General features: G+C 43.5%; 52 protein-coding genes (2 of these 52 running past the window's edge). 18 read left to right on the top strand and 34 right to left on the bottom strand.

All coding sequences use genetic code 11. The annotated features are described in order from the left end of the window. Together H1R16_RS06310 and H1R16_RS06305 are read right to left on the bottom strand one after the other, a co-directional pair. Nucleotides 1–584, bottom strand: partial view of a monovalent cation:proton antiporter-2 (CPA2) family protein gene (locus H1R16_RS06310; protein WP_181887876.1) — the 5' end (the start) only. Its footprint begins 1,318 nt before the window's first position; the window shows 584 of its 1,902 coding nt (coding positions 1–584); it begins with the start codon at nucleotides 582–584; its stop codon lies beyond the left edge, outside the window. Next, entirely contained in the window at nucleotides 584–1,108 is a 525-nt protein-coding gene (locus tag H1R16_RS06305) for an NAD(P)H-dependent oxidoreductase (protein WP_181887875.1), read from the bottom strand. Before H1R16_RS06305 ends, H1R16_RS06310 begins: the two co-directional genes overlap by 1 nt. Before the next feature lie 255 nt (nucleotides 1,109–1,363). On the opposite strand from H1R16_RS06305, the gene H1R16_RS06300 reads away from it, so the two are divergent. Then, nucleotides 1,364–3,196, top strand: coding sequence for a T9SS type A sorting domain-containing protein (locus H1R16_RS06300; protein ID WP_181887874.1), 1,833 nt, complete (start codon nucleotides 1,364–1,366; stop codon nucleotides 3,194–3,196). Between the two features lie 466 nt (nucleotides 3,197–3,662). Here the strand turns inward: H1R16_RS06300 and H1R16_RS06295 are convergent, their stop codons facing one another. From H1R16_RS06295 to H1R16_RS06285, 3 genes are read right to left on the bottom strand one after another with little or no spacing between them, the layout of a single operon-like run. Then, entirely contained in the window at nucleotides 3,663–4,451 is a 789-nt protein-coding gene (locus H1R16_RS06295; protein WP_181887873.1) for a TPM domain-containing protein, read from the bottom strand. Then, nucleotides 4,432–4,860, bottom strand: coding sequence for a TPM domain-containing protein (locus H1R16_RS06290; protein ID WP_181887872.1), 429 nt, complete (start codon nucleotides 4,858–4,860; stop codon nucleotides 4,432–4,434). Before H1R16_RS06290 ends, H1R16_RS06295 begins: the two co-directional genes overlap by 20 nt. A gap of 4 nt (nucleotides 4,861–4,864) precedes the next feature. Further along, nucleotides 4,865–5,473: a LemA family protein gene (locus H1R16_RS06285; RefSeq protein ID WP_181887871.1), complete on the bottom strand. Its 609-nt coding sequence runs from the start codon at nucleotides 5,471–5,473 to the stop codon at nucleotides 4,865–4,867. A 78-nt stretch (nucleotides 5,474–5,551) separates the two neighbouring features. Here H1R16_RS06285 and H1R16_RS06280 point away from each other — a divergent pair, with 78 nt between their 5' ends. Continuing rightward, a complete protein-coding gene (locus tag H1R16_RS06280) occupies nucleotides 5,552–6,061 on the top strand; it encodes a dihydrofolate reductase (RefSeq protein ID WP_181887870.1) in 510 nt (169 codons plus the stop codon). A 53-nt stretch (nucleotides 6,062–6,114) separates the two neighbouring features. Then, nucleotides 6,115–6,681 carry a DUF2892 domain-containing protein gene (locus H1R16_RS06275; RefSeq protein WP_181887869.1) on the top strand — a complete coding sequence of 189 codons (567 nt, stop codon included), beginning with the start codon at nucleotides 6,115–6,117 and terminating at the stop codon, nucleotides 6,679–6,681. Nucleotides 6,682–6,730: 49 nt separating this feature from the next. On the opposite strand, the gene H1R16_RS06270 is transcribed toward H1R16_RS06275, so the two are convergent. From H1R16_RS06270 to tsf, 5 genes are all read right to left on the bottom strand, one after another. Further along, nucleotides 6,731–10,153, bottom strand: coding sequence for a T9SS type B sorting domain-containing protein (locus H1R16_RS06270; protein ID WP_228451108.1), 3,423 nt, complete (start codon nucleotides 10,151–10,153; stop codon nucleotides 6,731–6,733). A 109-nt stretch (nucleotides 10,154–10,262) separates the two neighbouring features. Continuing rightward, nucleotides 10,263–13,376 (bottom strand): T9SS type B sorting domain-containing protein, encoded by a 3,114-nt coding sequence (locus H1R16_RS06265; RefSeq protein WP_181887868.1) that lies wholly within the window; start codon nucleotides 13,374–13,376, stop codon nucleotides 10,263–10,265. A gap of 124 nt (nucleotides 13,377–13,500) precedes the next feature. Further along, nucleotides 13,501–16,590, bottom strand: a complete 3,090-nt coding sequence (locus H1R16_RS06260; protein ID WP_181887867.1) for a T9SS type B sorting domain-containing protein — start codon at nucleotides 16,588–16,590, stop codon at nucleotides 13,501–13,503. Between the two features lie 77 nt (nucleotides 16,591–16,667). Beyond that, nucleotides 16,668–20,816, bottom strand: a complete 4,149-nt coding sequence (locus H1R16_RS06255; protein WP_181887866.1) for a T9SS type B sorting domain-containing protein — start codon at nucleotides 20,814–20,816, stop codon at nucleotides 16,668–16,670. Between the two features lie 104 nt (nucleotides 20,817–20,920). Further along, nucleotides 20,921–21,742: a translation elongation factor Ts gene (tsf, locus tag H1R16_RS06250; protein ID WP_181887865.1), complete on the bottom strand. Its 822-nt coding sequence runs from the start codon at nucleotides 21,740–21,742 to the stop codon at nucleotides 20,921–20,923. A gap of 142 nt (nucleotides 21,743–21,884) precedes the next feature. On the opposite strand from tsf, the gene H1R16_RS06245 reads away from it, so the two are divergent. Further along, entirely contained in the window at nucleotides 21,885–22,478 is a 594-nt protein-coding gene (locus H1R16_RS06245) for a DUF6759 domain-containing protein (RefSeq protein ID WP_181887864.1), read from the top strand. Nucleotides 22,479–22,578: 100 nt separating this feature from the next. On the opposite strand, the gene H1R16_RS06240 is transcribed toward H1R16_RS06245, so the two are convergent. Continuing rightward, nucleotides 22,579–23,535: an acetyl-CoA carboxylase carboxyltransferase subunit alpha gene (locus tag H1R16_RS06240; protein WP_181887863.1), complete on the bottom strand. Its 957-nt coding sequence runs from the start codon at nucleotides 23,533–23,535 to the stop codon at nucleotides 22,579–22,581. A gap of 43 nt (nucleotides 23,536–23,578) precedes the next feature. After that, entirely contained in the window at nucleotides 23,579–25,090 is a 1,512-nt protein-coding gene (gene gltX, locus H1R16_RS06235; protein ID WP_181887862.1) for a glutamate--tRNA ligase, read from the bottom strand. A gap of 92 nt (nucleotides 25,091–25,182) precedes the next feature. Here gltX and H1R16_RS06230 point away from each other — a divergent pair, with 92 nt between their 5' ends. Together H1R16_RS06230 and H1R16_RS06225 are read left to right on the top strand one after the other, a co-directional pair. Next, nucleotides 25,183–25,536 carry a phosphomannose isomerase type II C-terminal cupin domain gene (locus tag H1R16_RS06230; RefSeq protein ID WP_181887920.1) on the top strand — a complete coding sequence of 118 codons (354 nt, stop codon included), beginning with the start codon at nucleotides 25,183–25,185 and terminating at the stop codon, nucleotides 25,534–25,536. 20 nt (nucleotides 25,537–25,556) lie between these two features. Further along, the gene (locus H1R16_RS06225) at nucleotides 25,557–26,498 is read left to right on the top strand and encodes a glycosyl transferase family 90 (protein ID WP_228451107.1); all 942 of its coding nucleotides are present in this window, start codon (nucleotides 25,557–25,559) and stop codon (nucleotides 26,496–26,498) included. Here the strand turns inward: H1R16_RS06225 and H1R16_RS06220 are convergent. The 12 genes from H1R16_RS06220 to pdxA form a co-directional block, all read right to left on the bottom strand. Further along, on the bottom strand, nucleotides 26,481–27,596 hold the full coding sequence (locus tag H1R16_RS06220) for a glycosyltransferase family 4 protein (protein WP_181887861.1): 1,116 nt from the start codon (nucleotides 27,594–27,596) through the stop codon (nucleotides 26,481–26,483). The two genes, H1R16_RS06225 and H1R16_RS06220, sit on opposite strands and share 18 nt — an antisense overlap. Next, nucleotides 27,593–28,432: a glycosyltransferase family A protein gene (locus H1R16_RS06215; RefSeq protein WP_181887860.1), complete on the bottom strand. Its 840-nt coding sequence runs from the start codon at nucleotides 28,430–28,432 to the stop codon at nucleotides 27,593–27,595. The genes H1R16_RS06220 and H1R16_RS06215 overlap by 4 nt, the downstream gene beginning before the upstream one ends. Then, nucleotides 28,429–29,394: a glycosyltransferase family 2 protein gene (locus H1R16_RS06210; RefSeq protein ID WP_181887859.1), complete on the bottom strand. Its 966-nt coding sequence runs from the start codon at nucleotides 29,392–29,394 to the stop codon at nucleotides 28,429–28,431. Before H1R16_RS06210 ends, H1R16_RS06215 begins: the two co-directional genes overlap by 4 nt. After that, a complete protein-coding gene (locus tag H1R16_RS06205) occupies nucleotides 29,391–30,347 on the bottom strand; it encodes a glycosyltransferase family protein (protein WP_181887858.1) in 957 nt (318 codons plus the stop codon). The genes H1R16_RS06210 and H1R16_RS06205 overlap by 4 nt, the downstream gene beginning before the upstream one ends. Before the next feature lie 112 nt (nucleotides 30,348–30,459). Next, entirely contained in the window at nucleotides 30,460–31,209 is a 750-nt protein-coding gene (locus tag H1R16_RS06200; RefSeq protein ID WP_181887857.1) for a glycosyltransferase family 2 protein, read from the bottom strand. Continuing rightward, nucleotides 31,209–32,447 carry an ornithine--oxo-acid transaminase gene (rocD, locus tag H1R16_RS06195; RefSeq protein WP_181887856.1) on the bottom strand — a complete coding sequence of 413 codons (1,239 nt, stop codon included), beginning with the start codon at nucleotides 32,445–32,447 and terminating at the stop codon, nucleotides 31,209–31,211. The genes H1R16_RS06200 and rocD overlap by 1 nt, the downstream gene beginning before the upstream one ends. A 118-nt stretch (nucleotides 32,448–32,565) precedes the next feature. Beyond that, nucleotides 32,566–33,063, bottom strand: coding sequence for a hypothetical protein (locus H1R16_RS06190; protein WP_181887855.1), 498 nt, complete (start codon nucleotides 33,061–33,063; stop codon nucleotides 32,566–32,568). A gap of 126 nt (nucleotides 33,064–33,189) precedes the next feature. Next, entirely contained in the window at nucleotides 33,190–34,542 is a 1,353-nt protein-coding gene (gene accC / locus H1R16_RS06185) for an acetyl-CoA carboxylase biotin carboxylase subunit (RefSeq protein WP_181887854.1), read from the bottom strand. A gap of 87 nt (nucleotides 34,543–34,629) precedes the next feature. After that, nucleotides 34,630–35,112 carry an acetyl-CoA carboxylase biotin carboxyl carrier protein gene (gene accB / locus H1R16_RS06180; protein ID WP_181887853.1) on the bottom strand — a complete coding sequence of 161 codons (483 nt, stop codon included), beginning with the start codon at nucleotides 35,110–35,112 and terminating at the stop codon, nucleotides 34,630–34,632. A 125-nt stretch (nucleotides 35,113–35,237) separates the two neighbouring features. Beyond that, on the bottom strand, nucleotides 35,238–35,441 hold the full coding sequence (gene rpmF, locus H1R16_RS06175; RefSeq protein WP_181887852.1) for a 50S ribosomal protein L32: 204 nt from the start codon (nucleotides 35,439–35,441) through the stop codon (nucleotides 35,238–35,240). Nucleotides 35,442–35,467: 26 nt separating this feature from the next. Further along, on the bottom strand, nucleotides 35,468–35,989 hold the full coding sequence (locus H1R16_RS06170; RefSeq protein ID WP_181887851.1) for a YceD family protein: 522 nt from the start codon (nucleotides 35,987–35,989) through the stop codon (nucleotides 35,468–35,470). A 140-nt stretch (nucleotides 35,990–36,129) separates the two neighbouring features. Further along, nucleotides 36,130–37,221 carry a 4-hydroxythreonine-4-phosphate dehydrogenase PdxA gene (gene pdxA, locus H1R16_RS06165; RefSeq protein ID WP_181887850.1) on the bottom strand — a complete coding sequence of 364 codons (1,092 nt, stop codon included), beginning with the start codon at nucleotides 37,219–37,221 and terminating at the stop codon, nucleotides 36,130–36,132. Between the two features lie 106 nt (nucleotides 37,222–37,327). On the opposite strand from pdxA, the gene H1R16_RS06160 reads away from it, so the two are divergent. The 3 genes from H1R16_RS06160 to H1R16_RS06150 are packed head-to-tail and all read left to right on the top strand — an operon-like array spanning nucleotide 37,328 to nucleotide 40,066. Then, nucleotides 37,328–37,924 carry a riboflavin synthase gene (locus tag H1R16_RS06160; RefSeq protein WP_181887849.1) on the top strand — a complete coding sequence of 199 codons (597 nt, stop codon included), beginning with the start codon at nucleotides 37,328–37,330 and terminating at the stop codon, nucleotides 37,922–37,924. Further along, nucleotides 37,911–39,365, top strand: a complete 1,455-nt coding sequence (locus tag H1R16_RS06155) for a sensor histidine kinase (protein ID WP_181887848.1) — start codon at nucleotides 37,911–37,913, stop codon at nucleotides 39,363–39,365. Before H1R16_RS06160 ends, H1R16_RS06155 begins: the two co-directional genes overlap by 14 nt. Beyond that, nucleotides 39,365–40,066, top strand: a complete 702-nt coding sequence (locus H1R16_RS06150; RefSeq protein WP_181887847.1) for a tRNA1(Val) (adenine(37)-N6)-methyltransferase — start codon at nucleotides 39,365–39,367, stop codon at nucleotides 40,064–40,066. The genes H1R16_RS06155 and H1R16_RS06150 overlap by 1 nt, the downstream gene beginning before the upstream one ends. Nucleotides 40,067–40,088: 22 nt before the next feature. On the opposite strand, the gene H1R16_RS06145 is transcribed toward H1R16_RS06150, so the two are convergent. From H1R16_RS06145 to H1R16_RS06135, 3 genes are all read right to left on the bottom strand, one after another. Continuing rightward, on the bottom strand, nucleotides 40,089–40,799 hold the full coding sequence (locus H1R16_RS06145) for a cell division ATP-binding protein FtsE (protein WP_181887846.1): 711 nt from the start codon (nucleotides 40,797–40,799) through the stop codon (nucleotides 40,089–40,091). A 139-nt stretch (nucleotides 40,800–40,938) separates the two neighbouring features. Then, nucleotides 40,939–41,097 (bottom strand): 50S ribosomal protein L34, encoded by a 159-nt coding sequence (gene rpmH, locus H1R16_RS06140; protein WP_076385307.1) that lies wholly within the window; start codon nucleotides 41,095–41,097, stop codon nucleotides 40,939–40,941. A gap of 165 nt (nucleotides 41,098–41,262) precedes the next feature. Further along, nucleotides 41,263–41,937 (bottom strand): hypothetical protein, encoded by a 675-nt coding sequence (locus H1R16_RS06135; protein WP_181887845.1) that lies wholly within the window; start codon nucleotides 41,935–41,937, stop codon nucleotides 41,263–41,265. 283 nt (nucleotides 41,938–42,220) lie between these two features. Between H1R16_RS06135 and H1R16_RS06130 the strand changes: the two genes are divergently transcribed. Further along, nucleotides 42,221–43,228: a DHH family phosphoesterase gene (locus H1R16_RS06130; RefSeq protein WP_181887844.1), complete on the top strand. Its 1,008-nt coding sequence runs from the start codon at nucleotides 42,221–42,223 to the stop codon at nucleotides 43,226–43,228. A 33-nt stretch (nucleotides 43,229–43,261) separates the two neighbouring features. On the opposite strand, the gene H1R16_RS06125 is transcribed toward H1R16_RS06130, so the two are convergent. From H1R16_RS06125 to H1R16_RS06110, 4 genes are all read right to left on the bottom strand, one after another. Next, nucleotides 43,262–43,627 carry a DUF1304 domain-containing protein gene (locus tag H1R16_RS06125; protein ID WP_181887843.1) on the bottom strand — a complete coding sequence of 122 codons (366 nt, stop codon included), beginning with the start codon at nucleotides 43,625–43,627 and terminating at the stop codon, nucleotides 43,262–43,264. A 40-nt stretch (nucleotides 43,628–43,667) separates the two neighbouring features. Continuing rightward, nucleotides 43,668–44,450, bottom strand: coding sequence for an alpha/beta fold hydrolase (locus H1R16_RS06120; protein WP_181887842.1), 783 nt, complete (start codon nucleotides 44,448–44,450; stop codon nucleotides 43,668–43,670). Between the two features lie 46 nt (nucleotides 44,451–44,496). Beyond that, nucleotides 44,497–44,994 carry a hypothetical protein gene (locus tag H1R16_RS06115; RefSeq protein ID WP_181887841.1) on the bottom strand — a complete coding sequence of 166 codons (498 nt, stop codon included), beginning with the start codon at nucleotides 44,992–44,994 and terminating at the stop codon, nucleotides 44,497–44,499. A gap of 61 nt (nucleotides 44,995–45,055) precedes the next feature. Then, a complete protein-coding gene (locus H1R16_RS06110) occupies nucleotides 45,056–45,982 on the bottom strand; it encodes a YeiH family protein (RefSeq protein ID WP_181887840.1) in 927 nt (308 codons plus the stop codon). Nucleotides 45,983–46,101: 119 nt separating this feature from the next. Between H1R16_RS06110 and H1R16_RS06105 the strand changes: the two genes are divergently transcribed. Beyond that, nucleotides 46,102–46,464: a rhodanese-like domain-containing protein gene (locus H1R16_RS06105; RefSeq protein ID WP_181887839.1), complete on the top strand. Its 363-nt coding sequence runs from the start codon at nucleotides 46,102–46,104 to the stop codon at nucleotides 46,462–46,464. Between the two features lie 34 nt (nucleotides 46,465–46,498). Here the strand turns inward: H1R16_RS06105 and H1R16_RS06100 are convergent, their stop codons facing one another. Together H1R16_RS06100 and tilS are read right to left on the bottom strand one after the other, a co-directional pair. After that, complete coding sequence (locus H1R16_RS06100) at nucleotides 46,499–48,577, bottom strand: protein-disulfide reductase DsbD family protein (RefSeq protein WP_181887838.1); 2,079 nt, start codon at nucleotides 48,575–48,577, stop codon at nucleotides 46,499–46,501. 59 nt (nucleotides 48,578–48,636) lie between these two features. Next, complete coding sequence (tilS, locus tag H1R16_RS06095; RefSeq protein ID WP_228451110.1) at nucleotides 48,637–49,893, bottom strand: tRNA lysidine(34) synthetase TilS; 1,257 nt, start codon at nucleotides 49,891–49,893, stop codon at nucleotides 48,637–48,639. 118 nt (nucleotides 49,894–50,011) lie between these two features. Between tilS and H1R16_RS06090 the strand changes: the two genes are divergently transcribed. The 5 genes from H1R16_RS06090 to H1R16_RS06070 all read left to right on the top strand — a co-directional run bounded on the left by H1R16_RS06090 (nucleotide 50,012) and on the right by H1R16_RS06070 (nucleotide 54,010). Then, complete coding sequence (locus H1R16_RS06090) at nucleotides 50,012–50,848, top strand: OmpA family protein (RefSeq protein WP_181887836.1); 837 nt, start codon at nucleotides 50,012–50,014, stop codon at nucleotides 50,846–50,848. A gap of 74 nt (nucleotides 50,849–50,922) precedes the next feature. Beyond that, nucleotides 50,923–51,570 carry an O-methyltransferase gene (locus H1R16_RS06085; protein ID WP_181887835.1) on the top strand — a complete coding sequence of 216 codons (648 nt, stop codon included), beginning with the start codon at nucleotides 50,923–50,925 and terminating at the stop codon, nucleotides 51,568–51,570. Nucleotides 51,571–51,582: 12 nt separating this feature from the next. Next, complete coding sequence (locus H1R16_RS06080; RefSeq protein WP_181887834.1) at nucleotides 51,583–52,290, top strand: C40 family peptidase; 708 nt, start codon at nucleotides 51,583–51,585, stop codon at nucleotides 52,288–52,290. A gap of 9 nt (nucleotides 52,291–52,299) precedes the next feature. After that, nucleotides 52,300–52,776 carry a DUF1648 domain-containing protein gene (locus tag H1R16_RS06075; protein ID WP_181887833.1) on the top strand — a complete coding sequence of 159 codons (477 nt, stop codon included), beginning with the start codon at nucleotides 52,300–52,302 and terminating at the stop codon, nucleotides 52,774–52,776. Between the two features lie 34 nt (nucleotides 52,777–52,810). Then, complete coding sequence (locus H1R16_RS06070; protein ID WP_187350470.1) at nucleotides 52,811–54,010, top strand: 3-deoxy-D-manno-octulosonic acid transferase; 1,200 nt, start codon at nucleotides 52,811–52,813, stop codon at nucleotides 54,008–54,010. On the opposite strand, the gene H1R16_RS06065 is transcribed toward H1R16_RS06070, so the two are convergent. Continuing rightward, nucleotides 54,002–54,613 (bottom strand): deoxyuridine 5'-triphosphate nucleotidohydrolase, encoded by a 612-nt coding sequence (locus tag H1R16_RS06065; protein WP_181887831.1) that lies wholly within the window; start codon nucleotides 54,611–54,613, stop codon nucleotides 54,002–54,004. The two genes, H1R16_RS06070 and H1R16_RS06065, sit on opposite strands and share 9 nt — an antisense overlap. Nucleotides 54,614–54,835: 222 nt before the next feature. Between H1R16_RS06065 and H1R16_RS06060 the strand changes: the two genes are divergently transcribed. Together H1R16_RS06060 and leuS are read left to right on the top strand one after the other, a co-directional pair. Further along, nucleotides 54,836–55,288 carry a lipocalin-like domain-containing protein gene (locus H1R16_RS06060; protein WP_181887830.1) on the top strand — a complete coding sequence of 151 codons (453 nt, stop codon included), beginning with the start codon at nucleotides 54,836–54,838 and terminating at the stop codon, nucleotides 55,286–55,288. Between the two features lie 166 nt (nucleotides 55,289–55,454). Continuing rightward, nucleotides 55,455–57,671: the 5' portion of a leucine--tRNA ligase gene (leuS, locus tag H1R16_RS06055; protein ID WP_181887829.1), read on the top strand. The gene runs 597 nt beyond the window's last position; 2,217 of the gene's 2,814 nt are visible here — the first part of the coding sequence; its start codon is at nucleotides 55,455–55,457; the stop codon falls past the right edge of the window.

The following is a 57,671-nucleotide window of genomic DNA, read 5'->3' as shown; positions in this document are numbered from 1 at the left end:
GGTTGAAGCCATTCCGGCAGTTCCTGAAGCAGCAGTGTAACGGCGGTTTCTTCTTCGGGCGGGTTATAGTGGGCGAGTAGGGGAAGGATCGCTAAAATGGGAATTACCGCAATATCCTGAAAAATCAGGGTTGAGAAGGAAGCTTCGCCGGCGGCAGTTTTAAACAGGCTTTTTTCACGCAGCATTTGAAGAACAATAGCTGTGGAGGACATCGCAAAGCAAATCGCGACCGCCATGGCTACATCCGGTTGCCAACCTGCAAGATAAAATACCGCAAACAGCAATGCAATAGTAATAAGCATTTGGCTCAGTCCCAGACCGAGAATCTTTCTCCGCATTGCCCAGAATTTTTTAGGTTCCAGTTCCAGCCCGACCAAAAACAGAAGCAAAACCACGCCAAATTCGGTGGTATGCATTATATTATCGGTTTCCTTGCCGCTAAGCTTTAAAATAAACGGCCCGATAATAATTCCGCCCAGAATATAGCCTATCACAGAACTCAGTCCCAGTCTTTTCACCAGTGGCGCCATTACGATGGCAGCCCCCAGGAATATAAGGATGGTCATTGCGAACTTACCCTCCATTATTCAGCGTTTAGTATTGACATAAAGTGTTGCTTTTGTTTGATGATCTCTTTTTTGTCCATTTGGTCTATATCGTAAATGCACAAAAAATCCTTCAGGTGGAGCTTATTCTGTTTCAGCACGACAAAAAGACCCGATATAAGCTCTTCTATTGAATATTGAAAATGTCCCTGCTCACCAAATTGTTCCTGCTGATAATTGGTGGTAACAAGGACAACAACTTCCTTGCCTGCAAGTGGATTTTCAGTGGATTGCTCCTGCCACTTCAGGTCGAACACCTCGTCAATCCATAGTTTTAGGAGCGGAGGTATTCCGAACCATATCAGTGGGAAGTGAAAGATAATCCTGTCATAATTGGCAATTCTCTTCCGTTCGCGAAATGCGGGGATATGAAACTCGGGGAATTCTTCGTACAGATCCCGAAACGTATAGTGCTGATGCCTCACATAAAAATTAATGAGCTCCCTGTTGGATTTTGAGTGTTCCAGATAGGGATGGGCAAATAAAACCAGGGTGTTTTCCACAAGACGTCCGTTTTTGTAAATATAGAAAAAATAGCCTGTTCCGGTATTTTACTTTCTTCCTAAATCTGCACACTCATTTTCTGACAGGGTAAAAGTTTGAGAAAAGATGGCTCCCGAACCGGTGATGTGTATGATTTAATAAAAAAATTTGATTTTTATTGAGAATTATTTTGTGTGGATATATATATATTAGTAGACAATTACCATGACAGTATTCCATCGCACAAATATTATTTATGTCCAAATCTATTAAATATGAAAATTCTTAAACACTTTTTTTTCCTTGTATGTATCTCCGTAGGAACCGGTTTCGAGGCCCAGTCTGTATTTCCCTATGAGCAGCAGTGGGGTACTTATGTTGGCGGAACAGGAACCCATTTGCTTGATACGCATTTGACAGACACCTCCTTTTCTTCCGATACGCAAAACAACCTGTTTCTGTCTGGTACCACTGCTTTTGCCTCAGGCTACAGCAATACGTATTATGATCAGTTTACAGCAGGCGGTGGTAATCCCTCTGTATTTCCTTTACAAAATCGTTATTCTGTATCACTATCGGTGACCGGGCAACAGTTATCTGCAGGTTATAATGGTATTAGTAATGGTGCAAGCGAAAGATTAATTGGTGTAGACTCTTTTAATAATAGATTCATGCTAAAGCAGTTGCCTGGCAATATTCCTAACCTTTCTACACCCGGAGCCTGGCTCACACAGAATGTCGGTTCAGGGGCGTATACGTATACTCTTTCCAAATACGACAGCACCAGTAATCTTGTATGGACCACTTACCTGCCAAATTCAGGCGGCGCTGCTTTTGCTCTCTGTTTTGATGAGGATAATAATGTTTTTGTAAGAGGTGGGGCTAGGGAATCCATTGCAGGACTCGGAACGGCCGGGGTCTATCAGGAAAATTTTGTTCCATACCAGACCGTCAGTGGTCAGCTTGGAGAAAACGGATACATTGTAAAGCTGAATTCCGCAGGTCAAAAAATGTGGGCCACCTACTGTCCTGATGGTACTAGGGAGATGGAATATTATGCCGGGAACTTGTATACCAGTGGTGGGTATGATCCGAATATGCCCGGTCAGCTCACCACACCCGGAACCTTTCAGCCCACAGGGCCTGCGATGAATTTGCTTATGAAATTGGATGCTGCTACCGGACAGAGAATCTGGAGTACCTTTTACGGTACGCCACACAATATCACCACTTATACCGGTGCGGGAATTTGGGATATTGAAGTAAACAGCACGGGACTTTATGTGAGCGGTCAAAATCAGGATACGGACTATCCCGCCTATTTCGCCACTCCTGGCGCATTTAAAGGTCAGCTAACAGGTGGGGCAGATTTGTTTTTAACCAAATTCAGCCATGACGGTAACCGTGTTTGGAGTACCTATTTTGGGAGTGACGGCTACGAGGAGGTTTTTGGAAGTACATTAACAATACTGGGTAACCGCATAATTATCGCAGGAAGCCAGTACGGTGCTGTGTCTAATATTTCTACTCCGGGTGCGCATCTTACCACTCCCTCCAACACATCAAACAGTCTCACAAACATGTTTTTTGCAGAGTTTGACAGTTCCGGCAGCAGATTGTGGTGCTCCTATTTTGGAGGGGCCGGAGCTAATATGTTTCAGGAACATATAAATCCCGAGTTACTCAGTGACGGAACCTTAATTCTGTGGGGCAGCACTGGTGCAACCACCGGTATCGGAACTGAAGGCGCACCATATCAGTCCATGACCAACCCTTATCCGGGTTCTCCGTTCGGTTTTGTGACGCGGTTTGTATTTAAAGATGAACTGGGAACCTCCGAAACCGCAGGCTTTTCAGCGGACATACAACTGTATAACAATCCCAACAACGGTAATTTCACACTGTCAGGATCTGCTTTGGCAAAAGAAGCCACCGTTCTGGCACTGTATGATACCGCCGGCAGACTGGTGAAGAAAGAAGAGCTTTCACGCCAGCAAAAGCAGGATTTCAGTTGGGGACACCTCCTAACTTCAGGAAATTACATACTTTCGGTTTCCAAAAAATCCGGCGAGCTGCTGAAGACCTTTAAAATGACGGTGAAGAAGTAAAATATTGTTCGTTTCGTAATACTGGTCAGTTTAATAGGAGCATCTGAAGATGCAGTCTCAGGAAGTAGCTAACTTTCCTTTACTTTTGGAAAAAGATCATGATGCAGTGTTTTAATGCAGCCTTGAACAGCTACTAATCCTACTGACGCACTTATGATAAATATGCTTTGGAAGATGCACCTGTAATTGGAGTAATAGCAACTAATATTAGCTGGCCAGGGTTTCATTTTGTCACAAGAGATGCATCTTGTTATTAACCATCCCATCGGAGATCTACTGTATTCCAATTGTTTACATTTAATAAATGATCTTAAAACACTTTTATTAAACCAGTTAGATTCCTGCGGAATGACAAAGAGGCTGCTGAATTTTAGCAGATTATGTGTAATGCCAGGGGAACTTAAATTATAAAAAAGGATGACCTGGTAATCAGGACATCCTTTTTTGTCTTTTCCTTTAATCTGCATTACCAGCCGCCGGAGGCACCGCCACCACCGAAACTTCCGCCGCCGCCAAAGCCTCCAAATCCACCGCCTCCGCCGCCGAAGCCTCCGCCTCCCATTGGGAACGGGAAGAAACCTCCGGGATAGCTGCGCCTGCCACGACGCGTAAGGATTTCATCGTCATCATCATTACGGTTGCCGCCACCACGGTTTTTGAAGAGGAAACTCAGTATAAACAGGACGAAAAATGTAATCAGAATAATCTCGAAAACACTCATGCCTCCACCTTCACTGTTCTTTTTTACTACTGGTTTGTATTTTCCCTGCACGGCTTCCATGAGCGCTGAGGTGCCGCGGTTAATGCCCTCATACCACATTCCCTGTTTAAAGTTAGGGGCTACCACATAGTCGATGATCTGTCCCGCCACCGAGGCGGTGAGATATTTCTCCACATCACGTCCCTGCTGGATGGACATGGTTCTGTCTTCCGTTGCGATCAGGAAAACAATTCCATTATCCTGACCTTTTTTGCCGATTTGCCACTTTTCTCCAAACTCCCAGGCCAGGAAATTAATATCCTCGCCCTGAGTGGTAGGGATGATGATTACTTCGATCTCAGTAGAAGTACTGTCTTCAAACTTTATAAGTTTCTGGTTCAGCAGATCTTTTTCGTTTTGGCTCAGAATACCGCTTTCATCAAACACCGGGTACAAAACTGCAGGTTTCTGAGGAATTTTATACTGAGCAGAAGTGTGAAACCAACCGCAGCAAATTAAAAAGACGGTAAAAAATTTAAGAGAAGCTGATCTCATCAGAGAGTTCGTTATTGTTTTCTCCCTTTACAGGAAAATATTTCTTCAGTTCAATACCCGTGTCAAGTATTGCCTTCTGAAGAGGTTCGAAGATTAGGCCTTTTGAAAAGCCAGTTGTTATATCATCGTGCATTTTGTCCCAAAACTGCTGGTGCACTTTTTTGTGGATGCCCTCGTCACCGATTATGGTAAGATAGCGTTGCTCAAAATTTATATGGAAGAGTACGGCGTTACGTTCGGCCGTCTTCTCCATGCACAGCCTTCTGAAAACTTCAAAAGCGACCTCAGCATTCTCTTCCTCGGTATTGGAATCAATATGGACCCGGATCTCACCTGTAGAGTGGTCCTCTGCTGTTTGAATGGCTTCCACAAGGGAAGCCATTTGTTCAGTGCTTAGGAAACTGTTCATTGCTCTAGTTGGTAAATACTTCCGGAGCCTGTTCTGCACCTGCAGCCGCCTTAAAGTATGGTTTCTCTTTAAAGTTGGTGAAGTTGGCCAGGATATTATTAGGGAAAGTTTTGATGCTGGTATTGAAATCCTGTGCTGCACCGTTAAAGACTACAGTTTCAGCACGTATGCTGTTTTCAATGGCGGTATATTCTCTCTGGAAATTGGTATACTGCTGGTCTGCTTTCAGATTTGGATACTGCTCCACCACTGCCATAAGCCGGCTCAGAGCTCCTGTAAGCTGCCCCTGTGCTGCCTGGAAACGCGCCATATCCTGCTCCGTCATATTTGTTGGATCTACATTTATAGATGTTGCTTTGGAACGTGCCTCTATAACGCCTGTTAATGTTTCCTGCTCAAACTGTGAATAGGATTTCACTGTTCTCTCAAGATTTGGTATAAGGTTAGCCCGCTTCTGATAAACGGTTTCCACATTACTCCATTTAGTGTTTACAGTCTGCTCCTTAGCCACCAGACTGTTGTATTTTGGAACACCCCAAAGAAGCACAAGCCCCAGTATTACCAGCAATGCGATTCCGAGAGTTCCGGCGCTTAAACAACCTTTGTTTTTCATAGTTTATTAATTTGATTTTAAAAAATTCGCTAACCAAATATACAAATTATGTGCTACTTTTGCGGAAATACCTAAAAGATGACCACTATTGTAGTAGCGATGGACCAGGAAAACGGAATCGGCTTTCAGAACAGCCTTCTTTGGCATTTGCCGGCGGATCTTAAGCGGTTCAAAGCCATTACGTCGGGGCATCCCGTCATCATGGGCCGCAAGACCTATGAGAGTATTGGCAAACCTTTGCCTAACCGTACCAATATTGTTATCAGCCGCCGGAAGGACTGGTTTCAGGAAGGCATCCTAATCGTCGGAAGCATTAAGGAAGCACTGAAGTTTGCTAAAAAAATAGATGAAGACATCTTCATCATCGGCGGTGGCAATATTTATGAGCAGACACTGGAGCTCACCGATAAACTGGAAGTGACACGTGTAAATACTACCTGTCCTGCGGATACGTTTTTCCCCAGGATCGATATGAAAATCTGGCGTAAATCCGGGGAGGAGTCTGTAGCAAGCGATGAAAAGAACCAGTTTGATATGACTTTCGAAACCTTTGAACGAATCATTCCGCTGAATGCGGAGCAGGGATAAACGCCCTTATTTTTAAGCAAAATACCTATCTTTGCAGTCTTAAAATTTCAATAATGAATAAAAATATTAAAATTGTCCTTGCGGCATTATTAATCATATCCGGAATCTATATGATGTTCTTTACCAGAGACATTGGCTGGGGCGTTGTGGTTTTCCTGCTGTCGGCTTTTCCGATCCTTCTTTATTTCAAAAATGAAATGATCCTGATGGCTTTCTGGCATCTTAGGAAACAGAATATGGAGAAGGCGGCATCGTGGCTTGGCAAAGTGACCAATTATACCACACAGCTTCATAAAACTCAGTATGGGTATTTCCATTACCTTACAGGTTTAACTCTTGCGCAGGACAGTCCCGGAAAAGTGGAACCGTATATGAAAAAAGCGCTGGAATACGGTCTTAACATGAAGCAGGACCGTGCGATGGCTACACTGAACCTGGCCGCATCGGCAATATCACGTGGCAGGCGTCAGGAAGGACAGCGTTTACTGGAAGAAGCCAAAAAACTGGATACCGCAGGTATGATGACGGACCAGATTAAGATGATGAAGGACCAGATGAAAATGCCATCTATGCAAAAACACATGCATAACCCTCACATGAGGCAACGCGGTAAATTTTAAGAGTAGAATATTTGTACAAAGGCACCAATCTGGTGCCTTTTGCTTTTCTTTACTCTTTGTAAATGTTACCCATTCTGTTTTTTACCAGCAGCCAGCTGGTGTAATGAAATGTGGTTGGAGAACCGAATTCGCGCCACTGCAGGATGTACCAATAGGTACCGGTGCTTACATGACGTGTAGGTGAGCTCTTGCCGTCCCAGCTGAAACGGTTTGCACGTGTCCCGCGGAATACTTCAGCCCCATAACGGTCAAAGATGCGGAATACAGGATCTTCCTTAGTGAGCAGTTCCGAATAATCTATGGCATCATTGAAACCATCGTCATTTGGTGTAATTGCGTTGATTAGGTTGATGAATGCAAACTGACGGGTAACGATTCCGCAGTCCAGTGCATCTTTTACATAAACTGTATACGTGCCTCTGCTGATTCCATTGAACACATTTGAGGTCTGCCATGTCAGGCCGTCCAGTGAGTATTGATAAGGTGGTGTCCCTCCGGTAACCGTCACCGTTACTGTATTGTCCTTAATATCTATCCCTGTAATTTCAGGCAGTTCAGAAGCGGTTACTGTCACAGTTTGCCTGTACACACAACCATTGGAGGTAAGGTCTACCCAGTAAGTTCCTGTGCCCACTGTGATTGTTTGCGAGGTGGCCCCGTTACTCCACAGGTAGCTGTCGAAACCCGGACCTGCGTCCAGCACAGTAGTTCCGCCCGGGCAGATGACCGCATCTGCAAGTTGGTCCGAGATTTTCGGGATCTTTATGTTAATTACCAGTGTACCTGTAGCAGGGCAGGCGCCCGCTTTTTCAAAACGGATATAGAAAGTCTGGCTACCAGTTACTGTAATCGGGTTGGTGAGCGCATTTGTGTCATTTTGTGCATCTGCCAGGGTAGAATGGAACGTTGCTGAAACCAATGGATCTGCAGTAAAAGTGGGTAGAAAGGCTGTGAGATTTATATCTTTCGCTCCGTCCAGATCATCGTCACAGATGGCCTCCAGGCTCGAATTTACAAGCAGCGGTAATGGTGTGCCGGCTATAAAGTTAAGAGCTTTAATTACCGGTGGGCAACTGTCTGGGGAGTTCACCCTGATGTATATTGTTGTATTGGCTGTATAGGTCCAGTTATTCGGAAGACTGTTTGGTCCACCAGCATTGGCATCAGCCAAAGTTGAGTAATAACTCACGCTGAAATAGGCTGCATTCGGAAGAATCTGCGAGGTTACAGTGGTTAGGTTCACCTCAAAAATACCGTCAAGATTATCGTCACAGAATGTTCCTGTATAATCTGCAACAGTGGCCAGTGGGAAAAGTCCAAGAATGATATTTGCAATGCTTTTACAGCCCTCAGGAGATTTAACTACAGCATAAACGGTGACACCTGCTGCTGAGGTGTAATTGGTTGGATCCGAAATAAGAGCAGCAGCATTCTCAGTCTGTGCATCGGCCAGGGTAGGATAGTAGGTGATAGTAACCGGTGCCTGTGTGGTAACCTGTGCAAGTGTCAGATTATAGGTTCCCAGTCCGTTCGGTCCGGTACACGTATTCAGGGTGACATTGTTTACAGGGATCTGGGCGATATTAATAGTTACAGTGATGGTCTCACACTCAGGAAAATCCGGATCACTGCCGCAGAATGTGTACGTGAAAGTATCTGTTGCGGTCACGCCGGGAGTATTAGCTGTATAGGTAAGCTGGCCGGTGGCAGGATTGATGGTTACTGTACCCAATGTGGGAGGAACGGTAATTGCTACTGTTGCCGCAACGACTGTTTGAGGAATTGTAACTGCTGAAAAAGCAGGTATAATATTTTGCGAAGAACAGATATTATAGACCACAGACGAGTTCACCATACATTTCTCCACCTTATAGGAGGTGGTCACAAGGGGTGCACAACTTCCCATAGTGACGGATGCCGTGTAAAAGCCCGGTTGCACAGGTGTAATTGACGTTGATGTGGCGGCCGGTATAGGCGTTCCGTTCAGGAGCCATTGGTATGAATCGTATATTAAGGGATCTACTGTAAGTACCAGCCCCGGGATACAGTTGGTTCCTGAATTGAGTATAACAGGTTGCGTAGGGAATCCTGCGAAAAAGCCACCATATCCTACAGCATCACTTCCCGCATTGATCCCGGCTGTAATGGCTTTATTAGAAGTTACGGTAATGTTCCCCGTCACGTTCGGAATTCCATAAGTAACCCAGTTTGCAGTGCCCGTCATAGGAAATGGGCCCGTGCCGGCTGGCGGCGGATTACCGTTAACCAAAACATTGGCGCCTGTTTCTGTTATAAGATTAAGTTTTGTGGGAATACTCAGGATACCGGTAGGATTGGCATTGGAAAACACTTCATTCTCATCTATAAACCCAAGTTCGTCAATCTGCTTGGGCAGATAGCAGTTTAAGGCCGGTATGAAGTTGAAACCTCCTGTGGCTACTGTATTTCCAGCGTTGTCTATGCCTGAAAGCAACTGATAAACATAGGCATTTTGTGTAGTGCTGATGTAGAGATTGTAATGATTGTTCCCCTGCAGAACATATTTTGTATCAGGTACCACATAATAGTCGCCTTCATTCAGGACGGCCGCCGGAACAGTTTCATTATTCAGGAATACCTGCGTATTGTTTTGAATAGCTACGACCAGCGCACCTTCCATATTTGCGCCTATTGGTCCGTTGCCTTTAACGAGGGCAAAATTATTTCCAAGACGGTTGGTAGGAATGGACTGGTCCATAAGGATGTCTGAGCTGAGTGGTTGAGCCCCGGCATACTGACCGTTGAAATTGCCGTTGGTTACGTTTACAGGTTTTGAAGCCACGATCTTGCTTCCGATGAAACTGTCTGAATTTGCAGAAATTTCACCTTTGCCCTCAATGATATACGATTGCCCTTTATTCAGCACAAAAGTCATCATGGGGTTTCCTGCGCCGGTGGTACCATTAGAAAACTGAACAGTTGGCGAATAACCCGATACAGTGACCGTGGTATTGTCCTGCGTGGCCAGTATACTGGTCATGAAGTTAAGGATGGGATTCTGTACAGTTATTGGTGCAGTTGCAGTATAGAAAGTGGTTCCTGTGGACGAGATTCCTTTCGAGGTTACAATCTCGGCATGATTGTACACCGAGAAGCGGAGGTTAGCATAGAAAGGAAATTCTGCGGAAACATGAAGTCCTTTGGTTATAGGTGTAAAAAGATCGGATTGGAGTGTCGTGATGATAAAATTCCGGGGGACATCAAATTTTTGTGGATTGCCTTTGCTTATTGTTACGGTACCTATCAGAACATTGTTATTGTAGATGCTTACTGGAAATGGTATGGTCCTGTTCGTGGATAAATACAATTTTTGAAAAGGGTTCGGATTGCCCGTCCTGTCTACCATCGGTGCGAACCAATGCTCTCTGTCCAACTGCGCCCAGGCAAATGAAAACATCAGCAATACAAAGAAAACGGAGAGATTTTTTTTCATTGAAACTATGGATGTCATACAAATTTATGAATTATATAAATCATTATCAATGTTTTAAGCAAAAAAAAACACGGCTGGATTGCCGTGTTTTTATATAATAAAATTATTCTTATTCCCTGTTCTTCACAAGAATCCATCCTTTGTAGGTTACTGGAGTGCCTGCTGCATCCGGTTCTGTCCAGGAAATGTGATACCAATAGGTTCCTGTACTCACTTTCTTGTCAGACACACGTCCGTCCCATCTGTAGTCATTATTCTTATTGGCTTCGTGAACCTTGATTCCATAACGGTCATAAACCGAGAAAGTAAGGTTTTTCTTGTAACGCAGTGCAGAATAATCCACATAATCATTAATTCCGTCGGAGTTTGGCGTAATCACATTCACCAGGTTAGGAACAGTGATTTCCACAGCTACGGGTACACAATCCAGTGCATCTTTAACGTAGAAGGTATTCTGACCTCTCGGTACTTCCGTGAAGATATTGGAGTCCTGCCAGTTAATCCCGTCAGCCGAATATTGGTATGGAAGCTGGCCACCTGTTACTGTAAGCGTCACTGTGTTGTTAGTAATATCGATGTTGTTGATGATTACTTCAGGGGCTTTGTTCACTTTAACGGTCTGCATGGTTTTACAGCCATTAGTTGTAAGCAATACCCAATACTCACCTACACCAACATTGCTGATGGTCTGCGTAGTGGCACCGGTGCTCCATTCGTAGGCTTCAAAGCCTGGACCAGCATCAAGTGTGGTTCTGTCTTCAATACAGATCACTTTATCCTGAAGTACGGACGAGTAGTTTGGCAGGATTACATTCAGTGTAATCTTGGCAATTCCATAGCAGCCGTTGGCGGTATACACCCTTACAAATACCTCCGTGCTTGAGCTCAGGTATACAAAAGGGTTCTGGATCTGATTGGTATTGTTCAGTGCATCGGTTAGGGATGGGAAATAATCTTTGGTAGCACCAAGTCCTCCTCCTACATTCGCAGTACTGAGGTCAAACTCTCCTGTAACCGGTGAGCCTGGTATAAAACATGATTCCATAACCGCATCATTTATTGCAGGCTGGTCATAGAAAGACAAAGTGATTGTGGCATAGTCCACACATCCTTCCGGTGTGGTTACTTTAACAAATACATTACCTGCTGCTGAAACATAGGCAGCGGGTACCAGGATTTCGTTTGTCCCGTTTTGCGCATCTGTAAGAGTAGGATAGTAATTAAAAGTAGCTCCCGGATAATTGGTAACATCCGTTGTTGTAAGGTCATAGGTTGCCACGCCGTTAAACGGACAGGCAATCAGTGCATCATCTGTTGTTTCCAGCAGAACTACATTGATATTTACAGTTACTGATTCACTGTCAAAGAATATTGGAACTGTACTTTGGAATCCATACGTAAAAGTGTCCGGGCCCAAATATCCAGGGTTAGGAGTATAAGTGATGATTCCGTTTAAATTGTCCACAGCAACAGTGCCGTTAGCAGGTTGAGTAGTAATAACTATCGAATTTAGATCTATAGTTTGAGTTGAACTGCTGAATTCAACATCAAAAGTCCTTCCACCGCATACATTTACATCAAGTGTCGTATTTACCGGACATGGGAAAACTTCATACTGAGGTGTTGTTACAGGAGCACATCCCGAAATACTTACCGTACAGGTATAAACTCCCGGTACCGTAGGCGAATACTGGAAGGTGTTTGCTCCTGATATCGGACTTCCGTTCAGGAACCATTGGTAGGTCTCATAAATATCATCCACTGCTAAAATCAGCCCCGGAATACATTCGCCGGTTTGTTTTACAATTGCCGGCACCGATGAAAATCCTGCAAAATAACCTCCGTATCCCGCCGTAGAATAGCCACCGTTAATACCTGCGGTCAGCGCTTTGTTGGATACAATTGTTAAGTTACCTGTAACATTGGGAACATCATAAGAAACCCAGTTGGGATTCCCGGTAACAGGATAAGGACCCTGAACCGCTGTTGGTGTTACACCGTTCACGGTTACAGTAGCACCTGATTCTGTCAGGATGTTAAGTTTCATGTTGATTGTTCCGGTATGACTCGGCATTTGGTTAATGAAGCCAATCTCGTCCACTTCGCGCGGCATGTAGCAGCTCAATGGCGGTATGTAGTTGTACCCTGCGGTATTTGTACCGGCTGCGGCTGTTCCTGTACCAAGAAGCTGGTAAAGATAAACCGGCTTAGAGGTACTTACATACATATTATAGTGGTTATTTCCCTGGTTGATATAATTGTTACTTAATATGCGGTAGTATTGACCTTCATTTATCGTAGCAGCAGCAGTTGCAGAACCATTTAGAAAAATCTGTGTATTGTCTTCCTTTGCGACCACAAGCCCTCCTTCTACGTTAGAGGCGTCTGCCAGGTAAGTTAAACTCCTTACCATAGCGAAAGTGTTACCCAGCCTCTCTACAGGTACACTTTGGTCCAGAATAAGATCGGAACCGGAAGTGGTATTGGCTGTTCCAAACATACCGTTTGCATTACCATTAGTCATGGAAATCGGTTTGTCTGCAGTAATTTTTGCACCAATAAATCCTGTTTGGTTGGCCGGATAATTGGCTTCGCCAGCTACGAGGACAGACTGTCCCTTGTTTAATGTAAATGTATAGGAAGGAGGAGTGTTGGTGGCGGGTCCGTTCACAAAACGGATTCCGGCATTATAACCGCTTACCGTTACAGTGGTGTTATTTTCTGTGGCCAGGACCCCCGCTGTAAAATTCATTGACGATGAATTGTATGTCAATGGGGCAGGAGCTGCGTAGAACTGCAGACCAAGACCCGCTTTACCTTTTGATGTCAGGAACTCTCCATGTGCCGACTGTCGCAGTCTCAGAGATACAAAATACCGCATATCATTTGCAGTGCCTACCGCCTTGGTGTAGAGACCCCGGTTGGTAACGGTTAAAGCATCAGCGTCCGCACTTGCAAAAACATAGTCCTGAGCCTGTGCGGTAGTCATAATCCAAACCTGTGGATTGTTTTTGCTCAAGCCAGTGATGGTATGTACTACAGTTCCGTTATTGTAAACTTCTACGTTAAAAGGTGTAGTCGATTTTGTGGAAAAATACAGACCATGGGTATAGCCGGTGGTACTAGCAAAATAGGGTGCAATGTAATGGTCAGTGTCAAACTGCGCACGCAGATTCCCAAATGAAAGTACCAGAAGTAAGAAAAAGAGTAAATGTTTTTTCATATGTTCTAGATGTAAAGTTTCACAAATCTATAAAATTTAAATGGATTTTACCCCTTTCGTTCGTAGCGAACAAAAAAAAACACGGCAGGATTGCCGTGTTTTACATAGAAAATATGAATAAAATTTATTCCCTGTTTTTCACCAGGATCCAGCCTTTATACATGACAGGAGCCTGTGTTCCGTCCGGTTCGTTCCATGTAATATGGTACCAGTAAGTTCCGGTGATCACTTTCTTGCTGGCAAATCTGCCGTCCCAACGGTAGAAATTGTTCTTGTCGGCAAGGTGAACTCTATTGCCATATCTGTCATAAACAGAGAAGGTTAGGTTTTGCTTGTATCTAAGTGCAGAGTAATCGATATAATCATTTACTCCGTCTTCATTTGGTGTAATTACGTTGATCAGGTTTGGCACGGTTATCTCAACAGTAACCGGCTCACAGTTATAGGAATCTTTTACAAAAAAGATATTCTGACCACGCGGTACTTCGGTAAACACGTTGGAGTCCTGCCAGTTAATCCCATCTGCGGAATACTGGTAAGGCTGCTCTCCACCTTTTACTGCAAGAGTTACTGTATTATTAGTAATATCAATATTTGTAATTACAACTTCAGGAACCTTGGTTACTTTTACAGTCTGTGTAGTTTCACATCCGTTCTTGGTCAGGATTACCCAATATTCTCCAACTGTAACGTTAGAAATACTTTGGGTTGTTGCTCCCGTACTCCATTCATAAGCGTCGAAACCAGGTCCGGCATCAAGTGTGGTTCTGTCTTCAATACATATTATTTTGTCCTCCAGGACTGTAGAGTAGGTAGGAGGAATTACATTTAATGTAATTTTTGCTATGCTGTAGCAGCCGTTGTTATTATATACTCTGACATACACCACATTGTTGGTAGAATTGTATACAAAAGGATTCTGTATCTCATTGGTATTGTTCTCAGCATCGGCAAGAGATGTGAAATAATTCTTCACCGCTCCTGGTCCACCTCCCACATTAGCAGTAGTTAGGTCAAAAATAGCTGTTGTAGGTGCCAGCGGAATAAAGCATGATTGCATCACTGCATCATTCACCTGCGGCTGAGCGTAAAATAAAAGTGTGATTTTAGAATAATCCACACATCCTTCAGGAGTAGTGACCTTCACGAAAACGCTGCCTGCAGCAGATACGTAAGCTGCCGGAGTAAGGATTTCGTTAGTACCGTTCTGTGCGTCGGTCAACGTTGGATAATAATTGAAAGTTGCCAGTGGGTAGTCAGAAACGTCAGCTGTGGTAAGGTCGTAAGTTGCTACACCGTTATAAGGACAGGCGGTAAGCGTGTCGTCATCCGTTTCCAAAAGCACCACATTGATGTTAACAGTTACTATCTCACTGTCAAAGAAGGTGGGTACCGTACTTTGGAATTCGTAAGTAAAAGTATCCGGTCCCAAGTATCCTACAGCAGGAACATAGTTAATAGTTCCTGTAAGGTTATTTACTGTTACAGTACCGTGAGCCGGCTGTGTTGTTATAGTAATAGAACTTAGGTCGAGCGGCTGTGTTGAGTTGGAGAAAGCTACGGTAAACTGTCTTCCGCCGCATACATTCACTGTCTGTGTTGTATTGGTAGGGCACGGGAATACTTCATATGGCGGAGTAGTAACCGGAGCACAACCCGGAATACTTACCGTACATGTATAAACGCCCGGCATGGTTGGAGTATACTGGAAGGTATTAGCACCTGCAATTGGATTTCCGTTCAGGAACCACTGATAGGTGGTATAGATATCATCTACCGCCAGAATAATTCCGGGAATACAATCACCGGTTTCTTTTACGATAGCCGGAACAGAAGAGAATCCCGCAAAATAACCGCCGAAACCTGCACTGGAATATCCACCTGTTACACCCGCTGTCACTGCTTTGTTGGAGTTAATGGTAATGTTTCCTGTAGGGTTGGGAACCGAATAGGTAACCCAGTTAGTGGTTCCGGTCACAGTGAAAGGTCCGGAACCCGCAGGTGGAGGTGTTCCGTTAATGGTTACGGTAGCTCCAGCCTCAGTTAGGATATTCAGCTTCAGCAGCCAGTTACTTAGGTTTGTACTGTTATTGGTAGGCGTAATAGAGTTTACCATCCCAATTTCGTCAATTTTTCTTGGAAGATAGCAGCTTAATGGCGGTATATAATTCCAGCCTTCTGTAGCATTGTCTGTAGGACGTCCACCAATTAGCTGGTAAACATAAACATTCTTGGTGGTAGATATGTACAAGTTGTAGTGACCACTTCCCTGGTCAATATAATTGGTGTCCATAACCCGGAAAGTCTGGCCTGCGTTGATAGTGGCTGCCGCCGTGGGTGATCCGTTAAGGAAAATGTCTGTCTGGTCTTCGGTGGCCGTAATCAGCGCACCCTCCATATTAGTGCCGATGTTCGCGTTTCCCTTGATTATTACAAAGGTTTTACCCAACCTTTCAATCGGAACAGATTGGTCCATGATAATATCGGAACCACCGAACGATCCCAATGCATAATTACCGTTCATGTTGCCATTCATTACTGAAATGGGTTTGTCTGATGAAATCAGCGCTCCCGAGAACGCATTCGCGTTACCGGCTACAGTTCCGGGTCCTTCCACGATATAGGACTGACCTTTATTAAGCGTAATATTAATGCTGGGCAGTGTAGCACCGGTAGCACCACCGGCAAACTGCACAGCAGGCTGATAGCCGTTAATGGTAATTGTAGTATTATCTACTGTTGCAAGTACACTGGTCACAAAATTGGTGATGCTGGTTACATAGTTGTTCGGTGTAACAACAGCACGGAACTGTGTGCCAATACCAGCTTTTCCTTTAGATGCAATAAATTCGCCGTGTGATGAAATATACATACGGAGACTGGCATAAAAGGGACTTGTACCCTGCAGATACAACCCCTTGGTCGAGGTTGTCATACATTCGCCATCACTGGTAGCTATGATAGCGGTCCTAGGTACGATGAAGGTTCCCGGGTTTCCTTTGCTGATTGTTACTGTTCCAATTACTGCATTATTGTTATAAATGTTAACAGGAAAAGGCGTTACAGAATCAGTGGAAAGGAAAAGCGTTTGAACTGAAGTAGTTGAACTGGCACGGTCCCTCATAGGTGCGAACCAATGCTCGGTATCCCTCTGTGCCCAAAGGCTGGAGGCTGTGACAAACATCAGCACCAAAATAAGTAAATGTTTTTTCATATTTCTGGAATTTTATTCAATTTAACAAATTTATAATAAAATTTGGATTTAGGAATATAATTTTTATTTAAAAAGGATCAGTCCCTGTTTTTCAGCAACAGCCAGCCACTATATTCCATATTTTCTGTCGATTCCGGATCCGTCCATTTGATGCTATACCAGTAGGTTCCACTGCTGATTACCCTGCCGCCCACGCGACCGTCCCAGGTATAGTTTTTACTCTTAGACTGGTATACCAGGGCACCATAACGGTCGTACACTGCTATAGAAACATTTTCCTTATTCTGAAGGTCTGAATAATCCAGCACGTCATTGATGCCGTCTCCATTTGGCGTAATAGCATTAATTAGGTCCAGAACGAGGAATTCTTTCATCACTGGCCGGCATTTTTCTGCAGCAAGTACATAAGCAGTGTGCGTTCCTTTTGCTACACCCATAAAAACAGGTGAAGATTGCCACGTAATCCCGTCTAGAGAATACTGATAGGGTGGAGTTCCGCCGGAAACATTTACTGTTACAACGTCTCCTTTCACTTCGATACTGGTAATTACAGGTTCCTGGGCCGCCAGAACGCTTACATACTGCCTGTAGGTACAGCCGTTAAAACTTAAGTCAACAAAGTAGTTACCAACAGCCGCATTGAGGGTCTGAGTAGTGGCACCGTTGCTCCAAAGATATGCTGTAAAGCCCGGGCCGGCATCCAACAGTGTTGAAGCTCCCGGACAGATGGTGATATCCTTTAGAATATCAGATTTTTTTGGTGATTTGATCGTAAGGGTAAGCTCAGCAGTGGTGGGGCAGGCACTGTTACTCTCAAAACGCACGTAAAAAATTTGGGTGCCTGTGATCAGTTGAGTGCTCGCCAGTGCATTTGTATCGTTCTGAGCATCAGCCAGTGAATTGTGAAACGAAGCAGTTACGCCGGGATTCACAGTAAATAAAGAATTGTAAGTATTTAGATTAACCTGTTCCGAGCCATTTAGATCGTTGTCACATACTTCTGCTGTGCCTGTACCGGAAATTAGTGTAATCCGGTTGCCAATACTAAAGGTAATCTGGCCCAGAGCAGGCGTACAGTTCCCCGTGTTGCTGTCCACGCGCACATAAACCGTTGTTGTGGCTGAATAATTCCAGTTCGCCGGAAGGTTGTTGTTATTGCCTGCAGTGGCATCGGCCTGCACCAGGTAATAGCGTACAGTGAAAGCTCCGGAATTATTTACGATCTGTGGGGTAATGGCAGCGAAATTCACCTGAACTGTGCCGTCAAAATTGTCATCGCAAAGGGCTCCGTTGAAGCCTGCAGTGTTAAGGTTGGGCAGCGGAATTACGTTAAGTGTTACTACAGCAACCGCGGAGCAGTTGTTCGCTGTGGAAACCTGAATATATACAGTGCCTGGAGCACTGGTATAATTTGCAGGATCAGGAATCGGGACAGTGAGCGCTGGATCGGAGAAATAACCCAGTGTAACGCCTGGTGTGCCGGTTACATTTGCTGTGGTGAGGTTAAATGTGCCGGTGCCTGCCGCATTCGCACATGTGGAAAGAGTAGCGGGATTAACGTTAAGGGACTGCAGTGCGAGGTTTAATTCGGCCACCAGAGGGCAGAAGCCGGGATGCTGGATCCGGATATAATAGACACCGGTACCGGTTATGGTTTGGTTCGCACTAACGGCATTCGTTCCTGAATTGGCATTTGGCAATGTACCGTGGAAGGTGAAGGTTGCGGCAGGATCAACTGTGAACGCGCCCGTATAATTGTTGAGATTAGCTGGTTCCGAGCCGTTTCCGTCCGGGTCGCAAAGGGTTACAGTGTGGTTGGACGTAAGTACCGGAACTTTTGGTCCGACTGAGAAATTCAGTTGGTCTAATGCAGGTGCGCAGTTGCCGTTCAAAGCATCAACACGCACATATACAGTAGTAGGTGTACTGAATGTCCAGGCATTTCCCAGGGTGTTGTTGTTTCCGGCAACGGCATCTGCCTGATTCAAATAATACCGGACATTAAACTGGCCGGAATTAGTTACAATCAGAGGTGTAACATCGCTGAAAGTGACGCTTATTATGCCGTCCAGATCGTTGTCACAGATACTTGTATTATACGCGGCGGCATTAATATTGGGTGCAGCTACCGCCGTAAGCTGAATTTGAGCGGTGGCTACACATCCCGAGGCCGAAGTTACCCGCACATAAACCAATCCCGTGGCGGCTGAATGGTTAGTTGGATCTGCGATCGCCCCGGTTAGGTTCGCATTGGTGAAGTATTGGGCGGTAGTTCCAACATCAGGGGAATTGCTTACTGAGGTAAGGTTAAAATTGGCGTTACCGTTCGCACCCGCGCATGAAACCAGCGAGGCATTGGTAGTTTGGAGCACATCAATATTGACTGTTACGCGAAAGTATTCAAAATCTGCCGGATTGCCTGTTCCCTGCAAATAATACACAAACTGAACCTGTGTATCTGCGGTGAGGCCCGCAGCAGGTGTATAGGTAATGACTCCCGTAGCTCCGTTCACCGTTGCTGTACCTGAAGCCGGTGCCGCAATTATTTGAGTTAGTGATGGATTAACAGGTTGAACGGAAGTGGTGAAAGCAGGCGTAATTGTGAGGGTGTTACAGGATCCAATATTTTGAACGCTTGTGCTGATTGGAGGGCATGCGGTATAGGAATAAGGGTCTGTGAGTTTGGATTCGCAAAGGTTTTTTGTGATCAGAACCGTGTAGGTACCCGATCCGTAGAGATCAGGGTTAATGGAGAAGGTCGTCGCACCGGGTATGGCTACACCGTTCAGAAACCACTGATAGGCATCGTAGGAATTATCTACCTGAAGCAGGATGCCGGCATAACAGTCCCCCGTTTTTGCAATAACCGGGACCGAGGAGAATCCCGCAAAATAGCCACCGTAGCCCACGGCACCGCTACCTGCCGCAATGCCTGCAGTTACAGATTTAGTTGAATTTACCGTTACGTTGCCTGAAGCGTTTGGCACGGAATAAGTTACCCAGTCTGTGTTGCCTACAACAGGGAAAGGACCATTCAAAGGCGAAATGGCATTGCCGTTAACTGTAACGGTAGCACCAGTTTGGGTAATGATGTTCAGCTTTGTATTGTAAACTGCAGAGCCCAAACTGTTAATGTTTCCTATCTCATCTACCTTATTGGGCAGGAAACAGCTTAATGGCGGAATATAGTTGAATCCACCCGCGGCATAAACACTACCGGTGGCGGTCCCGCCCAGCAACTGGTAAACATACACATTCCTGGTAGTTGTGATGCCCATATTATAATGGGAGCTACCATGGAGGGTGTAATTCGCACCGTCTATCATCGTATATTCACCTTCATTAAGTACGATTCCTGTTGGAGCTCCATTCACCGAAATTGCCGTATTGTTTTCTGTAGCCACAATAAGTGCTGTTTCCATGCCTGAAGTAACGGGCGCATTACCTTTCACCACCACGAAATTCTTACCTAATCTGTCCACAGGGACAGCCTGATCCATCAGGATGTCGTTATTGGTAAAATTAAAATTGGTGTAGATGCCGTTAAAGTTCCCGTTAGTGACCGATACGGGATGATTCGACACGATTTTTGCGCCGAGGAGTCCGTCAAGATTCGCAGCGTTTGTCGTGCTCACTGCATCCAGTATATAAGATTGACCTCTGTTCAATGTGAACGTTTTGGTTGAGCTGGAACTTCCGTCTGAAAATACAACGGCGGGGTCGTATCCCGAAATGGTTACCGTGGTATTATCCTCCGTAGCCATTATGCCTATTGTAGAATTGATGTATGTTCCGGTGCCTGTAAGGGGTGCCATTGCCGCATAAAAAGTAGTTCCAAGTCCTGCCAGCCCCTTGGACGTGATGATCTCGGCGTGATTGGTTACGGCAAACCGGAAATTGGCAAAATATTTTTTGGCTCCCTTCAGGTAAATTCCTTTGGCTACAGGAGTGAACAGTTGTGTCTGGTTCAGTCCCATCATAAAAGTCGCAGGAACAAAGACCTCTGCGGGATTACCTTTGCTGATTACCGCGGTTGTATAAAGAACATTGTTATTGTAGATGCTTACCGTAAAAGGTACCGTTTCATTGGTTGAAAGATAGAGGTAGCTTTCCGCGCCTGAATTACCGGCTTTTGCTGCCATCGGTGCGAACCAGTGGTCGGTGTCCAGCTGTGCAAATCCTAAAAAACTGAAAAAAACCAGGAAAGCAAATAAATTTTTTTTCATAATCCATGTAAAAATGGTGTCAAAATTACTCATTAATTGTGGATTACTTATAAAAAAAAATCTCCCTGAATTTTTCAGGGAGACTGTATATTTATGCGCTTATTTTATGTAAGGCTTACTCTTACAAAACCAACAACTTTAAGGCTGTCGTCCAGTGATTTTACGTAATCACTAACAGACATATTTCCGTCCTTGATGAATGCCTGGTGTACCAGTGTATTATCTTTGTAGAACTTCTGCATTTTTCCTTTAAGGATATTGTCAATGATGTTCTCCGGCTTGCCTTCTTTAATTAACAGGTCTCTTTCGATTTCCAGTTCCTTGTCGATAGTATCCTGAGAAACCTTAGTTTCGTCCAAAGCGATTGGATTCATAGCCGCAACCTGCATGGATACAGCTTTCGCAGCTTCTTCAGATCCGTTTACGTCACCTGAAAGGGAAGTGATAGCAGCGATTTTGTTTCCAGCGTGAATATAAGCTCCCAGGAATGGCCCTTCAATCGTTTCGAAAGATCCGATTTCAATTTTCTCACCAATAACACCGGTCTGTTCGATTAATTTTTCAGCAACGGTAATACCTTTGTAATCTGCAGCCAAAAGCTCTTCTTTAGTTTTACCCAGAGCCATTTCAGCCAGGTCATGAGCAAGTTTAACAAACTCTTCATTCTTAGCTACGAAGTCTGTTTCACAGTTCAGAGCTATAATAACTCCTCTTGTTTTATCGTCGTTCACTTTAGCAATTACTGCACCTTCAGTAGATTCTCTGTCGGCTCTGTTGGCTGCAACTTTCTGTCCTTTTTTTCTAAGGATTTCAATTGCTTTTTCGAAGTCTCCTTCTGCCTCAACTAAAGCTTTCTTGCAGTCCATCATACCTGCCCCTGTCGTGTTTCTAAGTTTCGCTACGTCTGCAGCTACCGGTGTGTACATATATTTATTTTTGAATTTAAAAAAAAGAGTTAAGTTTAGAATCTTTTTTGAGCGATGCAAAGATAATAAATTTATGTAAACTAAAACATTGTTTTTTTGCGTTATATAAGGCATTCAAAGTAATAACTCTCACTATAATAATATGAAAAAATGGTATATCTTTTTTCTGATTCTGATTTGCGGACAGGCTCCGGCGCAGAAGAAAAAAGCAAATATAAAGGCCCCTGCCGAAAAGCTTACGGCTGCACAGGCACAGATGAGTAATGACCCGAAAGTCATTGCCACCTTTATAAAAGACAACCCCGGCGATCCCGGTGTGGCTGACTTAAGAATTAAACTTGTGCAGCTTATAACACCGGCAAACGATATTGCCGCCAAGCCAAGGGTTGTACCTCTTACAAAGGGCAAATTGGTGAAGGAGGTCAGGGCAGACCTGAAGGATGGCGTGAACGATAAGAGCAAGATGGCGGCAAAAGTCCTGAATCATCTTTTTGACAACAGTCCCAATAAAAGGGAGGCGTACGTGCAGATCGTGAACCGGTCTGCCTGTAACCTGATCGTAAAGTTCAGCGGAAAAGGAAGTTACTATAATCTGGACGTAAAAGCGAATAATCAAAGTTATATCCTGATTGACAAAGGGAATTATCTGGTGACCACGAGCATTTGTGACGCTAAATATTCATCAGCCAAAAATATCAATAAGGATATTGCGATAACACTGAGATCAGGGAAATAACGCCCGCTATTTAATTGCTGAATTAAATTTAGCATAAGAGTTAATAAAATAGGCTGTTACCTTTTAGGAAACAGCCTGTTTTTATATTGCTGAACAATTATTAGCCCTTAAAGCGACCCATTGCGATGAACTTGTCCTGTCTCTGCTGTTCCAGTTCCTTACCGGAGAAGGATGCAAAAGCCTTGATGTTCTGAAGGATAGACTGCTTCAGGTGATCATATGCAACCTGCGGCTCGTAATGAGCACCTCCTAAAGGTTCCTGAATAATTCCATCGATGAATTTATGTTCCAACGCATCATTTGGTGTCAGTTTCAGTGCGTTAGCCGCATCTTCTTTATGATTCCAGTTTCTCCATAGAATTGAAGAGCAGCTTTCCGGAGCAATTACGGTATACCATGTGTTTTCCAACATATATACTTTGTTGCCTACGCCAATTCCCAACGCACCACCACTGGCTCCTTCACCAATGATATAGCAGAAGATCGGTGTCTTCAGCATCGTCATCTCGAAAATATTCCGTGCAATGGCTTCACCCTGACCTCTTTCTTCCGCTTCCAGTCCGGGATATGCGCCGGGAGTATCGATTAAAGAGATTACCGGTATTCTGAATTTTTCTGCTAATTTCATTAACCTGAGTGCCTTACGGTAACCTTCCGGATTACTCATTCCAAATCTGCGGTGCTGTCTTTCCTTTGTGGTGCGGCCTTTCTGTGTTCCGATCAGCATAACCTTCTGACCGTCAATAGTAGCAAGGCCACCGATCATGGCGGGATCATCCGCAAAGTTACGGTCCCCATGCAGTTCAAGGAAGCTGTCCTTATCTACAATACCCTTTATGAAATCCAGTGTATAAGGACGGTCCGGATGCCTGGAAAGCTGTACGCGCTGCCATGGCGTAAGGTTTAAATATATTTCCTTTTTCTTTTCAATGATTTTGTCCTCAATTTGAGAACAGGCCAATTTTACATCTACTCCTGCATCTTCGCCCACGACCGAACAGGTTTGATACTGTTCCATCAGTTCTTCGATTGGCTTTTCAAATTCTAAATATTGCATATCCTGAAAATTATCCTTCAAAATTAGTGAAAATTGCAGAGACTTATCCGATATTATTTACCGCATTTAAAATCCGCGATTTAGTCTCCTCAAAACCAATTATTTCCATAATATCCGGAACATCAGGGCCCTTAAGCTCGCCCACAAGTGCCAGGCGCAAGGGCATCATTACTTTGCCCATTCCCAGGTTTGCGGATTCGGCAAAATGGTGGATGGCTTCCTTAAGTTTAGCGGCATCAAAATTATCAACATTCAGGGTTTCTGAAAATTGGGTAATTATGTCTGCAGTTTGATCGTTCCATGCTTTCTTAACCGCTTTTTCGTCAAAGGTTTGCGGGGCTTCAAAGAAGAATTTTCCGCTTTCGTAAATGTCCTTTACAAAAGTGGCGCGCTCTTTCATCAGCGAAACGGTTTTCAGAAGTTTATCCTTAGCAAGAACATTGGTTTTTTCGGGTTCCAGTTCCTGCAGCATTGTCAGTACCTCATCATCACTCTTTTTCTGAAGGTACTGGTGGTTGAACCAGTCTGCTTTTTCTTTACTGAAGCGGGCTCCGGCTTTGTGAACCTTATGAAGGTCAAACTCCTGGGCCATTTCTTCCAGACTAAGAATTTCCTTATCATGTGCAGGCGACCAGCCTAACAGTGCCAGGAAGTTTACAAAGGCTTCCGGCAGATAGCCGTGTTCCTTATAACCTGGATATATTTCTTTAGTTTCAGGATCGGTGAAGTTCATCGGGAAAACGGGGAAGCCAAATTTGGCACCATCCCTTTTGCTGAGTTTCCCCTTGCCTTCAGGCTTCAGGATAAGCGGCAGATGCGCAAACTCCGGCGCTGTCCAACCCATCGCTTCGTAAAGAAGAACGTGAAGCCCCATAGACGGGAGCCATTCCTCGCCACGGATGACGTGGGAAATCTCCATCTCGTGGTCATCTATGATGTTGGCCAGGTGATAGGTAGGCATGCCGTCATTTTTAACGAGGACTTTATCATCCAGAGTATCTGTATTCACCGCGAATTTACCTCTTATGGTGTCTTCTAGGTTCAACACGCGGTTCACGGGCATCTTAAAACGAACCACATAAGGTATTTTTGCGTCCAGAAGTTTCTGAATTTCCTCAGCTGGAAGAGACAGGCTGTTTTTAAGTAGGTTGCGGGTAATATTGTTATATGAGAAAACTTCACCTTTTTCTTCATACTGCTTACGGATTTCATCCAACTCTTCGCTGGTGTCGAAAGCCATGTAAGCGTAGTCGGTTTTCAGTATTTCGGCAGTGTACTTATCGTAAATAGCGCGTCTTTCACTCTGACGGTAAGGACCGTAGTTGCCACCATGTCTGGGGCTTTCGTCGGGGGTTATGCCGGCCCATTCCAGGGCATCCATGATATAATCTTCAGCTCCTTCTACATATCGTGCCGTATCGGTATCCTCTATACGAAGTACAAAATCTCCGTTGTTTTTCTTGGCAAAAAGGTAATCATATAAGGCCGTTCTGGCACCACCCAGGTGCAGCGGACCTGTTGGACTGGGCGCAAAACGAACTCTAACTTTACTCATAGATTTAAATTTTATGCAAATTTAGCCAAAAAATGACTTTTGGTGCAGGAATGTAATATTTTATTTAGTTTTGCATGAAAGAAGAATTTATGCTGGAAATAGGGGAAAGACCGTGGGGAAAGTATTATGTACTGGCCGATGAACCTACCTACAAACTGAAGCGGATTGAAGTTATGCCCGGTCACCGGCTTTCATATCAGTTTCACCATCACCGTCAGGAATTCTGGACTGTAATCCAGGGTGAAGCCACAGTTGTGCTGGACGGCGAGAACCACCAGCTTAGTTACGGTATGAGCATCTTTATTCCGCAGTTTGCAAAACACCGTATCGAGAATAACTCATCGGAGCTTTTACAGTTTGTAGAAGTGCAGACAGGAACCTACTTTGGCGAAGATGATATCGTTCGCCTTCAGGATGATTATGCCCGAAACGGAGATGAGTCTTAGGTCTCCCGCATGATTTCGGAATGATGGCAAAAGTTGAGAAACAGGTTAAATTCTTTTATTATATAAAGGCCTATCTGCGCCGTATTTTACCCACATCCTCCTTCAGCATAAAAATTAAAGAGCTGGAAGGCACCCTGACCGCAGGTCAAATGGAGTTAGTGACGTCCCGGGTGGCTTATTACTGCCGTTCTTCGGTTCAAAGTTCAAAGTCAGCAGCCTGCTGTACGCTGAAGGACTTAAGGAGTCCGGTAACACCAAAAACGTACTACCACGACACTTATCAGTACGCCCGGTTTTTTCCGGAGGAACTGCCCATCAATTTTGTTTTTGGCGATGTGACCACAGTTCCCGATTTGCCAAGCATTGTAAAAAGCCGTCCGGTTACAGGCGACAATCAAAACAGTGTGCTGCTGAATCTGGATAAAGCCAGACATTTTGTGTGGATTAAAAATGACCAACCTTTCCGCACAAAAAAAGATGTGCTTATAGGTCGCGGAGCTGTATTTCAGGAACACCGTTACCAATTTTTCAGTCGGTACTTCGGTCATCCGCTGTGTGACTTGGGGCAGGTGAATGCGCAGGGCGGAAATCCCATCTGGATAAAAAAGAAAATGTCTATAGAAGATCACCTGAACTATAAATTCATCCTTTGTTTACAGGGTAACGATGTGGCTACTAATCTGAAGTGGGTCATGTCGTCAAATTCGATTGCGGTAATGCCCAGGCCTACGCTGGAAACCTGGTTTATGGAAGGGTCTCTGGTGGGTGGAAAACATTATATTGAAATAAAAGATGACTACTCAGATCTTGAATCGCAGCTGCAGTACTACATTTCAAACCCGGAAGAATGTGAAGCCATCGTTGATAACGCTCACCGTCACTGTGAGCAGTTCTTCAGCAAAAAAGTGGAAGATTTGTGCAGTTTGAAGGTGCTGGAGAAGTACCTACTGCCCGTGGAATAGATTACGGTAGTTTTCGGCAAACCGGTCTTCGCTGTAATTGTTTTTTACAAATTTAAAGCAGTTTTCCTGTCTGCTTTGAAGTTCACGGCGGTTTTCATTAAGCCGGCAAATTATTTTCACCATTTCGGCAGAAACATTTTCCTGATCACCCGTATCCACCAGCAAAATTCCCGGCAGGTTACTGTTCAGTTCAGGTATTTCTCCCACCGAGGTGCTGACTGGAACAACCTTATGTGCCATCGCCTCAAGAATGACCATTGGTAAACCTTCGCGCTCTGAGGTTAGCAAAAGGATATCACTTTTTGTATATAAGTCATTAAGCCTGTTGGTGTCATGGATTTCACCCGTAAATTCTGTGTTCTCCAATTCCTGGCCTTCAGGAAAATCTCCTATAATCCGGCAGTGAAACGGGAAGTTTATTTCATTTAGCTTTCTTAAAATGTCAAAAACGATTTCCGGGCGTTTTTCCGGGGAATTTCTCGCAACAAAAATTAACTGAAGGATTTTGTTTTCACTTTTTATAATCGCTTTCGGAATTTCTACTGCATTTTTTATAATGCGGATCCGTTCGGTAAATATGGGGTTTATACCGTTTTTCTGATAAAGTTCAGCATAGTCTGCTTTGGTTTTGGTTCCGAGCACTACGCGTGTGTCCAGTCGGGTAGCAAAAGGCAGACTGTAACTCTCCGGCGAATACTCTTCGTAGGAAAACGCATGTGTAAGATCCATAATCCGCACATGATCTTTCAGAAGCGGAATCAGATCATAAAAGAAAATGCTGTTACAGCCGAACACTACAGAAGTTTTATGTCGGTTTATTTTCGCTGCCAATAGTTTCAGAAGAATATTGCGGCATTTTATCTTATTGACAGAATCATCAAAACTGATGAGGTTAGAAACTTTTTCAAAATTCTGCCGGTTAGCTTCAGAAAAGGACTGATTGGTAATGAAGCAGTTTGGTTTTACCTCACACGCAGCTAAAATTTTAAGGTGTACCGTTTCTGCACCGCCTATGTGATAAAACGGAAAAAAGAAATACAGTCCTGACCTGTTAAGTTGCCGGCTGTACTTCCAAATTTTGAAATAAGGTGTCATCATATCCGGCCGAGTTTTTTTCTAATGCTGTTCTCCAGTTTGAAGCCTTTCTTATAGGAGAGCGAGTTTTTTAGTTGTTCCAGCTCTTGCAGGCGGTAACTTATATCCAGGAGTACCTCCATTGACAGACCCTGCTGCATAAATGCAGGATATTTCATTATGTGTTTCCGGACAATATAATTCTCCATTTCCTTTCTTTTTTCCTCTTCATGAAGAAATGAAATCATTGACTGTGCTCTTTGTCTGTAATAAAACTGCACAGTATCCAGGCGGACTACTTTATCGTCTTTATTCAGCAACTGTAACCAAAATTCCCAGTCCTCGTAGCCATGCCGCATATTTGTGTCATATCCTTCCGTTTTCAGATAATCATCCCTACGGAATATTGCACTGCAGTAAATACAGTTTACAAAAAGCAACCGTGTATAGTCGTATGGAGGCAGGGGCCAGTGCTCATCTTCAGTTCCGAAAAATTTGGCCTCAGCGTAAACAAGTTTAATTGTCGGATCATTCCGGAATTCTTTTTCGGCAAGTTCCAGGTACTCGGGACCAATCTTGTCATCTCCATCAAGAGGTAATATAAAATGGCCTTTCGCAGCTCTTATCCCGTTATTTCTGGTTGTGGCAAGTCCCTGATTGGTTTGTGTAATTTTGCGGAACCTTGGGTCCAGTGCGCAAATTTCGTCTATGATTTTCTCCGAATCATCTGTAGAACCGTCATTAACTACTATACACTCCCAGTCAGTATAACTTTGATTTTTTACTGAAAGCAGCGTTTCCTTTAGATAAGGTGCCTGGTTATAACACGGTACTACGATTGAGAATTCTACAGTGCTCATGGTTTCAGCTGTCTTTTTCCTGTAATACTGTCCAAATGCGAAAGTATGAAAGCACGAACCGGATATTTCCTTCTCAGCTCACTCTGCGTCTGCCGGTAAAGGTATACTGCGTCCGAAAGCTGTTGGTCCACTAACTCGTGCTTGATTCCGTTTTTAGCAAAATCCTGTGCCTTAGAATAGGATTCGGTCAAACGTTTCAGCAGTTTCTTGTAAGCTGCGAAATTTCTGTTGTGTCCGAAGAGGTTGAAAAATCGTATAAGTTGTTTTTTGGTATCTTCAGTGTTCGGATACGAAATTCCGCCCACCTGCTGATCCTGGTGAAGCCTGTATTTGATAAGTCGGTCAGGTATAAGGTCGAATTTTTGGTAATATGAGCCAACAAGGGCCATCCATTCATCATGATGAAAACCCTGCTTAACCGGGAACGGCAGCAGTTTCTCTGTAAAATTCCTGCGAACAGCCATAGTAGCGCCTGTTGCTATATTACCAACGTAGCTGATCATCTTAAAATAATCCACCTGAATCTTACTTTCCCGTAAGAACTGAGGGACGTCCCAAATAGTTATCACATCCAGTTCCTTACCGTAATCATCTATGCCGAAACCATTACTGCACAAAACAGCAATCTCCGGATGCTCTCTAAAGTACTGGAGCATGATTTCTGTTTTCGTAGAGACCCAAAGGTCATCCTGGTCACTCAGAAAGATAATTTCATGCTTGCATAAGGATATAGCTTTCTCGAAGTTCTTTACACTTCTGAGGTTCTTTTCATTTTTGTAGATTCTGAAAATTTCCGGGTATTTTAACTCATATTCTTGCAGAATTTTTACCGTACGGTCTGTAGAGCCATCATCGCACACCACGATCTCATCAACAGGAAGATTCTGATTAAGGATAGAGTCCAGCTGTTCCTGAAGATATTTTTCACCATTGTAGGTGCATAAAGCTACAGACGTTCTCATGTAAGTTGAAAGACTGTATTTACCCACGTCTCCAGGGTGTATTTGTTATAGATTTCGCGGGGAAGCTCTTCATAATCTGTATTGAAAAAATCGGCGGTCAGATTAGAGAGGTCTTCGGCCAGAACCAGGATGTTATTTGGATTGTAAAGGTCATAATCAAGGATTGTGCGGTTATTGGTGATGACCTTTTTCCTGATGGCCATCGCCTCAAAAATCCTGAAACTTAATCCGTCCTGTCTGTTTCGCACCAAGTCCAGCAAAACTTTACCTTTGCCGTAATAGTCAGTAATATCATTGTGCTTAATCCGCTTTCTTGTGTATTTTCTGTTCGAATTTCCTTTGCCAAAGAACTCCTTTTTCCATGTTTTTTTGCCCACAATAACATAAAAATAGGTGAGGCCGAGAGTACCAAGCCTGTTGGTTATTTTGTATAATAGATTTAAACGGTCGTCGTAGGAGGCCATATAAACAAGGTCAAATTCGGCGTCACCGTTGCAAGTTTGCTCCGGCAGATAAATGTAATTGGTTATAAGTTCGAAATTATGAGTGTTGCAGTCACTTTTGTCAAAAGAGAATACTTTGTCGAAAAGATTCAGTACATGCTCGGCTGGATTCCTGGCCAGACTGTCATACAGGTAAGCGATATAGCGGTCGGTATATTCCCTGACCTGAAGATGGATATGCTTTTCTATCTGCTCTGGGTTGATGACGAGGATTTGATCCTGCCTGCCCAAAACCTTAAGCTGGTCCAGGATGAGTTCCTGCCGCTGCTGTTTTTTAAGATTTTTTTTCAGGAAAATTTTGGAAAGCGCATTTCCGGCACGTGCAGCAATGTTCCTATGTCGGTACGCGCCTAGATTGATATGATGCGCATTGATCCCTCTTTTTTTCAGTGCTTCCACTATATGAGCATCATACTGCCAAAAATCGAAACTGATTACGCAAATATTCATGCTGCAAATTAAAGAAATTTTAGCGGATATGTGCCCGTAGAGTGGCGTTTCAGATTTAGCACCCTCAATTTATGCAATAGTACAAGCCAGGATTTACATCAAACAGGAAATATCATGATTTCTTACGCAGGTATAGTTTTATATACTTAAGGAATGCGTAGTAGCTTGTGGTAACCGCAGCATACAGCCCTATAACACCATCCAGAAATCCAAGTTTAAAAATGTAATCCTTTATAAAAGTAAACCACGGAGTGAAGACGATTTTTATTATCCCCACTTTTTTCCCCGCCGAAACATATTTTTCTGCCATCAGCGTGGAGTAGCGGTTAATCTTATCAATATGCTGACTGACGCTGTGATAGGTATAATGGTTGATCCTGCCATTCAGGGTGGATATGCGGCCGGAAGTGAGGAATTTTTCGTGAACTTTATCATCAGAGTATTCCCCAAAACCGTTGCGGAAAAATCTTTCCCGGCTTACAGAACCCCAACCGCCATAACGGAGATGTTTCCCCAGCAGGATGTTGTTGAATTTTAGTAGATAAACATCAGCATTACCTTTGCCTGCGATGATTTGTTTTATAGATTCTTTGGCCTGCTCATCCACCACCTCGTCTGCGTCAGGGAAAAGGATCCACTCGCCGCGACACTTGCTCAGGGCAAAGTTTTTCTGCTGCCCGTAGCCTTTGAACTCATTGCTGATAAATGTTACAGAGGGATGCTCTGAGGCAATCTCCTTTGTACGGTCCGTGGAATAGCTGTCCACAATGATAACCTCATCAGCAATATCGGCCACTGTTTTTAAGAAGCGGCCGATATTCTTTTCTTCGTTAAAGGTGATGACAACTACCGACAGTTTCATTACCTCTTATATTCCAGTACTGTTTTCTTGATAATGGCCAGACATTCCGTCAGCTGTTCCTCGGTAATCACCAAAGGTGGTGCAAGACGGATGATATTGCCATGAGTTGGTTTGGCAAGAAGTCCGTTTTTCATAAGGTCTACACAAAGGTTCCAGGCGGTAGGAGAGTCCTGGGTGTCATTTATGATGATGGCGTTCAGTAATCCTTTTCCGCGTACACTTACGATGAGGTCTGTTTTTGTAATGATTTTTTCGATTTCATCACGGAACCTTTTCCCCAGTTTTTCAGCTCTCTCAGAAAGGCCTTCATCTGCCACTACATCCAGAGCCGCCATTGCTACAGCACAAGCCATTGGATTTCCACCAAATGTAGATCCGTGCTGTCCCGGCTTAATAACGTTCATGATGTGGTCATCAGCAAGTACTGCAGATACAGGATACATTCCGCCGGAAAGTGCCTTGCCCAGGATCAGGATGTCAGGCTGAACACCTTCGTGGTGACAGGCAATTAACTGACCTGTTCTTGCAATACCGGTTTGTACTTCATCAGCAATAAAAAGAACGTTGTATTTTTTACAGAGTTCCAAAGCTCCTTTTAAGTAACCGGCATCCGGAACATAAACTCCAGCCTCGCCCTGAATCGGTTCCACAAGAAATGCCGCCGTAGTCGCCGACTGGTCCTGAAGGATTTGCTCCAATGCCTCCAGGCTGTTATAGGGGATCTTTATAAAACCTGGTGTAAAAGGACCGTAATTGGTGCTCGCATCCGGATCGTTGGAGAATGAAACAATTGTGGTGGTACGGCCGTGAAAGTTGTTGTCACACACAATGATCTGTGCCTGGTTTTCCGCGATGCCCTTAACTTCATAGCTCCATTTTCTGGCAATCTTTACGGCTGTTTCCACAGCCTCGGCACCTGAGTTCATTGGCAGCACTTTATCGAAACCAAAAAGTTCAGTGATTTTCTTTTCGTACTCGCCCAGTTTGGAATTATAGAAGGCACGTGAGGTAAGAGCCAGTTTAGAAGCTTGGTTTACCAGTGCTTCCACAATTTTAGGATGGGAATGACCTTGATTTACAGCAGAATAGGCTGAAAGGAAATCGAAATATTTCTTTCCTTCAACATCCCAGACATATACACCTTCGCCACGGTCCAAAACTACCGGCAGGGGGTGATAATTGTGTGCGCCGTATTTCTCTTCAAGCTGTATATAGTCGCTGCTGTTCATTGTATTCATCGGTCCTTTAAATTTTAGCAACAAAAATAGGGAATTATTTTCAAGTGCCTGCTGAACATATCCAGACTGTAAGCTGCATTAAAGGGGAACATGGTGCGCAAGGCTCACGTTTTCATGATCAGTCATACCAATACTCTTTCAGTACGGGTACCCCTGCTTTTATAAATGCCCGCTGTATCGCAGTGCCCAGGTCTTCATTCTGCTTTTCATTGACCAGATAAAGGAAAAACAGGTTACCCATTATCTTTTCGGCTTTACCCGCTCCTTCAGCACTTCTGTATGAAGTGGTGGTGACCAGGCTGTCACCGGTCTCCAAAATGATATTGATATCCTTTCCAACCATTTTTACCACGCTTAAAGGTACTTCCTGTCTTATAATCCAAACGCCCTCCAGGTATGGACTTCGTTTTTCGATTTCCAGTGACAGAATATTGTCCTTGCTGATTTCGAAAGGCCGGACGATGCGGATTGTATCCCCATTAAATTGCGGTGATTTCAACTGATTTTTGACTTCCTTCTTCAGTTCCCCGTTCAGGATTTTCAACAAGGTATGTTGCTGTGCGTGAGCCGCAGCCGAAAATATTAGGAAAAGGAGAAGAACAGTGAGTTTGCGCATAGCTAAATTTCCTTAAAAGTATTCAAAAAAAATATATGCTACGACAATTTCTCTTTTCTTCCCTAAAAATTTTACACAAAAAAAACCTGCAAAAATGCAGGTTTGTTTATCTTAATTAGGTCGTTATTAGTGGTCAAATTTCTTCTCCATCACAAAATCTTCCATGAACTTTGTGGTGTAGTTTCCGGCCAGATAATCTTCGTTTTCCATAAGTTGTCTGTGGAAAGGAATGGTTGTCTTCACTCCTTCAATATAGAACTCCTCCAGGGCACGTTTCATTTTGGAGATCGCTTCTTCCCTGGACTGTGCAGTTGTGATTAGCTTAGCAATCATTGAGTCATAATTGGATGGAATGGTATAACCTGCGTACACGTGTGTGTCTACACGGATACCGTGTCCTCCCGGAATGTTAAGTCCCGTAATCTTGCCCGGTGAAGGTCTGAAATCGTTGTAAGGATCTTCCGCATTGATACGGCATTCAATAGAGTGCAGTTTCGGGAAATAGTTGATTCCGCTGATAGGTGAACCCGAAGCCAGAAGAATCTGCTCACGGATCAGGTCATAATCTACCACCTGCTCGGTAATAGGATGCTCTACCTGAATACGCGTGTTCATTTCCATGAAGTAGAAATTTCTGTGCTTATCTACCAGGAATTCGATGGTACCTACACCTTCGTATCCAATATATTCAGCAGCTTTTACCGCAGCTTCACCCATTTTCTCACGAAGTTCATCGGTCATAAACGGTGATGGAGTTTCCTCGGTAAGTTTCTGGTTTCTTCTCTGTACGGAGCAGTCTCTTTCGGAAAGGTGACAGGCTTTGCCGTACTGGTCGCCTGCAATTTGGATTTCAATATGCCTTGGTTCCTCAATCAGTTTTTCCATGTACATCCCACCATTGCCAAACGCTGCAACAGCTTCCTGGATGGCAGATTCCCAATGCTCCTGAAGGTCTTCTTCCTTCCACACTGCTCTCATACCTTTTCCGCCACCACCTGCGGTAGCTTTAATCATTACGGGGTAGCCCACTTCCTTGGCCAGCTGAACTGCATGCTCGTAAGAGTCAATGAGGCCGTCCGAACCCGGAACACAAGGAACACCAGCTTCCTTCATTGTTGCCTTTGCATTGGCCTTGTCGCCCATACGGTCTATCTGTTCCGGTGTGGCACCTATAAACTTAATTCCGTTTTTCTGGCAGATTCTGGAAAAATTGGAGTTCTCAGAAAGAAACCCATAACCCGGATGTATTGCATCTGCATTTGTAATTTCGGCAGCTGCGATGATGTTTGGGATCTTAAGATAGGAATCTTTGCTCATGGCAGGTCCAATGCAAACGGCTTCATCTGCAAACCTAACATGGAGGCTGTCCTTATCCGCAGTGGAATATACAGCAACTGTCTTAATGCCCATTTCCTTACAGGTGCGGAGAATACGCATGGCAATCTCGCCCCGGTTGGCAATTAATATTTTTTTGAACATCTTTTGATTTTAAATTTTAAATTTTGAATTTTAAATTATTTCAAATGTCTTAGACATTGAAAATCTATAATTTACAATCTAAAATTACTAAGAAGGGTCTACTAAGAACAGAGGCTGATCGTACTCTACAGGAGTAGCATCATCTACAAGAATTTTCACGATTTTTCCTGAGATTTCGGATTCTATTTGGTTGAAAAGCTTCATTGCTTCAATAACGCAAACCACTTTTCCGTTGGATACATCGTCACCTACATTTACAAAAACATCTTTATCAGGACTTGGTTTTCTGTAGAAGGTACCAATCATTGGAGATTTGATGGTAAGGTATTTACTGTCATCAGATGCAGCCTCAGCAGGTTTTTCAGCGGCAGCAGGTGCGGCCTGTGGAGCGGCTTGTGGAGCAGGCGCCTGGCCCTGGTACATTGCAGGTTGTGAGATATAGCTCACTGTGTCATTTCCTGCTAGAGGAGTTTTGATTGTAATTTCAAAATCCTTTGTTTTATACTTCACTTCGGAAACCTCTGCTTTTGATACAAATTTAATGAGGTTCTGTATTTCTCTAATGTCCATAGTTGATGTTTAATTAAGGTTCCAAAGATACCAATTTTTAAGAAAACACAACAAAAAACCACCCGAAAGTATTATAATCGAGTGGTTTTTTATGTGAAACAGAAGTTTTGCGTTAAGAATTGATCTTAAGCTTCTTCAGTAGTTTCTGTAGTTTTTTCCATTACTACTTTTCCTCTGTAGTAAAGTTTTCCTTCATGCCAGTGAGCTCTGTGATACAGGTGAAGTTCACCTGATGCAGCGTCTTTAGCAAGCTGAGGAACTTCTGCCTTGTAGTGCGTTCTTCTTTTATCTCTTCTTGTAGACGACTGTCTTCTCTTTGGATGTGCCATTGCTAATAATTATTAATTATTCTATGTTAATTTTTATCTTTTAATTTTCTCAGGGCCTCCCATCTTGGGTCTGCCTCCGGTTCTTTTTCCACTTCTTCCTGCGGTTTGTATTTCTCCAGGTTCTCTATATCCTCATCGGAAATATTGGGTGAAATTTTCTTCATCGGAATTGCCAGCATTACTTCTTCATAAATGAACTGCGCCACATTAAATGCATGATCATTTCGCGGAATCGTTATTACTTCTTCCTCGCTGTCGTCATACTCCTCGCCAAACTGAACCAGAAGCCGCATCTCACTGGATATCGGATGATCAAACTGATCATTGGTGATATCGCAGGTCAGGTTTACGGTTCCTGATGTGGTAATCCAGAATTCCAGAAAAGTGGTGTGCTTTTCCATTAAAACATCAGCCACCAGTTTTGGATCTGTAAATTCCTGTTCCGTGTCAAACTGCTGAAAGAACTCCTTATCTATCTCAAACCGGAAGTTATGCTTTCCGTTTTTAAGGCCGGAAAATACAACTTCATATTTTCTTAGCTTCTCCATAAAATGAGTGTGCAAAAATATGCATTTATTTTTAATTAGCAAATATATTTCAACCAATGTTTAATTATAGGCTGATCTTTTGTAATCCGTTCAAAATTAAAACGGTACCCTGTTACCTGCATGCACCAAAAACGGTCATGCTATCTTGCGGAATCTTTCGGCAGATCTTCATCAACACCATTGTCTGCCGCAGCCCGTTTGGGTTTTAAACGGGACTCCATGAGGGTTTGGTATTCCGAACGGTTCTTGAAAATCTTTACCGCCGCAAAAATTGCTTCCCGGAAACTCTGTTCATCCGCTATGTTCTGTCCCGCTATATCATAAGCTACGCCATGATCCGGTGAGGTGCGGATAAATGGCAGTCCTGCCGTGTAATTTACCCCGTCGGCATAGGCCAGCGTCTTAAAGGGAGCGAGTCCCTGGTCGTGATACATAGCTAACACTGCATCGTAGTTGCGGTACTTTTCCGGCTGGAAATAACTGTCAGCCGGGAAAGGACCAAAGGCCATAATTCCGTTGTCAAATATCTCAGCGATTGCCGGCTGTATGATTTCAATTTCCTCTCTGCCGATCTGGCCACCGTCACCGGCATGAGGATTAAGTCCCAATACCGCTATTTTAGGTTTCTGGATCTGGAAATCCTCTATCAGACACTGGTTAAGAAGTTTAATCTGTTTCTTTATGCTTTCTTTAGAAATGCTGGATGCCACCTGCGACACAGGGATATGGTGAGTTGATACTGCTACCTTAAGGTCATCGGTTACAAGGAACATAAGTCCTTTTTTGCCGGCTTTTTCTTCCAGATAACCCGTATGACCAGCATGAGCAAATCCCTGCTTCATCATCTCGTCCTTATTGATTGGTGCAGTTACCAGCACGTCTATCTCATTGTTAAGTAATGCGGCTGTGGCAGCTTCCAGGGAATCTACCGCCATTTTAGTGGATTCTTCCGTGGGTTTACCCAGTTCTACATTAACATTGTCCTTCCAGAGGTTCACCATATTGATCTTTCCGCCCTGAGCTTCGGAGACCTCGTTTATATAATTGAAAGTTTGCTGAAGTTTAAATATGTTTTTCTGATAAGTAAAGAGTTTTCCGGACGCAAAAATTATTGGTGTAAAAAAGTCAGTGATGCTTTTGTCGTTCAGTGCCTTCATTATGATCTCGGGACCGATACCGTTAAAATCACCAACCGAAATTCCCACCCGCACTTTATGTTGTTTTGAACTCATATCACTATCTTTGGATTTGTTTAAAGGTTACAAATTTATAAATTTAAGAATAACTTTCTGTATTAATATACAGACACTTTAACATCATTCAATAACACTTCATTTTATGTTTACAGGCATCGTTGAGTCTACCGGCACCGTGGAAAAAATTGAAACCCAGGGCCGAAATATCCATTTTACAATGAGCTGTGTATTTGCTCACGAACTGACCATAGACCAGAGCGTTGCCCATAATGGCTGCTGCCTCACGGTTGTAGACTTACTGGAAGGGGGTTATGTAGTGACCGCCATAGACGAAACCCTTAAGAAAACCAATTTAGGCAGCTGGACCGTAGGTACAGAGGTAAATCTTGAGCGCTGCATGCTGATGAACGGCCGTCTGGACGGGCATATTGTTCAGGGACATGTGGACCTTACTGGCAGACTTATTGCAATGGAACAGAAAGACGGAAGTTATGTGCTCACCTTCGAATATGACGCAGGCAGTGATTTCATAACCGTTCCGCAGGGTTCAATTACCGTAAACGGAATCAGTCTTACAGTTGCAGACAGCGGCAACAACCGTTTCTCAGTTGCTTTGATCCCCTATACCTGGAATTTTACCAATATGAAAAACTTGAAAGTCGGCGATGAAGTCAATCTTGAATTTGACATCATCGGAAAATACATAGCCAAACTCACAGCCAAGCATGCCACTCAGTAAATATAAAGGTTACAGTCTTCGAAACAGGGTTTTCTGGGGTTTTATTGTAGTTTGTATTCTTAGCATGGCGGGTTCGTCCATGCTATCTTATTTTCTGCTTAAGAATAATGCACAGGAGCAGAGCCGTACGGACATGCAGAATAAAACAAACAGCCTGATGGCGGCCCTGGACTACGCGGTAAGTCAAGCTCCTGTAAGTACAGAACAGATTCCGCAAGTCCTGAAGAATAAGATCCTCGAAATTGCCGATATTACCAATCAGGATATTATCATTTATGATCTTCAGGGTAATTTTTTATTGTCCAACAGAGAAAGTACTTTGGTTCCACAGAAAAAAATTCCACAAAATATTCTGCATTCTGTAATCACCGGAAATAAAAGGGTTGATGTACCAGAATTTGACGCGACCATTGGTGCTAATAAAACATCCTCTTACACCATTTTTCAAAACAATTCGCTTGAACCCATCGGTATTGTGTATTTTCCTTATTATCATAATGAGAGTGCGCATCTGGATATTCTGAATAAGTATCTTAAGTATATGCTTTTGGTAAACCTCCTTGTAATTGCCTTCAGTATCTGGCTTAGTTGGGTGATTTCCAAGCATCTTACTGATGCTATTTCCAGATTTTCAGAAGTGATTACCCGGATAACCATCTTTGATAAAGAAATGCAGCCGATTTCTTATTATCAGAATGATGAATTGGGAGCACTGGTAAAAGCGTATAATAAAATGATTCTGCAGATTCAGGACCATAAGGACCGCCTTGCCTTCAGTGAGAAGGAAAAAGCGTGGCGTGAAATGGCGAAACAGGTCGCGCACGAGGTGAAGAATCCGCTGACTCCAATGAAGCTCACGATACAGAATTTCGAACGTAAGTTTAATCCAGATGATCCTGACATCAGGGACAAACTTAAAAAGATGAGTTCTTCCGTTATTGATCAGATAGACATGGTTGCTACAGTTGCAACAGCATTTTCCCAGTTTGCGCAATTACCGGAAAAGAATAATGAAACCTTTCACCTCAATGCAGAAGTGGACTCGATTCTCAGGATCTTTAATAACGACCGCATTTTTGTGCACAGCAACCGGGCTGATATTATGGTGAATATGGACAGAATTTACCTGAACCGGATTATAACCAACCTGATTACAAATGCTAAGCAGGCTGTAGAAGATACCGCTGAACCCATTATTAATGTGGACCTGGAGCAGTTTAACAAAAGGGTAATTATTTCTGTGGAAGATAATGGTGTCGGAATTGACGAAGGTATGCTGGAGCGGATTTTTGAACCAAGTTTTACTTCCAAAACCTCCGGCATGGGACTTGGCCTCACGATGGTACGCCGGATGGTCGAAGATTATGGCGGAGTTATTACCGTAAAATCTGAACTTGGCAAAGGAGCAAAGTTCACCATTTCTCTTCCTACAAATCTTTAATGAAACCTTTCCGATTCCAAAATTTTATGATCGCCCAGCAGACCGGCGTATTCCGTGTAGGTACAGACGGAGTGCTTCTGGGAGTTTTGGCTAGTATCAGCGAAGCAGAATCTGTTCTGGAAGTCGGCACGGGTACGGGCCTGATTCCTTTGATGCTGACACAACGAAATATAAAGCTGACGGTCACTGCGCTTGATATTAATCCTGAAGCAGTGGCGCTCGCAAACGGTAATTTTCAGAATTCTTCTTACGCAGACAGACTTGAAGCCGTTCAGGCAGACTTTAAAACGTTCCGGAGTAAAACGCGTTTTGATCTTATTATTTCCAATCCACCTTATTTTGAAGTTAATGATTCCTCTAAAGATGTCGTTGCGCGTCAAACAGTGGAGATGGACGCTGTTACACTGCTGGACCGTGCAGGAGAACTGCTGAAAGATACAGGCTTGCTATCTTTAATTATACCGGCCGACCAATCTGCCGGGCTTGAAATCAAAGCAGCTAAATTACAATTGTATTTGGTCCGGAAAGTAAACGTTTTTGGTATTACAGGCGGACCCGTTAAAAGGCATGTGCTTGAGTTCTCCAAAAAAGAAATTCCCGCAATTGAGCAGGAATTTATAATCGAAAAAAGTCCGAGGGTTTATTCAGAACAGTATCTGGACGCGACCCGGGATTTTCATGTGTTCGGTAATGGAAGCTAAATAGAAATTAGCCGGCCGGATTTTATTCAAACAGTTCAGCCGTGTCCAGTACGGAAACGTTCCCATCTTCACAGCGGATAGCCTCACCCGGAAAATTCTGAATCATATGATAATCATGCGTAGCCATTACAACTGCTGCATGATTTTCCACAGCGACTTTCTTAAGGAGGGTCATAATTTCATTAGACGTTTCGGGATCCAGGTTTCCTGTAGGCTCGTCGGCGAGAATTAGTTCAGGATGATTCAGCAGAGCTCTGGCAATTGCCACACGCTGCTGTTCACCGCCGGAAAGTTCGTGCGGCATTTTATGCTTCTTGGTTTTCATACCCACACTTTCGAGCACCTCATTTATACGGTCGTCCATCTTTACTTTATCCGTCCAACCTGTAGCCTGTAAAACGAACTTCAGGTTCTTTTCAACCGTACGGTCCGGCAGCAACTGGAAATCCTGGAATACAATACCCAGACGTCTGCGTAGATCGGGAATTTGTGAGGTACGCAGTTTGGCCAGGTCGAAACCGGCCACGCTGCCTTCGCCGCCAGCCAATGGGATATGTCCGTAAAGTGTTTTCAGCAGAGAACTTTTACCGGAACCTGTTTTACCGATCAGATAGCAGAATTTACCTTTCTGTATATGAAGGTCCACCATCTTGAGTACAGTAAAGTTTTTCTGTGCAATGGTAGCACTGCTTAGATTAATGATGTTTTCTCCGGTTTCGTGTCTGTGCGGCATTTGTCAATAATTGAATTTGAATAATGTCCAAAAATAAATAATCCTGTACTGTAATCCTAAATTTTTGGAAAAGTTTAACAACAAAAAATGCCTGAAAAATTTCTTTTTCAAGCATATAGGTGATGTAGAGATACAGAAATTATCTCTTAGCGCGCTGAGCACTAACTGTCAGGCTTTTTCTGCCTTTCGCTCTCCTTGCAGCAAGTACTCTTCTGCCGTTAGGCGTAGACATTCTTTCTCTGAAACCGTGCTTGTTTCTTTTCTTTCTTTCTGATGGTTGGAATGTTCTTTTGCTCATCGCTAAATATTTTTAGTAAATACTATCTCTTATTTTTCAGATTGCAAAGATATGAAAGTTTTTATTGTCTGCAAATTAATTTAGAAAGTTTGTTGGAACGATCAGATAAACTATTGTAAGATTTTTTTCTTAATCCTTTCCTCATTATCATCATTCCTTCCTGCTTTAGTCTACAGTTCTTCGCTTTATATACACTTCCAAACCAATCATTGCATTGGTATAGATCCCTGGTTTTTTCGAGAAATTAAAATTATTACCCCATTTTGTAGGGTCGTTATTGTATCGTGTATAGGTAAGTCTGTCTTTATAATTGGTTAATCTAATCGCTGGACCAACCTGCATATCGTGTTTTTCTGTTGGCAGCCATTTTATACTCACCAGGGCTCCCTCGGCTGGAAAGAGAATGTTAAAACGTTCAACATTAATTTTAAATGATCCTTTTTTTCGGGATGTTGGCGTGAAAATGATCTGTTCAGTGTTCAGTTTCTCTAAAGGTTTACCTGTTAGTGAATCCACTATATAAAAATTTAGTTCTAGGTTTGCTAAGGGTAGATTTTTAGCAGATTTATGTAGGAATAGTATAACATTACTAATTCTGCCATTTTTTCCCGAAGTATTCTTAAATATTAAGCCTAACTCATATTCAGCATTAGGGTTTACTGTCGCCAGTTTGAAATTAATCTCCTGCTTTAAACCATATGAATATTCAATTTTTTCATAATCTTTACTGTTAATTGTTACGGCTTCAATGTTGGTTGCACTTAAAGTGTCACATTCTGCTTCTTGGGTATAGCAAACCGCACTGTGCAGGAAAAGCAGTATTAAAAATATTTTGTTCATCAATATTATTGTAAGTGAGGAAATCAGGGGGTATTACCATCGGTTACCAGGCAGTTCAACTCCGCACGGGAGATGTTTGTTATTAACTTGATTTAAAGTTATGAAAATCCCTGCTAGTCGAGTGGATGAATATATCTGCATTTCTCCAAATTAAGTTAATTGTAGAATTTTTTTCATTTCTTTATTTTTATTCGTTTTGGGAGAGTCATCGGCTTGGTGAAAATCAGGGCGCTAAAGGTGAAGGCAAAAGCCTTATATTTGTGCCCTAAAATTACATTTATCCATGTTCAGTCCTTCAGAAATTTTAGAGATTAAAAATCTCCTTGTTCCCGAAAATAAAATTGTTATTATTACCCACTACAACCCCGATGGCGACGCTGTAGGGTCCAGTTTGGGTCTGAAGCATTTTCTGAAACAGATGGGTCTGGAGGCCGATGTAATTGTGCCGAACGATTTCCCGAAATTCCTGAAATGGATGCCGGAATCCAAAAAAATAATCATTGCCGATTATAAGCGCAAGATCGCGGGTGAAGCCATTTACAATGCAGATTTGATCTTCATCCTTGATTTCAATGCCTCGCACCGCAGCGGTAATCTGGTAGGACCCTGGCTGGAGAAGGCAAAGGCAAAAAAGATACTCATTGACCATCACCAGCAGCCGGATGACTTTGACTTTGTCTATTCTGATGTTACGGTTCCTGCAACCTCGCAGATGATATATCATTTCATTCAGGCTTTGGAGGAAGAAGAAAAAGTGAATGTGGACATCGCACAGTGCCTTTATACAGGCATCATGACCGATACCGGCGGATTTCGTTTCCGGTCCACCAGTGCGACCACGCACCGGATTATTGCCAACCTGATTGAAAAGGGTGCTGATCCTGCCATGATTACCTCCAGCACCTGGGACACGAACACCGTTTCGCGACTGCATTTGCTCGCCCTGATTTTAGGCCGGATTGAAGTCGTAAAAGAAGGTAAAGTGGCCATTCTCTGGCTGAAACGTGACGAGTTAAAGCAATATGGTTTCCAGAAAGGCGATACCGAAGGTTTTGTAAATTATGGTCTCAGCATTATGGGTACACAGGTTTCCGCATTTTTTATGGAAGATCTGTACGAGGATTTCATCAAAATATCGTTCCGGTCAAAAGATGATGTGGATGTGAACCAGTTTTCAAGAAATCATTTCAACGGAGGTGGACACATTAATGCAGCCGGGGGAAAATACATGAAAAACATCGAAGAAACTATCGCAGACTTTAAAGAGAAAATTGAGGCGGAAGACTTTTAAGTAACTCCGCCCTAAGTTCCTCGCTTCTACTTTTTATTTCAGGAGCAGTATGGCAATGGCAATGATCGCAGGCAAAGCCTGTACAAAGAATATTTTACGTGAGGCCGAGAAGGCTCCGTACCCTCCCGCTACCACAACACAGCCTAAAAAGAACAGCGCCACATTCTGCGACCATATCTCATCGGCAATAAATAAAGACCAGATAAGCCCGGCTGCCAGAAATCCGTTGTACAGTCCCTGATTGGCTGCCAGACCTTTAGTCGGCGTGAAAAGATCCTCACTTAATGCACCTTTAAAGGTTTTCCGGCCCAGTGTTTCCCAGGCAAACATTTCCATATAAAGGATATAAAGATGTTCCAGGGCAACGAGTGCGATCAGGATCTTGGACAGGATTTCCATAGTGTAATGTTAGTGATGGATATTGACCGCATTGTTATTCCTAAAAGATCAGTTTCTTAGGCATATTATGCAGCAGTTCCGTGTTGATGATGGCGGCACACACTTCCGGTTTCTCCCAATGCCCGTTGTGTCCGCAGTCCAGCAGGTAAGATTTAATATTAGTGCGGTCCGGCAAATTCTTAAGAATAAATTCCGTCTTAACCGCATTGTCGTATTTGCCCGCGATTACCAGGATCTTACCTTCAAAATTTTCCATTACCGAAACTTTGTCCGTTCTCTCTACCATCCCTTTCACGGCTGCCAGGGCTCCTTCACTCTTTGTGGAAAGCGCGATTTCCTTTGCCAGTTCTATCTTGCCTTCCAGGATATCTTTTTCATTTTCGCTGAACAGATTGGGGATTCCGGCTCTTACATAATTTGGGAAAGACTCTTTGATGATCCTGAAACTCTTGCGGCGCTGTTCCTTCTTTTCGGCATCATCCGCAAAATAAGATGAGAAGAATAAGGTCAGTGATTTTAAACTTTGGGGAAACTTTTCGGCGAATGCCAGCGAAGTGTACCCTCCCATGGAGTGACCAAGTAAATGGAACCTGTCGATTTTTAGTTTGTCGGTTACCTTCTTCACCTCTTCGGCCATCAGTTCCATGGTATGGACTTCATCCAGTATTTTGGAGAGTCCATGGCCGGGCAGGTCTATTTTTACCAGTCGGAATTTTTCGGACAGAAAAGCCTCCATTTCCTCCCATATCATTAGATTTTCCATGAAGCCGTGCAGTAATACAAGGTTTTCGGTGCCGGAACCGGATATTTCGTAGTGAAGCATAATCAAAATTATAAAATTTTTTCAACAAAAACTAAAGTGCAGCATATTAGAAATGGATGTCTATATACTCTACAAAGCCTTCGCCGCCTTTTTTATCCTGCAGTCTCCAGTACGGTCCCTTTTTCTCATCTTTAAATGAGGTTTTTGATGTCCGTCTGAATGCGGTGCCGTTTATTTTTTGGTTTATTACACCTTCAAAATTGAGATACTGCATTGTGACCACCTTTAAATCGCCGTTTATTTCAACAAAATCATTTCCGGAAGAAGCCTTGCCGCTCACTTTATATTGGTCACGTCCGTTTTTGGTAAAACGCACCGTTCCTGAAGCCGGAATTTCGCTGTGCGTAAATCTATGGCGGCCTGTCAGGTCGCGATATCTGTTCTGGCTGTTCAACGCGCGTATACTGTCATTGTAAACCGTACGCGCCGCGTTTATAGAATCTATTACGCGAAGGGTATCGGCCAGTTTTTTCTGTTCGTATTTTTCAATGTTCTTATTGCAGGATATCAGGGAAAGTGAAAGAAGCAGTATCAGTTTTTTCAAAGTCTCAATGTTTTAACAAAGTTAATCAATTGCTTCTGCTGAATGAAGACCTGTCGTAACTTTATAAAAATTTCAGTACTGCGAAAAGTGATACCGAACTTATCAGAATCCAAAGCAAAATCGCCAGCAGAAATGGCTTTGGGCCAATCGACTTCAAATTCAAAATTGAAAGCCCTGTGCCTATAAGGAATAAGGCCAGTTTAAGACCTGCTTTCGATATTTCCGCGATGTAGGGTGTGATATTCTTCAGAAAAGGCAAATAGGTATTTAACAGTATCGCCAAAATAAAGAACGCAATAAAGAGTGGGAACCGGACCTTTGTTTCCTTTTTGTAAACAATTGAAAACAGAATCACTACGGGAATGATGAATAAAGCGCGCGCCAGTTTCACCGTGGTTGCGATATGCAGCGCCTCGTCTCCAAACTTACTGGCTGCTCCAACCACCGAACTTGTGTCGTGTATTGCTATTGCGGCCCAGATACCGAACTGTTGCTGGCTGAGTCCGAAATACATCCCTAAATAGGGAAAGATGAGTAATGCAAAAGCATTCAGCAGGAAAACAATTCCCAGCGCTATTGAATTCTGGCTGTTGGTGGAATTGATTGTTGGCGATACGGCGGCAATGGCGCTGCCACCGCAAATGGCGGTACCTGCTGAGATTAACTGGGTGATTTTGCGGTCAATATTCAGTATTTTACCCAACATAATGCCAGCCGCAAATACCAGAATAATTGTAAATACAGAAAACAGAAAACCTTTGCTTCCGGCCTCTATGGCCATTCCCAGGTTAATGCTGAAACCGAGACCCACAATACTGTATTGCAGCACTTTTTTAGTGTATTTCGGCAATCGCTCTATTTTGGTCTGAAAAATATTGATGAAGAAGACACCGAGCAGCAAAGCAACAGGAGCTGAAATAAAAGGAAGCAGAGAAATGACTGCAAGAATAAAAAATACTGTTTTCCCTAAATTCCTGTTATTACCCATAGTATATCACTGATGTCTGCAAAGTTATTTAAAGAGAATCACTCTTTGTGTAATATAGGTTACAAAGGTTTATTTTTACCTTTTATATCTTTACTGAAACTGTATAAAAATTTTAAGTCATGAAAATCGTATCATCTCTGTTTATAGCTCTGCTGTTCTTTAACCTGCAATGTAATACCACAAAACCTACGGACGTAAACACGGAGCCGCTAACTGTTAAAGAACAGGTACGGCAAGGCGCAATGCTGGTAGATGTGCGCACTCCTGAAGAATTTGCGGAAGGAAGTATAGACGGAGCGGTAAATATTCCGCTGGATCAGGTGCAAAGCCGTGTTGATGAGTTCCGTGGTAAGCCGTCTGTAGTGGTGTTCTGCAAAAGTGGAAACCGCAGCGGCCAGGCCATAAAAATTCTGGAGGAAAACGGAATTCACAATGTAACCAACGGAATTAACGTTCCCCAGATGAAGGAAGCGCTTAAGTAGAAAAAGAAGTTCCGGCCTGCGGCCAGAACTTTATTTATTTTGAGTTTTTATAGTAACCGATACCGCATTCCAGGAATTTTTTGAAGACTTCCTTGTCGCTGTTGTACCCTTTGAACGGCGCGTTTATCACTTTGCCTTCCGGAGTTATAAGTACATAAACCGGCTGGGTATTATCGTTAAAGTTGATTTGCTGAAACAAACTCCAGCGGTCACCAATGGTCTTGATCCGTTTAGTCTGCCCGTTGCCCATGTCGATCCTTGTCTGCTGCTCTGCAGGCAGCTCTTCCTTATCATCAACATAGAGAGAGGTCAGGATTACATCGTTCTGCAGGATAGGTAAGATGTCCGGCTCACTCCAGACAAATTCCTCCATTTTCCGGCAGTTTTCGCAGCCATACCCTGTAAAATCCAGTAAGATGGGTTTGTTCTCTTTTCGTGCGGTTTCAACCGCTGCGAAATAATCATGTTCAGGTTTCATACCCAGAATGCCGTCTTCCACATTATTGAAATAACTAACATTCAATGGAGGAAGGATGCCCGAAAGCATCTGCAGTTTCGGTCTTTCTGCCGGCACAAGTCCCTGAATCAGATAAATAAGGAAACCGATTCCAAATACACCGAAGACTTTTCTTCCGGGGGAAATCTTAGCTTTTCTGTCGTCGTGCGGGAAGCGGATGATTCCGAAAAGATAGAGAACAAGTCCAATGGTAATCAGGATCCACAAGACAATGAAAAGTTCTCTCTTAAGCATAAAGGTCTTTGAAACAAGGTCCGCTTTCGATAAAAATTTTAGTGCCAATGCCAGTTCTACAAACCCCAGAACAACTTTTACGGTATTCATCCAGCCGCCGGATTTGGGCAGACTTTGTAAAGCCTGCGGGAACAGAGCCAGCACGCCAAAAACAATTGCCCAGGCCAGACCAAAGCCTGCAAGTGCGAAGGTTAGAAGCATTGGAACATTTGCAGCTCCTGTAACCGCGCTTCCCAGCAAGGATCCCAGGATTGGTCCGGTACATGAGAAAGATACGATCACAAGCGTAAGGGCCATAAAGAAAATACCCACAATACCACCCGCTTCTTCGGCGCGTGAAGACCTGTTCGCAATGGCACTTGGCAGGGTAATGTCAAAATATCCAAAGAAGCTGAACGCAAAGAACATAAATATGGCGAAGAAGATAAGATTCAGCCAGATCGATGTTGAAATCTGGTTAAAGATATTTCCTGCTATACCGTCTATGAGGTGGAAGGGAATACTAAGTGCCGTAAAGATGGCAAAGATGAAGAAGCCGTACATCAATGCATCGCGTACACCTTTTGATCTGTCCTTATTCCCTTTCGTAAAAAAGGAGACAGTGAGCGGAATCATCGGGAATACGCAGGGGGTAAGCAAGGCAATCATTCCGCCCAGAAAGCCCAGGAACAGATAAGTAAGATAATTATCGCTTTTTTCCTGTTTCTCCTCACCGCAATCTGTGAGTGGGTTGTTGAAGTCCAGGCTTTCTATCTTGAGTTTTTTGGGATCAAGCTGAGCAAATGTTGTTGAGTTGGCCTGTCCGGAAACTGTGGTAGCAATAGTGTCTTTTTCTGTACCTGCGGTGTCCTGCGTGATTTCAGGAGCTATAACCGGTACCCCGGTGGCAGCAACGTTGCCGTCCGGGGTCACTTTTTTTGCAAATTCAAGGGTGTTGGGTGCCAGACAAACGCGGTCGTCGCAGGTTTGGTAGGTGAACTCGGCCGCGACAGTAGCCGGCTTTTCAGGATTGTTAAGCTTGAATTTCTGTTTGAATTTCGCCGAGTTGGAGTAGTAAACGATCTGGGCGCCGAAAGCTTCAGAAAATTCATCATGTTTTTTACCAACTTCCACCACTCCGCCTACCAACGTTATTCCTTCGGCAGAAGTGATAATCAGTTCTGTGGGGATTCCGCTGTCCGGTGGCAGATCTTTGGAGTAAATATGCCAGCCGCTCTCCATTTTGGCAGTTATTACAGCCTCGTACAGGTTGTCGCCCAAGGGCAGGACTTCGTAGCTAAGTTTTACAGGATCTTTTATTTGTGCTGAAAGTGTTCCGAATAAGAACAGGAAAGTGAAAAAAAGAAATTTCATCAACTTCATTACCCAATATATTTTTATCAGTTAGGGAATAGGTTTTGGGCAGGAAATAAAATACGACCTCAAAAATTCAAGGTTAAAACGTGGCTGGTTTCCGCATCTGCGACATGCCTTCTGTCCTGCCGTAACGGCAACACTCCCAGCACTTCATCTTTGGAATCACATAGGAGCCAGATTTCCTGCGCGGCTAAAATAGGCAATTTTTCATCCTTAAAAAATTTGCTGATTTTCTTTTTGCCTATCATGCCAATCGGATAAAACACGTCTCCGCTTTTTTTTCTTCGCAGTTTAAGCGGAAGTGTTAGTTTTTGTCGGTCAAAATACCAGTTCGTGTTCCTGTCTTTAGTGAAAGTTTCTATAACACTATCCGGGATCAGAATCTGGTCGTGATCAGTTTCCAGGATAAATTCCAGGTTTTCAGCCGCGGTACTTCCATGTAACGCACGGAGGGCCAGTATTTCCCTGTCAACGGTAAGTTCAAATGAACCCGACCGGAAAACTTTACCTTTTTCCGCCAAAAATACCTTTGAAATCTCGCTCTTATTTGAGAACCCGAACTTTCTGAGGATTTCGAATTTAATAAAATCACTTTCTTTTTGAAGCCCGGCTTTATCAATCTTGAAACCCGTTGAATTTTCCTGAATCAGAACCTGCTCAATTTCGGCAATTTTTTCATCTACAAAATTATTGGTCTCATAAAGGTAGCTGATGGATTTGTCAAAATTTTCCAGAAAGTCCGGCCGCGCATCCGTCAGTTTTGAAATGACTTCGTTTCTGATGCGGTTTCGCAAATAGTCATTCTTGGCGTTGGAAATGTCTTCACGGAACGGAATTTTATTATCCTCCGCAAAACTGTAAATTTCTTCTTTTGAAAAGTGGAGTAGTGGGCGCACGATATCGTCCGTAATCTCAGTAATCCCGCACAATCCTCTGATTCCCGTACCGCGTGACAGGTTGATGAGGAATGTTTCCAGCTGGTCATTCAGATGATGAGCAGTGACCAGATACCTGAGATTTTCCTTCTGCTGAATCTGCCTGAAGAAACGGTAACGCAGGTCCCGTGCCCAGAGCTGTATGGAACCGGCCGGCTTTTGGTCTTTTTTTGAAACGGTGTACTGGTGAAATCTGATATTATTTGTCAGGCAGTAATTGCGAACCAAATTTTCGTCGGCATCGGAATCTTCGCCTCTCAGTCCGTAGTTTACATGTGCCACCTGAAAGCTGATGCCTGCCTCATGAAACAGATGAAGCAGGACCATAGAGTCTGCGCCTCCGCTGATTGCCAGGAGGAAGCCGTTTTGGGAAATAGGAATGTTCAAACGGTGCAGTTGGGCCTGAAAAGTCTGTATTGTAAGCACTTTTAAGAAATCTTTAGCAAAGATAATTTTTATCTTCAGACCGGAAGCGGTACTTTTGAAACTAACAAAACAACTACTTATGAAAATAGGAAAAATGATTGTGGCTGCGGCAGTTGCTGTTACCATCACGTCCTGTGTTAGCAGGAAACAGTTTGATGCTTTAAATGAAAACTATAACCAGTGCATTACCAATATTGGTGACCGCCAGCGTGAAATTCAGGACCTGAAGTCGGCTAATTCCGGACTTTCCAGCGAAAATAATTTACTGAAAAGTCAGAATGATGCGCTGAAATCCTCACTGGATGCCTGTCTTTCCAATACCGGTAAAGGATCTGCGAATATTGACAAGCTGATTGGCGAGATCAATGCGTCCAATTCGTATATCAAGCGTCTGATCTCTACCAATGCCAAGAACGACAGTCTGAATATGGCACTTTCGAACAGGCTGAAGAGGTCTTTGGATAATGTTTCTGACCAAGATGTTGAAATTAAGGTATTGAAGGGTGTGGTGATGATCTCACTGTCAGATAAGATGCTTTATAAAACAGGAGATTATAACATTCAGCCGTCTGCACACGAAGTTTTGGGCAAAGTGGCTAGAGTGATCAATGACTATGATAAGTACTCTGTACTGATTGAAGGTAATACGGATAACGTGCCTTTGAATTCCGCAAACCTGCCAAAAGACAACTGGGACCTTTCCGCTCTCAGAGCGACTTCCATGGCGAAGGTGCTTCAAACCCAGTTTGGCGTAGATCCTTCCAGAATTACTGCCGGCGGCCGTTCCGAATATAACCCGAAGGCAACCAATATGTCGGTTTCCGGTAGGGCAGAAAACCGCAGGACAGAGATCATCATCATGCCAAAACTGGATGAGTTTATGAAGCTGATGGACATTGCTCCGGTTAAGAACTAAGAAATTTTTCACGCTATAAGATCCCGTTTATTCGGGATTTTTTTGTTTATTTAATTTTCAAAAGCATTAATTATATGAGTTTTTTTGAAGAACAGTGTCCGGAAATGGACCGTTATCTGGAAAATAATGCCTCACAGGAACCTGAACACCTGAAAAGACTGCGGCGCGAGACTTATCATAAAACTACGCAGCCTCATATGCTTTCCGGCTATCAGCAGGGACGCCTGCTTACCATCATCTCAAAGATGATGAGTCCGCGAAATGTCCTGGAAATCGGGACATTTACGGGTTACGCCACACTTTGTCTGGCCGAAGGGCTTGTTCCGGACGGAAAGATTACTACTCTAGATGTAAATGATGAACTGGCTTATATTCCGGGAAAGTATTTTGAGGAGAGTCCGCATTCAGCGAAAATTAATTTTATCATTCAGGATGCGCTGGATTATCTGGAGCAAACCGATGAGTTTTTTGATTTGGTATTTATTGATGCCGATAAGGAGAACTATGTAAGTTACTGGAACTTAATAAAGCCAAGATTACGGTCGGGGTCGGTGGTTCTGTTGGATAATGTGCTGTGGTATGGTAAGGTGCTGGCGGACGGACCTGTAGATGAAGCAACAAGGCAAATCATCGAACTTAATGATTTGGTGGCGCGTGACAGCGATTTTGAGAATCTTATTTTACCTTTGCGCGACGGTATTAATTTAATCAGGAAAAAGTAAGTTTAAACGTACATGGGAAAGGCAGTATGCAATGTTTCTGCAGCACCGCTCCGCCTGGAGCCTACACACCGGTCCGAAATGGTCTCGCAGATGCTTTATGGCGAAACTGCCGATGTACTGGAAACAGCAGGTCATTTTCAGAAGGTACGTATGGATTATGATGGCTACGAGGGATTTGTACATCATACTCAGCTTACTGCAATTTCAGATGAAGAGTTTTCTACCCGGCCAGTCCATATCTTTACTGAATTGTTTGGTTTTGCCGGAAGTGATTCTGTGATGATCTCAATGGGCAGCGAAGTAATTTCCCGGGACAAAACCGAACAGTTTCCCGCGACGCATGAAAGTATTGCAAAGACCGCAATGCTTTTTCTTAATACGCCCTATTTGTGGAGCGGGCGGAGTTTTTTCGGCGTGGACTGCAGTGGCTTCATGCAGATTGTGTTTAAGGTGCACGGGCTTTTATTGCCGCGCGACGCCTACAGACAGGCAGAGGAGGGTACAGTGCTGGATTTTATTGAAGAAAGCCTGCCCGGCGACTTGGCTTTTTTTGAGGATGAAGAAGGAAGGATTGTTCATGTAGGAATGATGCTGGAGGACCAACGGATTATCCATGCCTACGGCAAAGTAAGGATAGACCTGATGGACTCTTCCGGAATTTTCAATACAGACCTGAACAGACATACACACCGACTTAGATTTGTTAGGCGACTCCTGTAATTACTAGATATGCGGACGAAATTTACATTAGTTATCAACGTGATTTTACTGGCCTTTATATGGCTTTACCCAGCTTTATATTATGCGGATCTATCGGAAACCATCCCTGTTCACTTTTCCGGCGATGGGACGCCAGACGGATTCGGAAACCGCAGTATGATTTGGGTGGAAGCCTGCATTGCAACTCTTCTTTTCGGCATCTGCACCTACGTGTATTTTAATCCAGCCAAAATTAACCTTCCGGAAGATTTTAAGAAGAATACAAGTGCGATACGTAATTTCATCTCCTTGCTATGTACTGGAATTCTTCTCATTTTTGGTTGGATTTCCTACCATACCGTTCAGTTAGCTATGGGTAATGATGCTGAATTTTCAATGTCCCCCGGGATTATTCTCGGGTTTCTGTATGTAGGGATTATAGGGCTGATCATTTACCTGGGAAAGGCTAACGGTAGAGCTGAACAAAACGAAAACACTTCAAATTAAGGTGAGGTCCATATATAATATTTCTATTTCGTTAATGATTTTTGCCATGAAGGTAGGCGCGGTTTTCAGCTATAAACTGAAAAAAGGTCTTGCCGGCAGAAGGCAGAGCTGTGATATTGTAAAAGCTGCTTTTTCGCCAACTGACAGTGTAATCTGGATGCACGCGGCAAGTCTCGGCGAATATGAGCAGGGTATTCCAGTGCTGGAAAAGCTGAAGGAGAAGTTTCCGCAACACAAGATTCTGATTACTTTTTTTTCACCATCAGGATATGATAATGTGATTCACAAAAATCATATTGCCGATGCTGTTTGCTATCTTCCTTTTGATACTCCGCGTTGGGTTCAGCAGTTTACTTCAAATTTTAGCACAGATATTTTCGTTACGGTAAAATACGAGTACTGGTACAACCTTCTTGCTCATCTGAACAGTAAAGGAGCGAAGATTTACGTTATTTCAGCGTTTTTTTACGAGAGGCAGGTGTTTTTCAAGCCCTACGGCAGTTGGTTTGTGAACGAGATTCGGAAAAATGTGACCTGGTTCTTTCATCAAACGCCAACCTCCTACGGACTTGCAAAAACCCTGAGGCTGAACCAGTCGTCTATAGCTGGCGATACCCGCTTCGACAGGGTAAAGCAAATCAGGGAAAGAGATAATCATGTGCCTTTTGTAGAGCGTTTTAAGAATGGACATCAGTTGGTGGTATTCGGTTCTTCCTGGGAAACTGAGGAACAGATTGCACTTCTGCTGGCCTACCACGAACCGCAAACGAAGATCATTATCGCACCTCATGACCTGGCCCGTACAGAAATCCTGCAAGACCTGTTTCCGAATGCAGTGCTTTATTCGCAGTTGGATGCAGGAAAGCCTCTTCCAATGGGCGCGCAGGTACTCATCATCGATTGTATTGGCCTTCTTTCCAAACTGTATTCCTATGCTGATGTAGCTGTGGTGGGTGGTGGCTTTCATTCGAAGGGTCTTCACAATATTCTTGAAGCCGCCACATTCGCAGTGCCTGTTCTTTTTGGAAACAAATACACGAAAAATCCGGAAGCAGACCAATTGATGGTGCTTCATGGCGGCAAATCTTTTGATAATGAAACCCAGGCTTCCGAATTCCTGCTCAGGTTACTGCGTGACAGCGAACTGTTAGGTGAAATGGGCCAAAAAGCCGGCAGTTTTGTAGCAGATCAGCCGGACGCGACCCGCATCATCTTAGAAAAGATTCTAGCGTAGCAATCCGCGACTTTTAATATCCCTGTAAATGTCTGCGATGTTTTCCGGTACGTTATCCGGATCCAGCCATTCCTGCTTCAGACCAATATGTATGCTGATTGATTTTAGTTGATGACTGCCGGTAATTTGACTTTTAATTAGCTTGTATAGCTCAATAAGGTCAATATAATAATCGGGATCCAGCTTAACTGTTAACGTCAGCATCCTGAGAACTTTATTCAGCAGGTAAATATCAAGCTTATAAGAATCTCCATGCCGCAGGGGATGTTTCAGTACTTCAGCAATCAACATGAGATTCAGGGAAACTTCGCCAAATTTATCCGTTGTTATTTTTACATGCTCTGTAATTTTGGCACTTACCTTACGTATCAGTTGCAAAAATAACTTCGGATTGCGGTTGTTCTTTCCCGCTGCAGTAACGGTTTGTCTGATGTAGGTTTCCATTTGTTCCCGTTTGTCATCAGTATTCTCGGGGTCAATAAGTTCAAAATAAAGTTTTTGCGACAGTATTTTGTCTTTCCTGAGCAACCTGAAAATTAACTTGTCTTTTTCTGCAGAGGTAAAGGCGCTTAGTGCCTGCTTAAATTCTTTTGAGTACTCCATAATAAAAGATTTGGGAAAATTCCATGTATTCATTCGCAGAAACCCTTTGCCGAAACTGAATTTCTTAAGGTATCTGTTAAAAGACCCTCGGTCCTTATCCTTGCGAATTTATGCAGCTGTAAATGAATTTCGTGCAAAAATAATATCTTTACGGCCGTCAACGTAAACAAAAACATTTCAATCTTTAAAATATTTATTACTTTTAACCCTTAAAATAATTTCATGAAAAAAATACTCTTGTTTTGTGCAGCCCTTTTCGCTTTTAGTTTCCTGCTGAGCTGCGATGATGATGAAGTAGTAAAGTCCAATATTGTTGGTGTATGGAAGCCTGTAAAGATGGTGGAAACGAAAGTGGACAATAATGGCTCCAATTCAGAATCCTTTTATTATACAGACTGCCAGCAACTGTCCAGATGGACTTTCAATGAAAACAATACCGGTAGTGTAGTTACCCAGGACGATACTTTTACCACCTGTCATATTGCTTTCCAAAGCACCATTAACTATCAGTACAATCCTAAGACCGGAGAAATCGTAATCAATTACCTTACAGGACAGGATACAGGAAAGATCTCAGATGTCACGGATACAACAATGAATCTTAAGATTGAGGAAATAGACCTGAACGCTGATACGTACGAGTCGCAGGTATATACTATGGTACGTGTAAACTAATATCAAACCAACTGAAATTACTGCCCTTCCCATCCGAAGGGTTTTTTTATGCAGTATCAGTATCCTGTGATTGCGTTTAGAAGGTGCGTGTCCACCTTTCCGCTCTTCTATGGTGTTGTTTGGCTGCAATGCCTTAAATTTGCAAACTCATTGATAATAAGGAATAATGTTTTACAATCATCAGCAGATCGACCGTAAATGGCAGAAATACTGGCAGGATAATCAAACCTATAAAACGTCGGAAGACCTTAACAGGCCTAAGTTTTACGCACTGGATATGTTTCCCTATCCGTCAGGTGCGGGGCTTCATGTTGGGCATCCACTTGGTTATATTGCCTCCGATATATTTGCAAGATATAAGAGGCATCAGGGTTTCAATGTGCTGCATCCAATTGGATATGACAGTTTTGGCCTTCCGGCAGAACAGTATGCAATTCAGACCGGCCAGCATCCTGCGGTCACCACAGAGCAGAACATTACGCGTTATGAGGAGCAGATGCGCCGCATCGGTTTCTCCTTCGACTGGAGCCGCGAGGTGCGCACATCAGAACCATCTTACTACAAATGGACACAGTGGATCTTTATTGAACTCTTCCACTCCTGGTACAACCGTAATACTGATAAAGCGGAACATGTTTCCACACTTATCAGTCACCTGACCAATCATGGGACGGATAAGCTGTACGCTTTCCAGAATGAAGAGCTGAATTTTAGCGCAGAAGAGTGGAACGCGGCTACCGAAATAAAAAAACAGGAAATTCTGCTGAACTACCGTCTGGCTTTCCGTGCAGAAACCACGGTGAACTGGTGTCCCGGCCTTGGAACCGTACTCGCCAATGATGAGGTAAAGGACGGTAAATCTGAGCGTGGAGGCTTTCCCGTTTTCCAGAAAAAAATGATGCAGTGGAGCATGCGTATCACGGCATATTCAGAGCGTTTGCTGCAGGGTTTGAAAAATATTGACTGGCCACAGCCGCTGAAGGATTCTCAGGAGTACTGGATAGGTAAGTCACAGGGAGCATCTGTAAGATTTGAAACCGAATCCGCAAATACCTCCATTGAAGTTTTTACCACCCGTCCGGATACTGTTTTTGGTGCAACCTTCATCGTACTGGCACCTGAAAATCCACTTGTTGATCTCCTGACCACGGATTCCCAGAAAGCAGAGGTAAATGCTTACAGGGACGAAACTTCCAAGAAGACGGAGCGTGACCGTATGACTGACGTCAAGAATGTCAGTGGTGCCTTCACCGGAAGTTATGCTCTGCATCCTTTCTCGGATAAAAAAATGCCAATCTATATTTCAGACTATGTGCTGATGGGCTACGGAACAGGCGCGGTAATGGCGGTTCCGGCTCATGACGAGCGCGATCACCGTTTTGCTGTGAAGTTTGGCCTCGAAATTATAAATGTGATTCAAAATGATCAGGATATTCAGGTTGAAAGCTACGACAGTAAAGACAGTGTATGCGTCAACTCCGAATTTCTGAATGGCCTGACATACGATTTGGCCAAAATAAAGATCATTGATGAGATTGAAAACCGTGGTATAGGGCATGGCAAGATTAACTTCAGGCAGCGTGACGCTATCTTTTCGCGTCAGCGTTACTGGGGCGAACCTGTACCTGTATATTTCAAGGACGGTATGCCTTACACTTTGCCGGCATCTGCACTTCCGCTGGAATTACCGGAAGTAGAGAAATATTTGCCTACCGAGGACGGTGATCCGCCGTTGGGAAATGCCAGGACATTTGCCTGGGACGAGGTGCATCAGCAAATAGTTTCAACAGATTTAATCGACAACAGTACCGTATTTCCGCTGGAGCTTTCCACTATGCCCGGATGGGCCGGCAGTTCGTGGTATTTCCTGAGATATATGGACCCTGCCAATGAAAATGTATTTGCTGATAAGGGAATTTCAGATTACTGGGGCCAGGTAGATCTTTATATCGGAGGAAGCGAACATGCGACCGGACATTTGCTTTACGCCCGTTTCTGGAATATGTTCCTGAAGGACAGAGGCTATATCAGCCATGAAGAACCGTTTAAAAAGCTGATTAACCAGGGAATGATTCTGGGGATGAGTGCATTTGTGCATAGGATAGCAGGAACCAACCGATTTATTTCCCGGAATATTATCGGTGATCAGGAAACACAGAAGATACATGTTGATGTTTCACTTCTGAAAGGAACATCAGACGAACTCGATACCAAGGCATTCAGAAAGTGGCGTCCCGAGTTTGCGGATGCTGAATTTATTCTGGAAGATGGGAAGTACATAACCGAACGTGAAGTGGAGAAAATGTCCAAGTCCAAATATAACGTTGTGAATCCGGATGAAATCTGCGAAGAGTATGGCGCCGACTGTCTGCGTCTCTACGAG

It is taken from the genome of Marnyiella aurantia (assembly GCF_014041915.1).
GTDB classification, from domain to species: Bacteria; Bacteroidota; Bacteroidia; order Flavobacteriales; family Weeksellaceae; genus Marnyiella; species Marnyiella aurantia.
The sequence above is the reverse complement of the archived record's forward strand: the minus strand, read 5'-3'. Positions and strand labels throughout refer to the sequence as shown.

Coding starts and splice junctions, on each gene's coding strand:
- H1R16_RS06290 (WP_181887872.1), bottom strand. CDS start 4,860: ATGAACAGTTTCCTAAGCACTGAACAAATGGCTTCCCTTGTGGAAGCC.
- H1R16_RS06260 (WP_181887867.1), bottom strand. CDS start 16,590: ATGAAAAAACATTTACTTATTTTGGTGCTGATGTTTGTCACAGCCTCC.
- H1R16_RS06145 (WP_181887846.1), bottom strand. CDS start 40,799: ATGCCGCACAGACACGAAACCGGAGAAAACATCATTAATCTAAGCAGT.
- H1R16_RS06265 (WP_181887868.1), bottom strand. CDS start 13,376: ATGAAAAAACATTTACTCTTTTTCTTACTTCTGGTACTTTCATTTGGG.
- H1R16_RS06275 (WP_181887869.1), top strand. CDS start 6,115: ATGAATAAAAATATTAAAATTGTCCTTGCGGCATTATTAATCATATCC.
- rocD (WP_181887856.1), bottom strand. CDS start 32,447: ATGAATACAATGAACAGCAGCGACTATATACAGCTTGAAGAGAAATAC.
- gltX (WP_181887862.1), bottom strand. CDS start 25,090: ATGAGTAAAGTTAGAGTTCGTTTTGCGCCCAGTCCAACAGGTCCGCTG.
- H1R16_RS06245 (WP_181887864.1), top strand. CDS start 21,885: ATGAAAAAATGGTATATCTTTTTTCTGATTCTGATTTGCGGACAGGCT.
- H1R16_RS06080 (WP_181887834.1), top strand. CDS start 51,583: ATGGGAAAGGCAGTATGCAATGTTTCTGCAGCACCGCTCCGCCTGGAG.
- H1R16_RS06210 (WP_181887859.1), bottom strand. CDS start 29,394: ATGAGAACGTCTGTAGCTTTATGCACCTACAATGGTGAAAAATATCTT.
- accB (WP_181887853.1), bottom strand. CDS start 35,112: ATGGACATTAGAGAAATACAGAACCTCATTAAATTTGTATCAAAAGCA.
- rpmF (WP_181887852.1), bottom strand. CDS start 35,441: ATGGCACATCCAAAGAGAAGACAGTCGTCTACAAGAAGAGATAAAAGA.
- tsf (WP_181887865.1), bottom strand. CDS start 21,742: ATGTACACACCGGTAGCTGCAGACGTAGCGAAACTTAGAAACACGACA.
- H1R16_RS06190 (WP_181887855.1), bottom strand. CDS start 33,063: ATGCGCAAACTCACTGTTCTTCTCCTTTTCCTAATATTTTCGGCTGCG.
- H1R16_RS06280 (WP_181887870.1), top strand. CDS start 5,552: ATGACCACTATTGTAGTAGCGATGGACCAGGAAAACGGAATCGGCTTT.
- H1R16_RS06205 (WP_181887858.1), bottom strand. CDS start 30,347: ATGAATATTTGCGTAATCAGTTTCGATTTTTGGCAGTATGATGCTCAT.
- H1R16_RS06120 (WP_181887842.1), bottom strand. CDS start 44,450: ATGCTTCACTACGAAATATCCGGTTCCGGCACCGAAAACCTTGTATTA.
- H1R16_RS06085 (WP_181887835.1), top strand. CDS start 50,923: ATGAGTTTTTTTGAAGAACAGTGTCCGGAAATGGACCGTTATCTGGAA.
- H1R16_RS06220 (WP_181887861.1), bottom strand. CDS start 27,596: ATGATGACACCTTATTTCAAAATTTGGAAGTACAGCCGGCAACTTAAC.
- H1R16_RS06135 (WP_181887845.1), bottom strand. CDS start 41,937: ATGAACAAAATATTTTTAATACTGCTTTTCCTGCACAGTGCGGTTTGC.
- rpmH (WP_076385307.1), bottom strand. CDS start 41,097: ATGAGCAAAAGAACATTCCAACCATCAGAAAGAAAGAAAAGAAACAAG.
- H1R16_RS06110 (WP_181887840.1), bottom strand. CDS start 45,982: ATGGGTAATAACAGGAATTTAGGGAAAACAGTATTTTTTATTCTTGCA.
- H1R16_RS06150 (WP_181887847.1), top strand. CDS start 39,365: ATGAAACCTTTCCGATTCCAAAATTTTATGATCGCCCAGCAGACCGGC.
- H1R16_RS06270 (WP_228451108.1), bottom strand. CDS start 10,153: ATGAAAAAAAATCTCTCCGTTTTCTTTGTATTGCTGATGTTTTCATTT.
- H1R16_RS06155 (WP_181887848.1), top strand. CDS start 37,911: ATGCCACTCAGTAAATATAAAGGTTACAGTCTTCGAAACAGGGTTTTC.
- H1R16_RS06075 (WP_181887833.1), top strand. CDS start 52,300: ATGCGGACGAAATTTACATTAGTTATCAACGTGATTTTACTGGCCTTT.
- H1R16_RS06105 (WP_181887839.1), top strand. CDS start 46,102: ATGAAAATCGTATCATCTCTGTTTATAGCTCTGCTGTTCTTTAACCTG.
- H1R16_RS06295 (WP_181887873.1), bottom strand. CDS start 4,451: ATGAGATCAGCTTCTCTTAAATTTTTTACCGTCTTTTTAATTTGCTGC.
- H1R16_RS06065 (WP_181887831.1), bottom strand. CDS start 54,613: ATGGAGTACTCAAAAGAATTTAAGCAGGCACTAAGCGCCTTTACCTCT.
- H1R16_RS06060 (WP_181887830.1), top strand. CDS start 54,836: ATGAAAAAAATACTCTTGTTTTGTGCAGCCCTTTTCGCTTTTAGTTTC.
- H1R16_RS06160 (WP_181887849.1), top strand. CDS start 37,328: ATGTTTACAGGCATCGTTGAGTCTACCGGCACCGTGGAAAAAATTGAA.
- H1R16_RS06070 (WP_187350470.1), top strand. CDS start 52,811: ATGATTTTTGCCATGAAGGTAGGCGCGGTTTTCAGCTATAAACTGAAA.
- H1R16_RS06300 (WP_181887874.1), top strand. CDS start 1,364: ATGAAAATTCTTAAACACTTTTTTTTCCTTGTATGTATCTCCGTAGGA.
- H1R16_RS06170 (WP_181887851.1), bottom strand. CDS start 35,989: ATGGAGAAGCTAAGAAAATATGAAGTTGTATTTTCCGGCCTTAAAAAC.
- H1R16_RS06240 (WP_181887863.1), bottom strand. CDS start 23,535: ATGCAATATTTAGAATTTGAAAAGCCAATCGAAGAACTGATGGAACAG.
- H1R16_RS06285 (WP_181887871.1), bottom strand. CDS start 5,473: ATGAAAAACAAAGGTTGTTTAAGCGCCGGAACTCTCGGAATCGCATTG.
- H1R16_RS06200 (WP_181887857.1), bottom strand. CDS start 31,209: ATGAAACTGTCGGTAGTTGTCATCACCTTTAACGAAGAAAAGAATATC.
- pdxA (WP_181887850.1), bottom strand. CDS start 37,221: ATGAGTTCAAAACAACATAAAGTGCGGGTGGGAATTTCGGTTGGTGAT.
- H1R16_RS06100 (WP_181887838.1), bottom strand. CDS start 48,577: ATGAAGTTGATGAAATTTCTTTTTTTCACTTTCCTGTTCTTATTCGGA.
- H1R16_RS06225 (WP_228451107.1), top strand. CDS start 25,557: ATGATGGCAAAAGTTGAGAAACAGGTTAAATTCTTTTATTATATAAAG.
- H1R16_RS06215 (WP_181887860.1), bottom strand. CDS start 28,432: ATGAGCACTGTAGAATTCTCAATCGTAGTACCGTGTTATAACCAGGCA.
- H1R16_RS06090 (WP_181887836.1), top strand. CDS start 50,012: ATGAAAATAGGAAAAATGATTGTGGCTGCGGCAGTTGCTGTTACCATC.
- H1R16_RS06130 (WP_181887844.1), top strand. CDS start 42,221: ATGTTCAGTCCTTCAGAAATTTTAGAGATTAAAAATCTCCTTGTTCCC.
- H1R16_RS06125 (WP_181887843.1), bottom strand. CDS start 43,627: ATGGAAATCCTGTCCAAGATCCTGATCGCACTCGTTGCCCTGGAACAT.
- accC (WP_181887854.1), bottom strand. CDS start 34,542: ATGTTCAAAAAAATATTAATTGCCAACCGGGGCGAGATTGCCATGCGT.
- H1R16_RS06255 (WP_181887866.1), bottom strand. CDS start 20,816: ATGAAAAAAAATTTATTTGCTTTCCTGGTTTTTTTCAGTTTTTTAGGA.